We start from the raw sequence: 54,786 nt of genomic DNA on the forward strand, positions 1-54,786 counted from the left end.
CACCACCAGGCTCACCATCGGCGACATCGCGCTCGACAGCCCTGTGGCGATGCCCAGCCAGGCGCCCGCCACGGTGGGCACCATCGACAGCGCCAGCAGCCAGTAGGTGTTGCGCAGCACGCGGTTGCGCTGCGCGGCAGGCAGCGCGTAACCGCTGCTGCCTTGGTTGAAAGTTCGAAGGGTCACGGCTTTCTCCTGACGGATGGCGTTGTAGGGCAACTCTACTGCCCGCGACACTTCGAAACAATGCGCGCTTTATGATGCATGATTTCGAGAAAAACGCATCGTTGAAACGCCATGCTCAACTTCAAGCACCTGCACTACTTCTGGGCTGCGGCCAAGGCCGGCGGGGTCGTCCGCGCTGGCGAGCAGCTGCACACCACGCCGCAGACACTGTCGGCACAGATCAAGCAGCTGGAAGATCGGCTGGGCTGTGCGCTGTTTCGCAAGCAGGGCCGAGGGCTGGAGCTCACCGACGAGGGACGTGTCGCGCTGGGCTACGCGGACCAGGTGTTCACCCTCGCAGATGAGCTGGAGACCGTGATAGGCCGCTCCAGCGAAGGGCCGCAGGTCATGAGTTTCAGGGTGGGCGTCGCTGACTCGGTGCCCAAGGCCATCGCGTACCGCCTGATCGAGCCGGCGCTCGACGCCGCGGCGCAGGTACGGCTGTTTTGCCATGAAGGCAAGTTCCAGGATCTACTGGCCCAGCTGGCAGTGCACCGGCTCGACCTCGTCATTGCAGACGAGCCCATGGGCCGGCAGCTCAGCGTACGCGCCTTCAACCATGCGCTGGGCTCCACCGCTATGAGCTTCTTCGCCACGCCTTCACTGCAACGGCAACTCCAGGGCGACTTCCCGCAGTGCCTGGACGGTGCGCCCGTGCTGCTGCAGGGAGCGGCCTCGGCCATGAGACGGCGGCTCGACACCTGGCTGGCCGAGCAGCGGCTGCGACCGCGCATGATTGCGGAGTTCGATGACGCGGCGCTCATGAAAGCCTTCGGGAGTGAAGGTCGCGGCATCTTCATGACGCCCACCGTGCTCGAAGCCGAGACGCAGGCACAGTACGGCGTTCGCACCATCGGCCGCACGCAGGCGCTGGTGGAGGAGTATTACGCCGTCTCGGCTGAGCGCCGCATCACGCACCCCTGCGTGGCCGCGGTCACGAGCACGGCCCGGGACAAGCTGTTTCGCGGGTGAGAGCCGTAAAAGCGCAAGCGGGGCGCCAATGCACGCCGGGCAAGTTCGTCACTGACCCGGCACGCGATCGGGCATCAGGCCGGGACGCTGAGCTTGACCTGGTAGCCGGCCTGGTTCTTGGGGTGGTCCTGCTTGACGAACACCGAGCGGTCGTTCTTCAGAACGATCACTTCGAAGAACGGCTGGAAACGGGCCTCGGACACGCCAAAGGCCTGCAGGAACTTGCCGAAGACGGCCTGCTCCTCGGGCTCGGGCTGGCCGTCCGACAGCGACGAGTCGATCAGGTTGGCCAGGATGCACATCTTCTGCGCATCGCTCAGCAGCGGCGTGGCTTCTTTGAGGAAGTCGTCGATCGAGTGCTTGCGGCGGTACTTCAGCGCGTTGTCGAGCAACGCCTGATTCTGGGCGCCGACGCCCACGGTGCCGTTGGCGTTCTCCTGACCACCCAGGACCGACAGCAGGTGGCCGATCTCCTCATGATCCATCTCTCCGTCAGCGGACATCATGTACAGCAGGCTCGTGGCCAGGGCCATATGCGGCGTCATCTTCTCGCCCGAATCGCCCTTGAACATGTCGAACAAACCCATTTGCTACTCCTGCTCCAATTGGATAACGGACCTCGCCAAGTCAGCATTCGCTCAACACGCCTGATTCCATACGCCGCTTGCACCGGCGCCTGGCAATCGCGCTGCGACAGGATCCGCCTCGGGATACTGTTGTATATGCAGCGTTCGGCTTGCGGTCCGAATTGCGGCCGCCACTTCGTGGGCAGCGCACGGACAAGAGTTTCCTGCATCCGACACTTCGCATCAATGCGCATTTCACGATCCATTACTTCGAGAAAAGCGCATCGTCAGTTGTTTCGGCGGCGGGCTTCGCCGCGTTGCTGAGGCGGGCCGTGTCCAGCTTCGAAAGTGCACTTGTGCAATGGACACTGACTTGCGAGGTCAACGACATCAACCGCACTTTTCGCGGCAAAGGCAGTACACTGCGCGCCGTCTGAGGGGGAGTAGCCTGCCAGGGGGTCCGCGCCGTGCAACGCCGCAGAACTCATGGTTCCAGCGGTCGTCAGTACGGAGCCCAGCTCCCGGCCGTTGCGCAAGCTGCTGTGCGTGCCATGGTGCTGCAGCAGGTCGGGGCAAGACCTTTGGTACATGCCGGAGCATCGGCAGGCCAAAGGTCCCTGGACGTCCTCATCCGACGCCGCCCTCGTGTCGTGCCTTCGCTCCGTGTCTCACCACGCAGTTCGGAGTCCGCGCATGGAGTTCTTCACAGCCGAAACCCTCTCGGCGCTTGCGTCGATCATCATGATCGACATCCTTCTTGGCGGTGACAACGCCGTCGTCATTGCCCTGGCATGTCGCAAGCTGCCGGCACAGCAACGCAGGATGGGCATCATCTGGGGCACGGCGGGCGCCATCATCTTGCGCGTCGTCCTGATCTTCTTTGCCTTGACGCTGCTGGAGATCTCCTTCCTCAAGCTCATCGGGGCCGCGTTGCTGGTCTGGATCGGCGTCAAGCTGCTGATGCCGCAAGACGAAGGCGAGCACGCCGACATCAAGGCCAGCGACAAGCTGTGGGCGGCCGTCAAGACCATCATCGTGGCGGACTTCGTGATGAGCCTTGACAACGTGATTGCCATTGCTGGAGCGGCGGAAGGCGCATCCGAGAGCCACCAGATGGGGTTGGTCGTCTTTGGCCTGCTTTTCAGCATCCCGCTCATCGTCTGGGGCAGCCAGCTCGTGATCAAGCTGATGGACCGCTTCCCCGTGATCATCACCGTCGGGGGCATGCTGCTCGGGTGGATTGCAGGAACCATGGCGCTGGGCGACCCCGCGCTCGCACCTTACATCGAGCTCTCGGACCCGATCAAGTACGCGGCGGGCGCTGCTGGGGCGTTGCTTGTGCTGATAGTCGGCAAGCTCGCTGCGCGGCGCAGGTTGCAAGCGGGCACGGTGGCACCCGCCTGAGCTTGACAAGACGTATACGGCACGCCTTGCACACATGAAGGCATGCCGTCATACGAAAGAAGCCGGGGGCTTTCGCGAGCCCCTTTTTCCGGCCTCCCTTGAGCAGGCGTTGGCTGGACGGGCTGATGAAGCCGCGCCATGTATCCCAGCCGAACTGGCGAGCCGCGGAGCGAAAAAGCACGCAGCCTCCAGGAACATCATGGCTCCACGCATGCTTCCTGCGGGTTTCGCCGAAACCTGCTATTCAACGCAAAGACTTCACAATGGAACTGCTTACTGACCCGCAAGTCTGGATCGCCTTCTTCACGCTCACCGCGCTGGAGCTGGTACTGGGCATCGACAACATCATCTTCATCTCCATCCTGGTCGATAAGCTGCCGCCCGAGCGGCGCGAAGTCGCCCGGCGCCTGGGCCTGTTCATGGCCATGTTCATGCGCATCGGGCTGCTGCTGCTGCTGTCGTGGATCGTGGGGCTGGTCGAGCCGCTGTTCACGGTGCTGGGCAAGGGGATCTCGGGCCGCGACCTGATCCTCATCCTCGGCGGCCTGTTCCTGATCTGGAAGAGCACCGGCGAGATCCACCAGTCGCTCGAAGGCGAGGAGGGCCACGAGTCCAAGTCCGTGGCTGCGAGCTTCGGCGCGGTGATCCTGCAGATCATGGTGATCGACCTGGTGTTCTCGCTGGACTCGATCATCACCGCCGTGGGCATGGTGGACGAGGTGGCGGTGATGATCGCCGCCGTCATCGCCTCGGTGGGGATGATGATGGTGTTCGCCGGCCCCATCGGCCGCTTCGTCTCCGACCACCCGACCATCAAGATGCTGGCGCTGTCCTTCCTGGTGGCCGTGGGCGTGGTGCTGCTGGCCGAGGGCTTCGGCCATCACGTGCCCAAGGGCTACATCTACTTCGCGATGGCCTTCTCGCTGGTGGTGGAGATGCTCAACATCCGCCTGCGCAAGCGCGCCGCCAAGCCCGCGCACCTGAACTCGGCCTACGCGCCGGACGACGCCACCCCGCCGCTGCGCTGAGCGTCCCGGACGCCTCCCGGCGCAACGAGCAAGGGCCGCCTCCGGGCGGCCCTTTTGCTTGGGCTGCGCGTTTCCGTTTCATGCAACCCGGCATGCAGGCGCGCTCAATGCGGCGGCCTCGGCCGGCACCTACATTGATCCGCATGGACACCAACACGACCCCTGACACCGTCCGCCAGCCGCGCAGCGTCGAGCGCCTGGTCGCCGGCACGCCCACCAGCGACGGCGCGGGTGTGAAGCTCACGCGTGTGCTGACGCAACCGCTGCAGCGCCGGCTGGACCCGTTCCTGATGCTCGACGCCTTCGGCACCGACAACCCCGACGACTACATCGCCGGCTTCCCCGACCACCCGCACCGCGGCTTCGAGACCGTGACCTACATGATTGCCGGGCGCCTGCGCCACCGCGACAGCGCCGGCCACGAGGGCCTGCTGCAGAACGGCGGCGTGCAGTGGATGACGGCCGGCCGCGGCCTGGTGCACAGCGAGCTGCCCGAGCAGGAGGAAGGCCGCATGGAAGGCTTCCAGCTCTGGCTGAACCTGCCGTCGGACCAGAAGCTGTGCGACCCGGGCTACTGGGACATCGCCTCGGAGCAGATTCCCGAGCTCCAGACGGCCGAGGGCGTGCGCGCGCGCGTCATCGCCGGCAGCAGCCACGGCGTGGCCGGCGCCATGCAGCGCGAGCACACCGAGCCGCTGTACCTGGACCTGCACCTGCCGCCCGGCGCCGCCTTCGAGCAGGCGCTGCCGGCGACGCACAACGCCTTCGCCTACGTCTACCGCGGCGCGCTGCGCATCGGCGAGACGGACGTGCCGCTGCAGCGCATGGCGATCCTGCGCAACGAGGCCGGCAGCGACGGTGTGCGGCTGCAGGCGGGTGCCGAAGGGGCGCGGGCGCTGCTGATCGCCGGGCGGCCGCTGAACGAGCCCATCGCGCAGTACGGTCCCTTCGTCATGAACTCCAACGAGCAGATCTTCCAGGCCGTGGAGGATTTCCGCGCCGGACGCTTCGCGTAAGGCGAAGGCTTTCAGCCCCTGGCCACCGCGCCGGGGGCCTCCCTTAAGCTGGGCGGCGATTCAAGTTACCGACCGCGCACGCGCGCGGCTGCCATGGCTTTCGACTTCTGGAACCTGCTCACGCGCCTGGGCGAGGCGCAGATCCTGCTGCCCGCGATGTTCGCCACCTGCGTCTGGCTGGTGCTGCGCTCCCACAAGCCGCGCGCGGCGCTGGTGTGGGGCGGCTGCACCGCGGCGGCGGCGCTGCTGACCACCGTCACCAAGGTGGCCTTCTTCGGCTGGGAGATCGGCTACGCGCCGCTGAACTTCACCGGCATCTCCGGCCACGCGATGTTCTCCACGGCGGTGCTGCCGGTGCTGCTGCGGGTGCTGGTAGCCGACCGCGGCCCGCGCCGCCAGGCCGCCGCGGTGGCCGTGGGCGTGCTGCTGGCGGCGCTGATCGCCTGGTCGCGCGTGCAGGTGCTGGCGCACTCGCCGGCGGAGGCGCTGGTGGGCTTCGCCCTGGGGCTGGCCGCGGCGCTGGCGGCGCTGCGCGGCATGCATGCGCCGCCGCTGCACGCGCCGCGCACGCTGGTGGCGGGGCTGGCGGCGTGGATGCTCCTCACGCCCGCGGGCGCCCCGCCCTCGCCGACGCACAGCATGGTGATGCAGCTGTCGGTGGCGCTCTCGGGCCGCGACGAGCCCTACCAGCGCTGGATGATGCTGCGCGACTACCGCCACGAGCTGCAGCGCAAGGGCCTGCCGCTGCCGCCCTACTTCACCGGGCCGATGGTGATGGGACGGATCCGGCCGCTGGAGTGAGGCCGCCGGGCACCGGCGCTTGTCAGCCCTTCACGCACACCACCTGCCGCAGCGTGTGCACCACCTCCACCAGGCTGTCCTGCGCCGCCATCACCGCGTCGATGTCCTTGTAGGCGTGCGGGATCTCGTCGATCACGTCCTTGTCCTTGCGGCATTCCACGCCCTCGGTGGCGGCGCGCTGGTCGGCCACCGTGAAGCGGCGCTTGGCCTCGGTCCGGCTCATCTTCCGCCCCGCCCCGTGCGAGCAGCTGTTGAAGCTCTCCGGGTGGCCCTTGCCGCGCACGATGAAGCTGCGCGCGCCCATGCTGCCCGGGATGATGCCCAGCTCCCCCTCGCGCGCGCTCACCGCCCCCTTGCGCGTGACCCAGACCTCCTGCCCGAAGTGCCGCTCGCGCTGCACGTAGTTGTGGTGGCAATTCACCGCCTCGGTCTGCACTTCGAACGGCTTGCGGATCGCCTTGCGCAGTGCCGCCACCACCGCCTTCATCATCAGCTCGCGGTTCGTGGCCGCGAACTTCTGCGCCCAGCCCACCGCGCGCACGTAGTCGCCGAAGTAGCGTGAGCCTTCCTCCAGGTAGGCCAGGTCGCGGTCCGGCAGGTTGGCCTGGTGCCGCATTGCATCCTGCTTGGCCAGCTCGATGAAGTGCGTGCCGATGGCGTTGCCCACGCCGCGCGAGCCCGAATGCAGCATCAGCCACACGGCATCCGTCTCGTCCAGGCAGACCTCGATGAAGTGGTTGCCCGTGCCCAGCGTGCCCAGGTGCGTGCGCTGGTTCGTCTTCTCCAGCTTGGGATGGCTGCGGCAGATCTCCTTGAACTCCGGCGCCAGCGCGGCCCAGGCCGCGTCCACCGGCGGCGGGATGTCGCGCCAGGCGCCGGGGTCCCGGCTGCCGGGCGCGCGCCCGTGCGGCACGGCGTGCTCGATGGCGCTGCGCAGCGGGCCCAGGTTGTCCGGCAGGTCCGCCGCCGAGAGCGTGGTGCGCGCGGCGATCATTCCGCAGCCGATGTCCACCCCCACCGCGGCCGGGATGATGGCCTTCACCGTCGGGATCACCGAGCCCACCGTGGCGCCGATGCCCAGGTGCACGTCCGGCATCGCCGCCACGTGGCGGAAGACGATCGGCAGCTTCGCCGCGTTGGCCAGCTGCTGCCGCGCCGCGTCCTCCACCGGCACCCCGCGCGTCCACATCTTCAGCGGCACGCCGCCTTCGATGGCCTGCTCCTCGTAGTCCCGTTCCCGCACTGCCTTGTCCCTGGCCATCGCCTGCTCCGTACTGCCTTCAAAACCCTGCCTGCCTCCGGGCGCCGCCCTTGCTCCACCCGGAGCCCCTTTGCAATTCCCATCCTGCGCAGCCATGAGCAGCAACCGGCGGCCCTTCCTGGCGACAAGCTCGAGCCAGCCCGAGGAAGCGGGTGCACCGTCCGTGCCATGGCGTGAGCGCGAAACGCTCGACAAGCAGAAGAACAAAGCGGCACCGGCCCAGTAAAGCCGGTCCGCGGCCTCGCAAGAGGCCATCCCCAGGGCCCGCGAGGGCCCTTTTTCATGGAGCCGCGCCGGATCTACTGCTGCTGCCGCGACGCCGCGTACTGCGCGTTGATCTGGTCGTGCTTGGCGCGCACCGCCGGCGGCCACTTGGACTTGATCCACGACAGCACGGCCACGATCTCGTCGTCGCTGAGCACGCCCCCGAAGGCGGGCATCGCCGACTTGTAGTCGGGCATGTCGGCCGCCTTGGCGATGCCGAGCTTGGTGAGGCGGAACAGCTGCTCGTCGGGGTGGTGCCAGGTGTGGCCGCTCTCGTCGTGCGGCGGCGCGGGCAGCAGCCCGTCGGCGCCGCGCTCGCGCCAGTTGGCCTGGCCTTCCAGGTTGGCGCCATGGCAGCTCGCGCAGTGCGCCCGGTAGAGGCGCTCGCCCTGCACCAGCAGCGCCGTGTCGTGCGGGCGCAGCAGGCTCTGCGGCGGTGCCGGCTTGGGCACGGCAAAGCGCAGGAACAGCGTGGCGGCCAGGCCCACGGAGGCCAGGGCGGCCAGGAACAGCAGGAAAACGCGTTTGTTTCTCATCGTGTGATCGTTCGCGGCCCGGGCCGCAAGGCCCGCAAGCGTGCCACCAGCCGGGACGCGCCCTCACCGGGCCCCTTCGACGCCGCACGGCATGGCATCAAGATGGAGCACGGCCCGTACCGGCCGGCCTGCGGCACACCCTGCCCAAGCACTTCCACCGGCGCAGATACGGGCGCAGACCTTGCTCGCCTCGGGCGGGTCCCAAAATGCCTCGCCCGCGGGCGCACCTCGCGCCGTGCGACAGCCCAGCACAACCCATGCAGCACCACCACGAGCCCGACATCCTGCGCAACCTGCGAGCCGAGCTGGTGGACTGGCGCCCGTGGCTGGACCGGGCCATCGTGCTGGCTGCCGCCGCGGCGGCCGGGCTGCTGGTGGTGGGATTCACGCTGCTGACCAACCAGGCACTGGCGCTGTTCGAGCGGCTGTGGCGGCATTCGCCCTGGGCCATCTTCGTCACCGGCCCGCTGTGCGCCGCGGCCATCGTCTGGGTCACGCGGCGCTTCATTCCCGGCGCGGGCGGCTCCGGCATTCCGCAGGTGATGGCGGCGCTGGACACGGCCACGCCGACCCAGCAGTACGGCCTCTTCGTGTCGCTGCGCATCAGCCTGGCCAAGGTGCTGCTGTCCGCGGCCGGGCTGCTGGCGGGGCTGTCCATCGGGCGCGAGGGACCCTCGGTGCAGGTCGCGGCCGGGGTGATGCTGTCGGCGCGGCGCTGGCTGTCGCGGCGCACCGTCATCAACGCGCACGGGCTGCTGGTGGCCGGCGGCGCCGCCGGCGTGGCCGCTGCCTTCAACACGCCGCTGGGCGGGGTGATGTTCGCCATCGAACAGCTCTCGCGCACGCTCAACCAGCGCAGCAGCGGTCTGCTGATCGCCGCCATCGTGCTGGCCGGCCTGATTGCCGTGTCGGTGTTCGGCAACCTGACGTACTTCGGCGTGGTGCGGGTGCCGCAGGCGATGGACTGGGAGCTGCTGGGCCCGGGGCTGCTGGTGACGCTGCTGGCCGGGGCGCTGGGCGGGCTGTTCGCGCGGCTGCTGATCGCCTCCACCGCCGGCTCGGCGGACCGCTTCAGCGCCTGGCGCCAGCGCTACCCCATCCGCTTCGCCGCCGGCTGCGCGCTGGCGGTGGCCGTGATCGGCACCGTCACCGGCGGCGCCACCTTCGGCAGCGGCTACGAGCACACGCGCGGCCTGCTGGAGGGCACGCACGACGGCGGCGACCACCTGCCGGGGCTGTTCGTGCTGCTGAAGCTGCTGGCGACCTGGCTGTCGGCCTGGTCGGGCGTGCCGGGCGGCATGTTCGCGCCCTCGCTGTCCATCGGCGCGGGGCTGGGGCAGGACGTGAGCACGCTGGTGCAAAGCCCCGCGCTGGCGCCGGCGCTGATCGCCATGGGCATGGCGGCCTTCCTGGCCGCGGTGACGCAGGCGCCCATCACCGCCTTCATCATCGTGATGGAGATGGTGGCCGGCCACACCATGGTGCTCAGCCTCATGGCCTCCGCGATGCTGGCCAGCCTGGTGTCGCGCCAGATCAGCCGGCCGCTGTACGAGTCGCTGGCGGCGCTGCAGTTGAGGCGGCTGGAGGGTGCGGGAGCCGGAGCCCCGGCTGAAGCGCCCCCGGTCGAGCCGGCAACAGCGCACGCGGCGGACCCGAGCCAGGCGGCCAAGCGCTTGCCGTGAGCGGGCGCGCTTCGCTCTCTGCTTCGCCATCCCCACGCAGGCGCAGTGCTGTCCGGGGAAAGTCGAAGCATTTCTGCAGAACGAAGTACGGGTGGCCGCTGCACTACTTCGTCATTCCCGCGCAGGCGGGAATCCAGGCGGCCCCACGCCGGCCCGAAGCCTGGGGGCCGTGAACCACGACTCAAGCACCGACGTTCAACCCGATCTGCTGACGGCGGCTTGGGGGCCGCCTGGACTCCCGCCTGCGCGGGAGTGACGAATCAGTGTGCGAAGCGCGGCTTGGCTGACGAGATGCACCCCATTCCCTCACGCCCGCGCCCTCAGCACCCCGTTGCCCACCACCAGCCCCACCAGCAGGTACACCGCGCCCGCCGGCACCCACATCAGCAGCCCGCCGAGCTGCTGGTCCTCCAGGCCGCTGCCGTACCAGGGCGTGGGCGCCAGCGTCAGCAGCGCGCCCAGGGCGCCGCTGTGCAGCATGGTGACGAACAGCAGCATCAGCGCCGCCCCCGGCGTGCGCCGCGCGCCTGCGAACACCGCCCACCAGAACAGCAGCGCCGTGCCCAGGAAGCTGAAGTGCTGCAGCGCATGCCAGCCCGGGTGCGTGGCCGCCAGCACGAACCACCCCGGCACGTGCCAGCCCCACAGCGCCAGCGCGTGCAGCGCCCCGGCGCCAGTGGCGCCGCTGAGCCAGCCCCAAAGCCGGCGCCAGGCCGTGGCGCGCAGCGCGCCGCCCACCACCGGGCGCGTGCGCGGCGGCAGCGCCCAGGTCCAGGCCGCCAGCGGCCGGCCCAGCACCAGCAGCGGCGCGGCGGCCAGCATCAGCAGCTCGTGCTGCAGCATGTGGGCGGCAAAGCTTTCCGTCGCCCAGTGGTCCAGCGGCCCCAGCAGCGAGGCCGCCAGCGTCAGCCAGCCCAGCGTGAAAGCCGTGGCCTGCCTTCGGCCGATGCCGTGGCCCGCGCCCGCGCGCTGCCACAGCCGCACCAGGCCCAGCACGTACAGCAGCGCCGACAGGCCCAGCAGCGTGATGACCAGCGCCGCCCAGGGTGCGCCGGAAGCCTCCTCCCCGACCGCATGCGCGCCGGCGGGGCCGGCGGCCAGCGCCAGCGCGGCGACGCACCCGCGGCGCCGCAACGCCATCACACCGTGCACGGCGACAGCACCGCCACCGGCAGCCACAACGCCAGGATCACCAGGCAGGACAGCGCCCCGCAGGCCATCGCCACCCAGGCGATGAAGCGCCGGCGCTCCTGCGCCGCCTCCGGGTCCGCCTGGGCCTCGCCGGGCGCGGGCGCGGCCTCGCGCGTGCGCCGCACCGTGCGCGCCGCCCACAGCGTCAGCCCCAGGCACAGGATGAAGCTCGCCGCCATCGGCAGGTGCAGCAGCGCGCCGCGCTGCAGGTTGCAGCCCGGGCCCAGCAGCGAGTAGGTCAGGCTCAGGTCCGCCAGCACCAGCAGCGGCCCGGCCAGCAGCGCGATCCAGCCCATGCTTGCCTCACCCCAGGCGCGGCACGCCGTAGACCACGGCGTACAGCGGCACCCAGCTCCACACCACGAAGTACCAGTAGAGGGCGTTCTCGCTCACGTCCACGTAGCGCCGGCCTTCGAGGTGGCCGGTATGCATGAGCGCCGTCAGCACCAACGTGTCGTAGGCGTCGGTGATGAGGTGCAGCGTGTGCAACCCCATCAGCATCCAGACGATGGAGCCGTAGGCGCTGCCGTCCCAGCGGCAGTTGAGCGTGCCGAACTCCAGCACCCGCACGCCCAGGATCGCCAGCGCGAACGCACTGGAAAGGAGCAGCCCCAGGCGCACGCCCTGCAAGTCCAGCGCCTCGGCCGCGCGCTTGGCGAAGTGCCCGGCCCACAGGCTCGCCAGCATCAGCAGCGTGTTGACCGTGCCCCACAGCAGCGCCGGCGGCTGGTTCTCCATGGGCCAGCGCGAGGCGAAGCTGCGCAGGTAGAAGTACACGCCCACGGCCAGCGCGAACACCGTGCCCTCGATGGCCATCAGCCCCAGCGTGCCCCACCACATCAGGCTGCGGTGGCTGAAGCCGAAGCTCGGCAGGTGCGACACGTCCAGCGCCGCGCCCTCGGTGCGCGCCTGGGCCAGCCCGGTCTGGCGTCCCATCCTCATCGCGGCGCCCTCTCGATGGCCAGGTGCTTGGCCGTCTCGCGCCGGCGCGGCCAGAACCACAGCGTCAGCCCGATGGCGACCGGGATCAGCCCGTACACCGCGCCCCAGGGCGTGAAGATGGACCACACGAAGCACAGCGTCACCGCCAGCGCGCTCAGGAAGGGCCAGGGCGTGGGCTCGGGGAAGCTGGCCCGGTGGTCGGGCACGGCGTCCAGCACCGTGGTCACCAGCTGCTCGCGCTGGTCCACCGCCAGCCCGGCCACCTGCGAGGGCTCGCGCGGCGGCGTCCACAGCGGGTAGGCGCCGTGCACCACCGGCGTGGCGTCGAAGTTGGCCGCCGGCGGCGGGCAGGTGGAGCCCCACTCCAGCGTGCCCGCGCCCCACGGGTTGCGGCCCGCGCGCTCGCCCTGCCGCCAGCTGCGCCACAGGTTGAACAGGAACACCAGCAGCCCCGCCGCCAGCACCCACGCGCCCACCGTCGCCAGCAGGTTCAGGCCCTCCCAGCCGCGGTCGGCCGGGTAGGTGTAGACGCGCCGCGGCATGCCCTCCAGCCCCAGCAGGTGCATCGGGAAGAAGGTGACGTTGAAGCCGATGAACAGCAGCCAGAAGCTCCAGCGGCCCAGGCGCTCGCTGCTCATGCGCCCGGTGATGAGCGGCCACCAGTACAGCACCGCGCCCAGCAGCGGGAACACCGCGCCGCCCAGCAGCACGTAGTGCAGGTGCGCGACCACGAAGTAGCTGTCGTGCACCTGCAGGTCCAGCGGCACCGAGGCCAGCATCAGCCCGGTCAGCCCGCCCAGCACCAGGATGAAGAAGAAGGCCAGCACGAACAGCAGCGGTGCCTTGAGGTTCACGCGCCCGCCGGCCAGCGTGGCGAGCCAGCAGAAGATCTGGATCGCGCTCGGCACCGCGATGAGCATGCTCGACGCCGTGAAGAAGCTCTTGCCCATCTCCGGCAGGTTCGTGGCGAACATGTGGTGCACCCACAGGCCGAAGGCGAGGAAGGCGGTGGCGATGAGCGCCAGCACCATCGCCGGGTAGCCGAAGACCGGCCGCCGCGCGAAGGTGGCGATGATGGTGCTGACGAAGCCCAGCCCCGGAATGAAGATCAGGTAGACCTCCGGGTGGCCGAAGAACCAGAACAGGTGCTGCCACAGCAGCGCGTCGCCACCCTCGCCCGGGTTGTAGAAGTGCGTGCCCACGAGGCGGTCGGTGATCAGCGCGGTACTGGCGAGCATCACCGCCGGCATGGCGAACATCACCATGAAGGCCGTCACCAGCATGCCCCACACGAACAGCGGCAGCCGGTTGAGCGTCATGCCCGGCGCGCGCAGCTTGAATACCGTGGTGATGAGGATCACCGCCTCCAGCAGCGCCGACAGCTCGGTGAAGGTGACCATTTGCGCCCAGAAGTCCACCCGCTTGCCCGGCGAGTAGTCCGGCCCCGACAGCGGCACGTAGGCGAACCAGCCGGCATCGGCGCCGGTGTTGGTGGCGAAGGCCGCGAACAGCATCAGCCCGCCGAAGAGGTAGACCCAGTAGGCGAAGGCGTTCATGCGCGGAAAGGCGATGGAGCGCGCGCCCAGCATCAGCGGCGTGATGTAGACCGACACCGCCTGCATCACCGGCACGGCGAACAGGAACATCATCGTCGTGCCGTGCATGGTGAAGAGCTGGTTGTAGAGGTCCGGCCCCACCAGCCCGTTCTCCGCGCGCGCCAGCTGGGTGCGCATCCACAGCGCCAGCAGCCCGCCGGCGATGAAGAAGCCGAAGGCCGTGACCAGGAAGCGCCGCCCGATGGCCTTGTGGTTGACGGCGCTGATCCAGCCCCACAGTCCCGGCGGGTCCGACCAGGTGGCGTGCAGCCGCGCCACCTGCTGCGGCGTGGGCGGCACGGCGTTCAGCTCGGGGCGCTCGCCGGCCGGCAGGCTGCGGCCCAGCCGGTGGGCGCCCGTGCGGGCCGAGCCTGCCGACACCCCGCCGCCGGGCCGGGCCGCGGCGCCCTCGGCGGCCTCGGGACGGTCGGAGCCTTTCCAGCGCCTCGTGCTCATTTCAGCCCCTGCAGGTAAGCCACCAGCGCCTGCAGGTCCTCGCGGGAGAAGGCATGCGCGGGCATGTTGACGCCGGGCTTGTGCGCCTGCGGATCGGTGATCCACGACGCCATGTGCTCCGGCGTGTTGGGCAGCCGTCCGGCGGCCAGCGTGCGCTGGCTGCCCACGTGCGTGAGCGGGGGCGCCTGGCGCCCGGCCGCGTCGGTGCCCTCGATGGCGTGGCACATGGCGCAGGTGCTGCCCATGAACACCTCCCGGCCGCGCAGGCGCTGCGGCTCGGTGGGATCGGCCGCGGGCTGGCGCTGGCTTTGCGCCCAGGCATCGAAGGCCACCGGGTCCTCGGCCACCACCTCCAGCGCCATCCAGGCGTGCTGCAAGCCGCAGAACTCGGCGCACTGGCCACGGTAGCTGCCGGCGCGGTCGGCCTGCAGCGTGAGGGTGGCGGTGCGGCCGGGGATGAGGTCCTTCTTGCCCGCGAGGCTGGGCAGCCACAGGCTGTGGATCACATCCGTGCCCTGCAGCGTCACGATCACCGGCCGCCCCACGGGGATGTGCAGCTCGTTGGCGGTGGTGAACACGCGCGAGGGCTCCGCGTCGTCGTAGCGCGCCTCCCACCACCACTGGTGCCCGGTCAGCTCGACGTGCAGCGCGCCCTGCAGCGGCAGCCGCGCCAGCGCGCGGTCGGTGAACACGCTGGCCGCGATCAGCACCAGCAGCCCGGCGATGGACAGCCCCAGCGCCACGCTCACCGCGCGGCGCCGGCCCGGCTCTTCACCCATCGAGCCCGGCGCCGGGGTGCGCGCGTCGCCCTTGGGCGCGCGCCACAGCGCCCACAGCGTGGCGAGCACGATGGCCACCAGGACGGCCAGGCACATCCAGAAGAACAGCGTGCCCAGTTCGAAGACCCGGGCGGCTTGCGGGCCGGCGGGGGTGAGGGGGGATTGGGGCAGCGGCATTCCCTCACCTCGCCTTGGGCACCGCCTCGGGCCCGAGCCGCTCGTCATCCCGCCGCTGCTCCGGCAGCGGGCCGCTCAGGCCGTCGTTGCGACCGGGCGCCACGTCCGTGCGCAACTGCCCACTCATGGAGCGCACGTAGGCCGCAAGCTGCCAGAGCTGCTGGTCCGTCATGCGGCCCTCGAAGGACGGCATGCCGTTGGGACGGCCCTGGCGCAGCGTGGCCACGATCTGCGCCGCGCTGCCGCCGTAGCGCCACTGGCCGTCGATCAGCGGCGGGCCGCTGTCGCCGCCGCCCATGGCATGGCAGCCGTTGCAGTTGAACCAGCGGTACCAGCGCTTGCCCTGCGACACCGCATAGGCGTTCTCCTCGAAGCCCGCCGGCGTGGCGATGGCAGCCGTGGCGTCGGAAGCCGCCGCCGCGGCGCGGTCGATCTGCGCCATGGAGGCGCGCATCGCCGGCGCCGGCGCGGCCTGGGCGCTGGAGGCCGAGGCCGCCGCCACCAGCGCTGCCGCATCGGGCGGCGCCGAAGCCGACGGCCCGACGTGCAGGCTGCTGGTGCGCGGCACCGGCTGGCCCGGCGGCGAAGGCGGCACGTCCGGGCGGCGCCGCTCGCGCTCGCAGCCGGTGGTGAGCAGCAGCGCGCACAGCGCCAGCAGCCCCGGAAAAAGCCGTGTTTGTCTCATCGCAGGCCCTCCTGCGTCGGGGCTTCGGGCGGCAGCAGCGGTACGCCGTACTGCGCCAGCAGCCCGTCGATGCGCGGCCGCAGCCGCTGCAGCGCCGCGTCCAGTGCCGCGCGCAGCGCGTCGTCCTGGGGGCGCACGGCCAGCGCGATGTCGAAGGCGAAGGGCGACGCCGCCCCGGCCACCGTGCCGCGCACCGGCGTGAGCACCAGCGGCACGCCCGCGCGCTGGGCGAAGAAGGCCGCGGGCGGCCCCCACAGCACCGCGGCGTCGATCTCGTCCGCCGCCAGTGCCCGCACCGCGCGCTGCGCCGAAGGTTGCTCGCCCAGCGGCTCGAAGCCGCGCACGTGCTCCACCGCGCCGCGCTGCGCCAGCAGCTGCCCCGGCGGCGTGGCCGCGCCGTCGCCGGGCAGCTGCACGCCGATGCGCAGCGCCTTCAGCCGCGCGTCGTCGAAGCCGCGCAGCGGCTGCCCTTGCAGCGGGCGCGACAGGAACACGTAGCCGCTGCGGTAGTAGGGCCGCGTGGTCGCCACCCGCTCCAGGCCCGCGGGCACGCCGAGCAGCACGTCGCAGCGCCCCTCGCCCAGCGTCTTGCGCACGAAGCCCCGCTGCAGCGGCACCCAGGCCACCTGCAGCGGGCGGTGCAGTTCCTCCGCCAGCCACGACGCCAGCCGGTTCTCGTAGCCGCTGCCGTCGCGGTGCGAGTAGGGCAGGTTGTCCGGATCGGCGCACACCCGCAGCGCCGGCGAGCCGGCATCGGTGCGCGTGGCGCCGCCCAGGGCCAGCGCGGCGGCCACCAGGAGGTGGTGGAACTTCAGCGTTCCGTGGCCCGCGGGGTTCTTGGATTCCGTTCGGGCTGAGCTTGTCGAAGCCCCGCCGCCCGGCTGGGCTGCCGGCCCTTCGACAGGCTCAGGGCGAACGGGGGAGGACGCAGCCTCACTTCGGCAGCGCGAACACATGGATCGCTCCACCCTTGCGCGTGGCCTGCGGCAGGTCGCGCATGGCATTGACGAAGCCCTTGGCGGCGGTGCTGTCGCGCGGGTCGAGGTTGCCCGAGACGATGGCGCCGGCCCAGCCGCCCACGCCGGAGAGCACGGCGACGTACTGGCGCCCGTCCGGGCCGAGGAAGCTCACGGGCTGGCCGATGATTCCCGAGGGCGTCTTGTGCTTCCAGAGTTCCTTGCCGCTGCGCGCGTCCACGGCCTTGAACCAGCCGTCCATGGTTCCGTAGAAGACCACGTCGCCCGCGGTGGCCAGCGCGCCGCTCCACACCGGGAAGCTCTCCTTGATCGTCCACACGGCCTTGCGCGCCACCGGGTCCCAGGCTTCCACCTCGCCGCGGTGGCCGCCGGGGCCGGGCTTCATCTTCAGGTCCGCGCCCACGTAGGGCGTGCCGGCGATGTAGCTCACGCTGGAGGTGGTGGCGTCCTGGCACAGGTTCTGGTGCGGGATGTAGAGCAGCCGCGTGCGCGGCGACCAGGCCGAGGGCTGCCAGTCCTTGGCGCCCGGCGAGGAGGGGCAGATGTCGCGCACCGGCTTGCCGGCGCGCGGCTCCTTGGACGGCTCGTAGCGCAGCGCGCCGCTCTGGAGGTCCACGCCCAGGCTGGTCGTCACCGCGGCGAAGGGGTCGGCCGAGAGCACCTGCCCGGTGGCGCGGTCCAGCACGTAGAGGTAGCCGTTGCGGTCCGGGTGCAGCAGCACCTGGCGGGTGCGGCCGCCGATGGGCAGGTCCAGCAGCACGTTCTCGTTGACGCCGTCGTAGTCGTGCAGGTCGTGCGGGCTCCACTGGTAGAACCACACCGCCTCGCCGCTGTCGGGCCGGCGCGCGAACACGCCGCTGGTCCAGTGGTTGCTGCCCGGGCGCTGCTCGGGGTTCCAGGGGCCGGGGTTGGCGGTGCCGTAGTAGAGGAGGTCGAGCTGCGGGTCGTAGGACACCCAGCCCCAGACGTTGCCCCCGCCCTGCTTCCAGGCCTGCCCGGGCCAGCTGTGCTCGCCCAGGTCCGGGCCGCGGTCCTGCGGGTAGAAGGGCTTGAAGGCGGCACCGATGAGCACATCCTTGTCCGGCCCCGTGCTCCAGGCACGCCAGAGCTCCTTGCCGCTGGCCGCGTCCAGCGCGACGAGCCAGCCGCGCACGCCGTACTCGCCGCCGGAGTTGCCGATGAGCACCTTGCCGCGCACCACCAGCGGCGCCATGGTGATGGTCTCGCCGCGGCGGATGTCGCCCAGCTTCGTGCGCCAGAGCTCGCGGCCGGTGGCGGCGTCCACGGCGATGGCCTGTCCGTCCAGCGTGTTGAAGAAGACGCGCCCGGCGTCGAAGGCCGCGCCGCGGTTGACCACGTCGCAGCAGGCCACGCCCTGCGCGGCGGCGTCCGGATGCGGCCGGTAGCGCCACTTCAGCGGGAAGCCGGGCTGCGCGAGGTCCAGCGCCAGCAGCTCGTTGGGATAGGGCGTGACGATGAACATCGTCCCGCCCGCGACGATGGGCGCCGCCTCGTGGCCGCGCTCGGCGCCGGTGGCGCGCTCCAGCACCGGCTGCAGCCGCGCGACGTTGTCCGGCGTGATCTGCGCCAGCGGGCTGAAGCGGGTGTTGGCGTGGTCGCGCGCGGCCATCGGCCAGTCGCCGGCGGGATCGTGCTCGGCGGGGGCTGCGGGAACGGGAGAGGAGGCGGAGGGAGACGGTGCGGCAGCCAGCGCCTGTGCCCACGCGAGGGGCGCCAGCAGGGCAAGACACAAGGGCGCGGCTGCGCGAAGCATGGGTCTCCTGTTATGGCCCGAAGGGGGCGCTGGTTCTGGAGACGCTTCGGCAACCCCCGTGCCGCGAGAGGCCCGGGGTGATGACGGGGGATCAGGGGAAAGCGGGCAGGGGCGCGTCTGCGCCTCAGCGCGCCCGGCGCGCGCGCCAGCGGCCGAGCAGCTGCCGCACCAGCGGGGCGGTGCACATCATTCCGGCGGAGGCGCCCAGGGCCATGGGCCACATGGAGGCGAAGGTGTCCATGCCCCAGGCGCCCAGGAGGATGGCGCCCTGGCCAAGGAAATAGGTCTGCAGCGGGGTGGTCTTCATGGCGTCGGCGTGGGTCGGTAAAACTGAAAAACCCACGCGGCGCGCGGACTTGGCGTGATCTTCGGCTGCCATGGCGCCGTGCTTGAGGCCCCAGCGCCACAGCGCCATGCACTCCGTCACGCCGGTGCCCGCCGCGTGCGGTCCGGGACGGGCAAGCCGTGCCTGGGCGCGCGGCTTGCTGATTGGTAGGCGTCGGCGCCGCATCGGGCGGCGCCTCCTTCCCAACACCAGGAGTGCACACCATGGCAGACACCCCGTACGTCACCGGCCTGTTCCGCGACCGTGACAGCGCCGAGCGCGCCTACCAGTCGCTTTCCGACCGCGGCTACACCAAGGACGACCTCAACCTGGTGATGTCCGACGAGACGCGCAAGCGCCACTTCGGCAATGACAAGGCCATCGGCACGCAGACCGAGCTGGGCAACAAGGCGGCCGAGGGCGCGGGCATCGGCGGCGCCATCGGCGGCACGATTGGCGCCATTGCCGCAGCCGTGGCGGCGGTGGGCACCTCGATCGCCATTCCGGGCCTGGGCCTGGTGGTCGCGGGCCCGATCGCCGCGGCGCTGGCCGGTGCCGGCGCGGGCGCGGCCAGCGGCGGCCTCATCGGCGCGCTCATCGGCTGGGGCATCCCGGAAGAGCGCGTGAAGCACTACGAGGAAGGCATCAAGCAGGGCGGCATCCTCATGGGCGTCAAGCCCCGCTCGGCCGAGGACGCCGCGCACTTCGAGAGCACCTGGAAGGCCGCCAACGGCGAGCACGTGTACTACCGCTGACGGTGGATGGATGAGGCGGCGGCCCGCGCGGGCTGCCGCCCAAAACGGAAACGGCGGCCCGAGGGCCGCCGTTTTTCCATTCCCGCGCGCTGCTCAACCGCCCAGCGCCACCGTCACCGTGTGGATCAGCAGCCCGATGAGCCCGCCCACGAGCGTGCCGTTGATGCGCACGAATTGCAGGTCGCGGCCGATGTTGCGCTCCAGCTCGACGGTGAGCTCCTCGGTGGGCCAGGCGTCCACGCGCGCCGTGATGTAACCGCGGATGTCCTCGCGGTAGCGCTCGATCCACTGCGGCGCGGCCTGCATCAGCTGCGCGTTGATCCACTCGCGCATGGCCGCGTCCTCCTGCAGCCGCCGTCCCAGCCCGCGTGCGCCCTCGGCCACGCGCGCATGCAGCGTGGACTCCGAGCGCTGCAGGTCCGCCTGCAGCCATGCCAGCAGCTGGTCCCACAGCCCGTGCAGGTACTGCGCAAGGGCCGGGTGCGCCAGCCACTCCGACTGCAGCTCGCGCCCGCGCTGGCGCAGCGCCGGGTCGTCGCGCAGCCGCTCGATGCTGTGGGCCATGAAGTCGTCGAAGCGCAGCCGCAGCGGGTGATCGGGGTCCTCGCCCATCTCGCCGATGAGGTTGCCCAGCCCCGAGACCAGCTTGCGCGTGGCGATGCGCCCGGCCACCGCGTCCAGCCCCACCAGGCGCAGCACCTTCAGCTCCGAGGCCACGACCTCGGCCACCTTCTCCTGGATCGACTCCTCCTCCAGCAGCGCCGCGAGCTGGCGCAGCAGCTCGTCCAGCAGCGCCTGGTGGCGGCGGTCGGCCGTCAGCAGCGCCAGCACCTCGCCGGCCAGGGACGAGACGTCGATCTGCCCCAGCTTGGACAGCACCGTGCTGCGCAGGAAGTGGCGCACGCGCTCGTCGTCCAGCGTGGACAGCAGGTAGCGCGCGGCCGATGCCAGGTGCTGCGCCAGCTGCTGCGCGTGGCGCTCGTCAGCCAGCCAGCCGGCCAGCCGGCCCGCGGCGTCGAACTCGCGCACCTTGGCCAGCACCTGGGGCGTGCCCAGGAAGTTGTTGCAGATGAAGTTGGCCAGGTTGCGGCCGATGCGCGCCTTGTTGGTGGGGATGATGGCGGTGTGCGGGATGCGCAGCCCCAGCGGATGCCGGAACAGCGCCACCACCGCGAACCAGTCCGCCACCGCGCCCACCATCGCCGCCTCGGCGAAGGCCGCGAGGTAGTGCCAGCCCGGGTGGCTCTGCCCCAGCACGGTGGCCAGCGCGTACAGCAGCGCGGCGCCCACCAGCAGGCCCAGGGCGATGCGCTTCATGCGCACCAGTGCCGCCTCGCGCTCGGCGGAGGCGGGATCCAGGGTGAATGTGGCTTTGTTCACGAGGTCGATCATGCACGGCGCTCCCGCGGCCCGTGGAAGCGCCGAACTGCCCGCGCCCGGTGGCCCTTTTCCAGCCATGGGCCCAGGCCGGGCGGCCTCATGCTTGAACCCAGGCCGGCGCTTTCCGGCCATGCCGTTTTCGTAGTACCCGCAGTGCCCACCGCCATGAAGCAGCTCCCGATCGATGTCACCAAGTCCCTGTACGACAGCGACAGCTACCGCCACACGCTGGTGACGGCCACGCCGGTGCAGATCGTCACGCTGCTGGAAGGCTTCTACTGGCTGTGGGATCGGGTCACCGGCGTCTGCCTGCTCGAAGGCATGGGCCATGCCCGGCTGAGCAACCACGTGCCCGCGGGCGACGACGCCCAGGCGCGGCGCAACCCGGTGGCCGAGACGCGCGCCTTCCTCACCGCGCAGTCGCTGATCCGCAGCGTCGCCAGCGGCCGGCGCGACATCGACGACTCGCCGGCCGGGCCGCACGACGTGGCGCACTGAAGCGGCACCCCAGCGCGCGCCCGGGGAGCCCGGGCCCGCTCCGTGCTCCAGGCGGCGCATGTCGCGTGCCGCCGCCGAGGTCCTGCAGCACCCGGGCCGCTTCCTGGTCCAGTGCCTGCGCGCCTTCAAGAAGAACCAGGGCCTGCTGCTGGCGGGCGCCCTCGCCTACTACGCGCTGCTGTCGCTGGTGCCGCTGCTGATCCTGTGCGTGATCGCGCTGTCGCACCTGGTGGACCCGCGCGAGCTGCTGGGCACGCTCACGCGCTACCTGGCGTGGCTGCTGCCGGGGCAGTCCGGGCCCTTGGTCGCCGAGCTCGACACCTTCCTGCGCAACCGCGACGCGGTCAGCCTGTTCCTGGTGGCGACGATGCTGTTCTTCAGCTCGCTCGCCTTCACGGTGCTGGAGAACGCGATGTCGGTGATCTTCTTCCACCGCGTCGCCATCCGGCGACGGCACTTCCTGGCCTCGGCGCTGCTGCCCTACGCCTGCATCCTGGCGCTGGGCTTCGGGCTGCTGCTGATCACGTTGGTGGCCGGCGCGCTGCAGGCGCTGGGCAACGACACGCTGCGGCTGCTGGGCCACAGCTGGTCGCTGGACCGCCTCTCCGCCGTGCTGCTGTACCTGCTGGGCTTCTCGGGCGAGGTGCTGGTGCTCAGCGCCATCTACATGGTCATGCCGGTGGGGCGGCTGTCGTGGCGGCACGCGCTCATCGGCGGCGTCACGGCCGCGGTGTGCTGGGAGATCAGCCGCCACGTGCTGGTGTGGTACTTCGCCTCGCTGTCCAAGGTGAACCTGGTGTACGGGTCGCTGGCCACCGCCATCGTGGTGCTGCTGAGCCTGGAGATCGCCGCCACGGTGCTGCTCTTCGGCGCCCAGGTCATCTCCAGCTACGAGCAGCTGCTGCGCGGGGGGAAGGCGACGCCGCCGGGGTTGAGGACGGAGGCTTGAGCGGCCACGGGCCGCGCTCCGGAGCCCGTGCTCAGCGCGGGCCTTCGGCCGAGGGTGGCGACAGGCCCTGGGGCTGCAGCATCACATCGGGTTCGACGTATTCCACGTCGGCATCGGCGGCGCGCAGTGCCTCGCCGATGCGCTCCAGCTGCGCCGCCGGCAAGCGGCGGTCGAGCTTGAGCACGAAGGACCCGTCGGCCAGGGGCCGCGCCTGCAGCAGCCGTACCTCGTGGCGCCGCAGCACCGCCTCGGTGCGCTGCCGCACGACCCGTGGCAGCACCGCAGCGCCGGCGGCGCTGCGGTAACGGACGATCAGTTGGTCGGACTGCGCTTGGGCCACCGCCCCCGCGTCGAGGACGGCGGCCGCCGCCGGTGCCGACGCCAGGGCGACGAGGACGGCGGCCGCCAGGGCTGGCAGGAACGCCAGGGCTTCGCCCAGGATGGCTTTCGCTCTCATGCCCAGACTGACCGCCGCGCCATCAGTACATGCCGACGGACAGCGCATACGGGGCGGTTGCCCCGTACTTGCCGTCGGCGCGACGCACCTGCAGCACCAGGAACTTGCTGAGGTTGCCGGTGTTGGTGTAGGTGAGCTCCTCCGGCACGCCCAAGCCGTTCAGCATGCTGCTGGCCAACAGCGTGCCGTTGCGGGTGAAGAGCTTGAGGCTGTAGTCGGACGCGGCACCGGTCGTCAGTTTGGCTTGCAGCCGCGCGCCGACGGGAATCTGCACGCGGAAGTGGTCCTTGTCACCGACGACGGCGATGGTGCCGCTCACATCGGCCGGCAGCGCGGGCACCCGCTGGGCCGTGGTGAAGGTGTTGTTGCCCTCCTGCTCCGCCAGGGTGAGGATCGCCGGCAGGCCCGCGGCATCTACCGCGGCGTTGGCGTCCAGCAGGCCCGTGCCGCATTGGTCGCACGCGCCCGGGAAAGCCCGCGCGGAACTCTTGAGCCGATCTTCCACCTCGTCCGGTGTGAGCGAGGGGTTGCGCGAGAGCATCAGCGCCGCCACGGCCGAGACATGCGGCGCGGCCATCGAGGTGCCGGCCTTGAAGACATACCCATCATCGCCCGGCACGGTCGCGCCGAGGTTGTACGTGGACGGGATGCCCACGTACATGCCGTTTTCACCGCCTGGCGCGGCCAGGTCCACCCGGTTGCCGTAGTTGGAGTAGCTCGCCCGCGCTGCGAAGTGGTTGGTTGCCGCCACCGTCACCACGCCCTGGCAGTTGGCCGGCGAGAAACTGGCTGCATCCATGCTCTTGTTGCCAGCAGCCACCACCACCACCGCGCCGTTGGCACGTGCGGTGTTGATCGCGTTCTGCGTCGTGCGGGCGCACTTGCTCAGGCCGCCCAGCGACAGGTTGATGACACGGGCCGGTGTCGGCGTGGACGGAACGTTTTTCACCTTGGCGCCGGAGGCCCACACGATGGCGTCGGCGATGTCGGAGTCGAATCCGCCGCAGCGTCCCAGCACGCGCGCGGGCAGCACCCGTGCGCCATAGGCCACGCCCGCGACACCGTTGGCGTTGTTGGTGAGCGCGGCGACGGTGCCGGCCACGTGCGTGCCGTGCCAGGAGCTCGAAACGGCGGGCCGAGCGGGGTCGTCGCAGGCACCGGCCACGGTCCAGTCACCGGGGTCGTAGGGATCCGAGTCACGGCCGTCGCCGTCGTTGGACACCGTCGCATTGCCGATGAAGTCGTAGCCCGGCAGCAGGTTGGCCGCCAGGTCCGCGTGCGGGCGCACGCCGGTGTCAATGACCGCCACCACCACACCGGCGCCGATGGACTTGTCCCAGGCCGCTGGCGCGTTGATGCCGCTGACGGGGTCAAACAGATCCCACTGATACTTCAAGAGCGGGTCGTTGGGCACGGCCTGCGGCTGCAGCAGCACATCGGGCTCGGCGTACTCGATGTCGGCGTTGCCGTTGCTCAGCGCGTCGACGAGTTGCTGCACCTCCGCCACGGACAGCCAGCGATCGAGCCTGTACACGTGCGCCCCATTGGTCAGGCGGCGCAGGTGCGACAGCACCGTGCCCCGCGAGGTCGCTGTGGCCGTGGCCATGGCCTGAGTAGACGTTGAGGGCACGTCGAGATCGACGGCGCTGCGGTACTTGATGACCAGGCGATTGGTGGTGAGGCTCGCCTGCAGCGGGGTCGAGTTGGCGGCGGCGGTCATCACCGTCTGGGCCGTAGCCGCAGGCACTGCATGCAGCGCCACGCAGGCAGCGGCGGCCCACGCCAGGCGCTTGGCCGGCGTCTTGAATCCAATGGACATGAAAACTCCCGTTCTTTTTTGGAATCGGCTGCGCACGGGCCCGGAAGCCCTTGCCTCAGCCAGTGCTCATTTCGGCATGGCGGGTACCGTCTTGAACAAAAAGAACGGAAGTGCGAGCAACTTGCCAGGCACCCTTCCCGAGCGGGAATCGGACGGCCGCCGCTACGCGTCCGGGCCGGGGGCCTGCGGCAAATGCGGGCACTCCCACCCCAGCAGCTCCGACAGCCGCGTGACCACCCAGCGCGCCTCGGCGGGGCTGAAGCCGGAGTCGGGGTCGGCCAGGCCGGCGTGGTAGCGCAGCAGCAGGTCCACCTCGGAGCCGTGCGCGTGGATGCTGCGCCCGCGCGCGTGTTCTTCGAGCTGCTGCGCCAGGTCCTCGCACAGCTCGTAGCGCGCGCGTATGTCGGCCAGCGGCGCCGTCAGGCGCTGGCGCGCGTCGCGGTACAGCGCCAGGAAGGAATCGGGCAGGTAGATCTGGTTCTCGTCGCTCATGGAGGGCTCCCTCGCGCTGCCGCGCCGTGGCCCGAGGCTCGGGCCCGTGCGGCGGCGCTCATGGCGCGCCTTGTACCCCAAGCCGGAGCCCTCCCCGGCGCTGGTGACAATGGGTTCAGCAGCCGCCCGCGCGGCCCCTCTTCCCCTTCACAAACCCTGGGAGCACCCCATGAAAGCCCGACGCCTGCTGACGACGATCCCGCTGCTGCTGGCCGCCGCCACGGTGGCCCGCGCCGAAACCATCGGCGAGGTGGACACCGTGTTCAAGCTCATCGGCCCGGACCACAAGATCGTGGTCGAGGCCTACGACGATCCGAAGGTGCAGGGCGTGACCTGCTACGTCTCGCGCGCCAAGACCGGCGGCATCAAGGGCGCCATCGGCATCGCCGAGGACAAGTCCGACGCCTCCATCGCCTGCCGCCAGGTCGGCCCCATCAGCTTCCCGCAGGGCCGGCCGATGGCGAAACAGGAGGAGATGTTCAGCGAGCGCATCTCGCTGGTGTTCAAGCGGCTGCGCGTGGTGCGCATGGTGGACCCCAAGCGCAACGCGCTAGTCTATCTCACCTACTCCGAGCGGCTCATCGAGGGCTCGCCGCAGAACAGCGTCACCGTGGTGCCGGTGGCCGCCGGCACGCCCATTCCGGTGAAGTGAGCGCCTTGCGCCCTTAATCCGCCGCCACGCCCAGCCGGTACGCGCCGGCGGGGCCGCCGGTCCAGCGCACGCGCAGCACCACCGACATCGCGCTGCTGCCGCTGTTGAGCACGCTCACCGTGTCGGTCTGCGAGCCCGGCAGCAGGCTGGCGTCCAGCCGCCGGTTGTCGGTGTCCACGGCGATGAGGTCGTAGTTGGCATCGGCCGTGGGCGTGAGCCGGGCGGTCAGGCGCTGGCCCGCGGCCAGGCGCACGCTGTAGAGGTCCTGGTCGGCGTCGCTGCGCAGCGCGCCCAGCACCGTGGCGGGCAGGTCGTTCAGCGGCTGCGCGCGCCCGATGCTGTCGTTGGGCTCCACCTCCGGCACCGTCACCGCCACGCTGCTGCTGCCGCCGCCAGCGGCGTCCACCGCGGCATTGGCGTCCAGCAGCCCGCTGCCGCACTGCCCGCACGCGGCCGGGAAGGGACGCGCCGACTCCTTGAGCCGCGTCTCCACCTCGTCCGGCGTGAGCTTCGGGTTGCGCGCCAGCATCAGCGCCACCGTGCCGGCCACGTGCGGCGCGGCCATGGAGGTGCCGCGGTAGCTGCCGTAGCTGTCGGCCCCCGGCGTGGTGCCGCCGGCATTGAGCGTGGAGAGAATGCCCGCGTCGGTGTCGCCGCCCGGCGCCGCCAGGTCCACCACCGAGCCGTAGTTGGAGTAGGACGCCCGGGCCCCGTTGCGCTTGACCGCCGCCACCGCGATCACGCCCGGGCAGCTCGACGGCTGGTGCAGGCTGGCGTCCGAGGCGTCGTTGCCCGCGGCCACCACCACCACCGCGCCCAGGCCGCGCGCGGTGGCGATGGCGTTGCGGTAGGTGGTGCTGCAGCTGCCGCCGCCGCCCAGCGACAGGTTCAGCACCCGCGCCGGGTTCGGGTTGGCCGGCTGGCCGGCGACGCTGCCGCCCGCGGCCCAGACCATGCCGTCGGCGATGTCGGAGCTGTAGCCGCCGCAGCGGCCGAGCACCCGCACCGGCAGCACCTTGGCGTCGAAGGCCACGCCCGCCACGCCGCTGCCGTTGCCGGTCAGCGCGGCGATGGTGCCGGCCACGTGGGTGCCGTGCCAGCTGCTCTTGGCGGCCGGCGAGCCGCTGTAGCACTGGCCGGCGCTGCTCCAGTCGCCGGGGTCGGCCGGGTCCTCGTCGCGGCCGTTGCCGTCGCGGGCGATGAAGGTGTCGGTGATGAAGTCGCGCCCGGGCAGCAGGTTCCTCGCCAGGTCCGCGTGCGGGCGCACGCCGGTGTCGATCACCGCCACCACCACGCCGGCGCCGGTGGACTTCTCCCAGGCCGTGGGCGCGCGGATGCCGGCCGTGGCCTCGAACAGGTCCCACTGCTCGCCGTAGCGCGCGTCGTTGGGCACCAGCTGCGGCTGCATCAGTGCGTCGGGCTCGGCGTATTCCACGTCCGCGTCGCCGTTGCGCAGCTCCTCGCCGACGCGGCGCAGCTCGTCCTCGGACAGCGGCCGGTCGAGCTTGAACACGTCCGCCCCGTCGGCCAGGCGCCGCAGGTGCGTGAGCTTGGCGCCGCGGCGCTGCAGCACGGCGGCGGCGCGCAGTTGCGCGGCGGCGGCCGGCGCCGCGGTGGTGGCGGCGCTGCGGTACTTGATGATCAGCCGGTCCGTCAGTGCCGCGGCCGGCGCGGTCGACGCGGCCGATGCGGCGGGCGCGGCGTCGCGTTCGAAAGCCGCCGCCGGAACGGCCTGCAGGGTGAGGAGGGAGACCGCCACGAGGGCCGGCAGGAGGACGGGGGATTTGGACATGGGCGCCTGAGAGCAAAACACAGGCCGCGGCAGCGGGGGCCGCGGGGCTGGAGCGGACCGCTCCTGCCGCCTTCATCCGGCGGCGGTTCGCCCGGTGGCCCGGGCGCGAGGGGCGGCATGGTACGCAGGCAGTGAAGGCCCCCCGCCCCGTCCGGTCAACCGCGGAAGCGGGCGTCGGACGTTTCCAGAAGTCAAAGGCGCGCGGACGAAAAAAAGCCCGCGGGCGGCGGGCAGGGTGTCCGGCGGGGACCTTGCCGTGGCGCGCCGGGGAACGGCGGCCACGAGCCCGCGGGTCAGGGGGAAGGGGTTCGCTCAGTTGTTCGGGCTGACATAGAGGCTGTAGGTGCCCGAGGCGCCCGTCAGGCCGCTCACGCGCGAGACCTGCAGGGCCACCGTCAAGACGTTCGAGCCGGTGTTGCTGAGGATCACCTGGTCCGCGAGCGCGCCGGTCTGGTTGCTGGCGGCCAGCTGCGTGCCGGTGGCGGCGTCGAAGGCGACGAGGTCGTAGTTGGAGCTGGCGTTGGGACGCAGCCGGGCCAGGATGCTGCCCCCCACGGGGATGTCCACCTTGTAGAGGTCCTTGTCGGCCAGCTTGGAGATGGTGCCGCTGACCGACACCGGCAGCGCCGCGCCCAGCACCTGGGCCGCGGCGATGCTGTCGTTGGCCTCGGCCTCCGCCACGCTGGTGATGGCCGGCGCCGTGCCGGCGGCGTCCACCGCCATGTTGGCGTCCAGGATGCCCGTGCCGCAGCCGCTGCAGGTGGCGGGGAAGGCGCGCACCGAGGCCTTCAGGCGCGACTCCACCTGGTCCGGCGTCAGTAGCGGGTTGAGCGAGAGCATCAGCGCCGCGGTGGCCGCCACGTGCGGCGCGGCCATCGAGGTGCCCATGTAGTTGACGTAATTGTCGCCGGCCGGGACGGTGGTGCCGGCGTTGAGCGTGGAGAGCACGCCGGCGTTGGTGTCGCCGCCCGGGGCGGCCAGGTCCACCAGGGTGCCGTAGTCGGAGTAGGAGGCCCGGCCGCCGCTGCGGTTGACCGCTGCCACCACCACCACGCCGGTGCAGTTGGCCGGCGCGAAGTTGACGGCGTCGATGGCCTTGTTGCCCGCGGCCACCACCACCGTGGCGCCGAAGTTGCGCGCGATGGTGACCGCGTTCTGGTACGTGGTGCTGCACGCGGCCGTGGCGCCCAGCGAGAGGTTGAGCACCTTGGCCGGGTTGGCGTTGGCCGGCACGCCGCTGACCGTGCCGCCGGCGGCCCAGATCATCCCGTCGGCGATGTCGGAGGTGTAGCCGCCGCAGCGGCCCAGCGCGCGCACCGGCAGCACCTTGGCGTCGAAGGCCACGCCCGACACGCCGACGCTGTTGTTGGTGACTGCGGCGATGGTCCCGGACACGTGCGTGCCGTGCCAGCTGCTGTTGGCGGCGGCCGAGCCGGTGGCGCACTGGCCGGCGGTGACCCAGTCACCGGGGTCGGCCGGGTCGGTGTCGCGGCCGGTGCCGTCGTTGGACACCAGCGTGGCGTCGGAAATGAAGTCGTAGCCCGGCAGCAGGTTGGCGGCCAGGTCGGCGTGCGGGCGCACGCCGGTGTCGATCACCGCCACCACCACGCCGGCGCCGGTGGACTTCTCCCAGGCCGCAGGCGCGTTGATGCCCGCGGTGGACTCGAAGTAGTGCCACTGTTGGGCGTAGCTCGGATCGTTGGGCGTGAACTGCGGCTGCATCACCAGGTCGGGCTCGACGTACTCGATGTCGGCGTCCCCGGCGCGCAGTTCCTTGGCCACCTGCCGCAGCTCGGCCGCGGACAGCGCCTTGTCCAGCTTGAACACGTGGGCGCCGTTGCCCATGCGGCGCAGGTAGCCCAGCTTGGCGCCGCGGCCTTGCAGCGCGGCCATGGCGCGGCCCTTGGCGGCCTCGGACGGCGCTGCCTCGGTGGCGCTGCGGTATTTCACGATCAGCCGGTCGGTGAGTTCGGCCGTGTCACCGGCACTGGCACTGCTGACGAAAGCGGCCGCCGGCGCGGCCTGGAGCGTGATGAAGGTCGCCGCGGCCAGAGCCAGCAAAGAGGCGGAAGGCTTGAAATGCTTGGACATGGGATCCCCAACTACCAATGAAGGACCGCTTGTGTCGGCCTGCGAGAGCGCCGTGCCGTTTTCACCACGGTTTGTATCGATATGTTCGACATCCCGAGAGGGCATTTAAGTCTTCATAACTCACCGATGCAAAAAAAACTTGTAGCCACAGACAATACGGGTTAGGCCCTAGGTACTGTCCCAGGTGACGCCCGGGCGAGTCCGGGACTCGCGCCGGGGGCGCCGGGGCTTGCTGCGGCGCCCGAAGCTGAAAAGCCGCCCCGATGCGCCGGCCGTGGAGGGAGAGATCCCTCAGCGCGGCACGATGCGCGCGCCGCTGAGCTGCTCCTGGGCTTCCAGCAACGAGGGCACGAACTTGTCGCCGTGGCCCAGGGCGCTGGCCAGCGTCAGCGACTGGTGCACCGCCTCGCCCACCACGCTGGGCACGGCCAGATCCTCGGCCAGGTGGGTGTAGTAGCGCAGGTCCTTGCGCGCGTTGTCCAGGCCGAAGCGGATGCCCGCCAGGTCGCCCGTGAGCGCCTTGGCCATGGCCTGGAACAGGCCTGAGTTCACCGGCCCGGCCGACAGCAGCGCCACCAGGCGGTTCAGGTCCACCCCGGCGCGCTGCCCCACGGCGAAGGCCTCGGCGGTGGCGGTGCAGATGGCCTGCCCGATGAAGTTGTTGAGCAGCTTCACCGTGTGCCCGGCGCCGGGGCCGCCGACGTGGAACACGTTCTCGGCGAAGCAGCGCAGCACGGGCTCCAGCTGCGCGAAGGCGGCGTCCTCGGCGCCGACCATGACGTTGAGCCGCCCGGCCTCGGCCTCGGTGGGCGTGCGCGCCAGCGGCGCGTCCACGAAAGTGACGCCGGCGGCGCCGCAGGCCTCGCGCAGTCGCGTGGTGGAGCCGGGTTCGCTGGTGGAGCAGTCCACCACCAGCAGCCCCGGCGCGGCGCCGGCCAGCAGCCCCTCGGGGCCGGTCACCACGGCTTCGACCTGGGGCGAGCCGGTGACGCAGACGAAGACGATCTCGCTGTCCCGGGCCAGCGCCGCGGCCGACGCGGCCACGGTGGCGCCGGCCTCCAGCAGGTCGGCCACGCGCTCGCGGTTGCGGTGCACCGTCAGGCGCAGCTCGTGGCCGCGCGCGAGCAGGTTCTTGGCCATGCCATGGCCCATGAGGCCCGAAGCGCCGATGAATCCGATGCGTGCCATGCGTGTGCTCTCCTGTGCGCGGTTGATGCACCGGCGGGGGCTGCCGGCGCGGCGCATCGTAGGCGCGGGCCAGGGCCGCGCGGCGGGGGGCCGCTATGCTCGCGCGGCCTTGTCCCACGGAGTGAGCCGGAGTGCATCGGGCACGGGCCCGGGACGCTCCGCACGCCGCATGACCCGCCCCACCGACGCATCCACCCCTGACTACACCCTGCGCCACCTGGGCGCCCAGCTCTTCGTGCGCGGCTGGCTCTCGGCCAACAACGTGCTCTTCGCCGACGGCGGCGAGCAGGGCGCGGCGGTGGTGGACAGCGGCTACGTCTCGCATGGCGCGCAGACGGTGGCGCTGCTGGAGCACGCGCTGGCCGGGCGGCCGCTGGCGCGCATCCTCAACACGCACCTGCATTCCGACCACTGCGGCGGCAACGCCGCGCTGCTGCGGCGCTGGCCCCAGGCGCGGCTGAGCGTGCCCGCGGGCTACGCGCCGCACCTGCAGCCCTGGGACGCGCAGGGCCTGGGCTTCCACGCCATGGATCAGCGCTACGAGCCCTTCGAGGCGCACGCCTTCCTGGAGGCGGGCCAGGCGGTGCGGCTGGGCGCGCGCGACTGGGAGGTGCACGCCACGCCCGGCCACGACCCCGACGCGGTGGTGCTGTTCGAGCCGGCCAGCCGCACCCTCATCAGCGGCGACGCGCTGTGGGAGCAGCGGCTGGCGATCATCTTTCCGGAGCTGGCGGGCGAATCGGGCTTCGAGGCGGCGCAGCGCGCGCTGGACCTGATCGAGCGCCTGGCGCCGCGCCTGGTGCTGCCCGGCCACGGCGAGGCGTTCACGGACGTGTCCGCGGCGCTGTCGGCCTCGCGGCGGCGGCTGGAGGGTTTCATGGCCGCGCCGGGCAAGCACCACCAGTACGCCGCGCGGGCGCTGGTGACCTACCACCTGCTGGAGCAGCGCGCGCTGCGGCGCGAGGCGCTGCAGCGCTGGATCGTGCAGACCCCCGTGCTTCAGCGCGCCCCGGGCGAGCACGCCACGGCCGAGGACGCGCTGCGCTTCGCCGAGGAGACGGTGGCGCGGCTGGTCGCGGACGGGGTGCTGGTGGAGGACGGCGGGTGGGTGCGGATGGCGGGCTGAGCTCACGCCGTCCCCAGCGGTCCCAGCACCTCTTCAACACCCTCCAGCACCGCCCCCGCCAGCGCGCGCCCGTGCGCCCGCAGCACCCGCCCGTCCGCCCCCAGCGCCGCGGCCAGTCCCTGGGCCACCTCCCCCACCGCCACGCACCCCGGCAGCCCCGGCAGCTCCCAGGTCTCCACGTAGGCCCGGTGCTTGGCCGCGCCGGTGCCGGATTGCGGCGGCAGCAGGTTCAGCCGCGGCCGGCCGAAGGCGGTGGCGACGATGCGCCCGTGCAGGCTGCTGCCGCAGTAGCCCGCGCTGCCGGCCAGCAGCGCGCAGACGTCCCACAGGTGCACCGACGCCATCACCGCCGCCGGCGCGCGTTGCCGCGCCGCCAGGCGCCGCAGCACCGCCGCGTCGTCGTGCCAGGGCGCGGTGCCGGCTTGGAACAGCACCAGCCCCAGGCCGCGCTCCCGCGCCACGGCGTCCAGCTGCGGCGCCAGCGCGTCCAGCGTCGCGTCGTCGCCGAACTCGGCCGCGAGCTGCAGTGCGAGGTAGCCGCCGGCGAAGCGCTCGTGCAGCGCCGCCACCTCGCCCCGCGCCGCGTGGCGGCGGACCGACGCGCCGAAGAAGCGCGCCACCAGCGCCGCCGGATCGGGCAGCAGCAGCGAGGCCACGCCGGCATCGCGCAGCAGCGCCTGCGTCGCCGCGTCGCGCACCGCCACGCCCTGCATCGCGCGCAGCTTGGCGAGAACTTCCAGCCGCATCCGCCGCGGGCAGCACTCCAGCCCGGCACCGCCCAGGCCCAGCGCCAGCACGGGCGCGAAACGCGGCGCCAGCACGCGCGGCAGCAGGTAGGGCGCGTGGTCGTCCAGCCCCAGGAAGCCGCGCGTCCAGCGCCGGCGCGCCAGCGGCCTCGGCGCGAGGTAGGCGATGGCCGCGTCCGCCGCGTCGGGCGGCAGCAGCATCGCCGCGGCCTGCCAGGCGCTGCAGGTGAGAAGCTGTCCGCCCACGTGCAGCAGCGCCGCGGGTTCTCCTGGCGGCGGCGCCCCGGCCAGCGCCCGGACCCGCGGGCCGCCACTGGCGCGCAGGTCGCGCACCGCCAGGCCGGCGAACACGGCCGGCCGCCCGCGCAGCAGCCGCGCCGCCACCCGCGCCAGCAGCAGGTCGCCGAAGTTGTGGCGGTCATAGGCGCCCAGCAGCACCACGGGCGCGCCCGGGACGGCGGGACCGCCGCGGGGCGAGGGGCCCGGTGCCAAGGGGGATTCCGTGCTCATGCCTGCGTGGCCGCCGTGGGCCTGCAAGGTGGCGGAAAGGTCATGGGCAATCTTCTTGCCCTGAACGGGGCGCCTGGACAGGCGCCGCAGCGTTGCGCGCGCCGTGCCGTGCCGGGCGGGGCCGGTGCCATCGCCGGCGCTAACGCAAGAGGATCCGAGATGAAAAACCACAACCTCCACCACCTGCTTTCGGGCACCGACACCACCCCCCTGCCGCAGGCCGCGCGCCGCGGCGTGCTGGGCGCCCTGGCCGCGGTGCCGCTGCTGCTGGCCGCGGGCTGCACCGTGACACGCGGCGGCGGCAGCAGCGACGACAAGTCCCCCGTGGCGCGGCGCCGCGAGATCGACAGCGCGGCCGACGACACGCTCTCGCGGCTGCGCGAGCAGGTGCGCGGCTCCGGCGAGCTGATGGCCAAGTCGCGCGGCATGCTGGTCTTCCCGCGCATCCTGGCCGCCGGCCTGGTGGTGGGCGGCGAGTACGGCGAGGGCGTGCTGCGCGCGGGCGGACGCTCGCAGGGCTACTACCGCGCCGCCAGCGGCTCCTTCGGCTTCCAGGCCGGGGCGCAGTCCAAGGCGGTGGTGATCCTGTTCCTCACGGACGAGGCGCTGGCCAAGTTCCGCGACAGCAACGGCTGGACCGCCGGTGTGGACGCCTCGGTGGCGCTGGCCAAGATGGGCGCCAACGGCGAGGTGGACACCGCCTCCGTCCGCAACGACGTCGTCGCCTTCGCGATGACCAACGCGGGGCTCATGTACAACCTGACCATCGAGGGGACGAAGATCGCGCGGATGGACCTGTGAAGCCGGGATGAGGGGCCGGCGCGGCGGCCCCCTTCACTCCCCGCCCCCCGGCAGCACCAGCCCCTCCTGCACCGCCAGCCGCTCCAGCGCCTGCTCGAACAGCGCTCGCGCCGTGCCCGCGACCTGGCCCAGGTAGCCGTGCAGCGCGGCGTCGGCCGGGGAGCGGTGGGCGCACTCGGCGCTGTAGCTCTCGAAGCTGGAGAGCTGCATCAGCAGCTCGGCCACGTGGCGCGGGCATTCGCAGCTGATGGTGGTGGACAGCGCGGCGAAGTCCGCCAGCGCCGCGTCGTCCCAGCGCCGCGGCGCCACCACCAGCGGCAGCTCCAGCGGGCTGCACGAGGACTGCAGCCACGACCCCAGCGCCCGGTCGTCCTGCGGCGCGCGCAGCAGCGCCATGCCTGCGGACTCGAAGGCCGCGCACAGCGTGCTGGTGGCGAAGCCGTAGAGCACGTGCACCCGCTGCGCGCCGCTGGCGCGTGCCGCGCCGCGCAGCAGCGGCAGGTCCTGCGGGCGCAGCGAGGCGCACTGCACCAGCAGCGCCTCGGCCGGTGCGCGTGGCGCCATCCGCGCCAGCTCCTCCAGCGTCTCGCACACCGCCACCACGTCCAGCGGCCGGCCGAGCCGGCTGCGCACCACCGGGCGCTCCAGCCGGTGCGCCAGCATCGGGCCCATCACCAGCACCCGCCAGGGCAACACCGAGGCGGCCTGGTCCACCGGCGCCGGGAGCGCCGCGCGGGATTCGCCGCCGGAGAACGCCACCCCGTCCAGGGTCGCCTCCGCATCCTTCGCGGACGCACCGCCCGGTGCCGCGCCGCCCCCCGCCGCCGGCTCGGCAGGCGCGCCTGCGCCGGCCGCCGCGGCACGCTCCTTGGCCGCCGGCAGGCCCACGGCGTCCTGGTGCGGCGCGGCCAGCACGCCGGCGTGGGTGGCGGCCACCTGGCGCAGCGCGTCCAGGTCCAGCGCGGCCAGCGAGCCGATGGCGTGTCCCAGCGCGGTGAGCTGGCGCAGCAGCGACAGCCGCTTCACGTCTGCCGCCGAGTACAGCCGGTGCCCGGCGGCCGAGGTGGCCGGCGAGGCCACGTTGTAGCGGCGCTCCCAAATGCGCAGCGTCGCCACCGGCATGCGCAGCATCCGCGCCACCGCGCCGCTGCGGTAGCGCGGCAGCGCGTCTTCCTCACCCGCCCCGGTGAGCGCCGGGGAACCCGCGTCGTTCTGCTCGACCATGAGGCACCTTTCTTATTGAATCGTTGTTGAATCGGATTATGAGCACTGCATCGTCAGCTATTGCAGTAGTCGAATCGTATTTGAAGCGTCAATGAGTACAGTATCTCCATGTTCTCCTCAATCGTCCTTTCCGGCCGCCCGCCGCGGGTCGCGGTGGTGGGTGCCGGCCTGTCCGGCATCGCCTGCGCGCGGCGCCTGAGCGAGGCGGGCTGCGCGGTGTTCCTGTTCGACAAGGCGCGCGGCGTGGGCGGGCGCATGGCGACGCGGCGCGCGCAGTGGATCGACCCCGACGGCGCGGTGCACCGCGCCACCTTCGACCACGGCACCCCGGCCTTCAGCGCGCGCTCGGCGGCGTTCAGGGCCTTCATCGATGAGGCCGTCGAGGACGGCGTCCTGGCGCGCTGGGAGCCCGTGATGGCGCCCGGCAGTCACCAGAACCTCGACGGTCTCGCCCTTTGGGTGTCCACGCCGGACATGCCGGCGCTGTGCCGCCGGCTGGCCGCGGGCCTGCCGCAGACGCTCTCGCGCCCGGTGGACGAGATCGCGCGCGACGGCCAGGGCGGCTGGCGGCTGCTGGCCCAGGGCGAATTGCTGGGCGACGGCGCCTTCGACGCCGTGGTGCTGGCCATGCCGCCGGCACAGGCCGCGGCGCTGCTGGCGCCCTACCGCGAGGACTGGGCGCGCCAGGCGCGCGCGGTGCCGATGCAGCCCTGCTGGACGCTCATGGCCGCCGAACCCGGCGAGCCCCCGCCCTGGGACGCCGCCTGGCCGCAGCGCGGGCCGCTGGCGTGGGTGGTGCGCCAGGACGCCCGGCCCGGGCGCCCGGCCGGCGGCGGCATGAACCACTGGGTGGCGCACGCCACCGCGGCATGGAGCGCGACCTTCCTGGAAAGCGCTGCCGACACGGTGCAGGCGCTGCTGCAGGACGCGCTGGCCGAGGCGCTGGGCCGCCGCCCGCGCTGGGCCCACGCCGCCGTGCACCGCTGGCGCTACGCCCTGGCGCCGCGCAGCGAGGGCGCCCGCCAGCCCTGCTGGTGGGACCCGGCGCTGAGCCTGGGCGTGTGCGGCGACTTCCTCGGCGGGGCCGGCGTGGAAGGTGCCTGGCTCTCGGGCCGCGCCCTGGCGGCGGCCATCGCGCCGGGCGCCACGGCCTGAGCCATGGACGTGCCGCGCGGCTTCAAGGGCAACAAGCAGGCGCTGCCGCGCAAGCCCTGCGCCGCCTGCGGGCGCGAGATGAGCTGGCGCCGGCGCTGGGCGCGCACCTGGGACGAGGTGCGCTACTGCTCGGAGCGCTGCCGGCAGCAGCGCGCAGGCGGCCATGGCCCGGGCTGAGGCGGCCCCGGGGCCTGTGGCCGGCAGGTGTTGCGGAACCACACGGCCCGGGACGGCATCCACCCAGGCAGGCGCGGGTTGCGCACCCCCTGCCTGCGCGCCCGCGAAGGCGGGCATCCACGAACGCCGGGGCGGCGTCTTCGCCGGTGCATCGGAGACGGACCGCGATACGGCACGTGCTCCAGCGGCACGCGTGGGTGCCCGCCTTCGCGGGCGTTTCTTCAGGCCCCTCCGGTCACGCCCCGGGCCCTTCCCTCGCCTTTTTCCAGGGATGCCGCTTGCCCTGCGGTGAGTGAACGAAGACTTCCCAACGCTCTGCAGCGAATTGGAGTACCGCGATGAGCATGACGACGGACCTGCTGCCCCCCGATGGAACGCCGCAGGTGGCACTGGTGACGGGAGCGCGCGGCGGCATCGGCCGCGCGGTGGTGGCGCAGCTGCGCGCGCAGGGCCACCGCGTGGCGGCCGTCGGGCGCGACGCCCACAAGCTGGCCGAGGTACAGGCGCACGCCCACATTGCCGCAGACACGACCACGCCCGAAGGCGCCGCCGCGGCGGTGGCCGAGTGCTGGAGCACGCTGGGCGGCGCGCCCACGCTGCTGGCGCACTGCGTGGGCAGCACGCTCATCGCCCCGCTGCACCGCAGCGAGCCGCCGCAGATGCGCGAGCTGCTGCGCGTGAACCTGGAGAGCGCGCTGTTCGTGCTGCAGGCCTGGATCGACCCGCTGCGCGGCGCGGGGCGGCCGGGCGCGGCGGTGCTGGTGTCCAGCGTGGTGGCGCGCGTGGGCGTGGCCAACCACGAGGCCATCGCCGCGGCCAAGGGCGGCGTGGAGGCGCTGGTGCGCGGCGCCGCCGCGACCTACGCGCCGCTGGGGCTGCGCATCAACGCCGTGGCGCCGGGCATGACGGCCACGCCGCTGACGGCCAGGCTGCTGGGCATGCCGGCGCAGTACGAGGGCGCGGCGCGGCAGGCGCCGCTGGGCGGTGTGCAGAGCGCCGAGGAGGTGGCCGAGGCCATCTGCTGGCTGCTGTCCTCGCGCGCGGCCCGGGTGACGGGACAGGTGCTGCCGGTGGACGGCGGCTTCACGGCGGTGCGCCCGCTGGTGAAGTAAGCCCGCCAGGGCCCCGACAATGCCCCGCGGCACGCATGCGCCTGCATGCGCGCGGCGATCATGTGCCGGGGCGCCAGGCCCCGACGCCCTCCCGTGCCGCCCGCGGCCGCCTCATCCACCCTTCCAGGACCTGCCGATGCTGCCCACCCCGCGCCCGACTCGCCGTTTCCACTTGGCCGCCTGTGCGCTGGCCGCCGCACTGCTTGCCGCCTGTGGCGGTGGCGGCGGCAGTGACGGCGGCTCGGTGCTGCCGGACGTGCAGCCGCAGCCCGTCAACCCGAGCGTGCCGGCGGCCAGCTACACCGACGCGTCGCAGCTGGCGCTGTACCAGCAGCTCAACACCGTGCGGCTGGGAGCCGGCGCCGGCGCGGCGCGGCAGGACGTGCGCCTGGACCGGTCGGCGGCCAAGCACCTGGACTACCTGCGCATCAACGGCGTGGCGGCCGGCCATGGTGAGCAGCCCGGGCTGCAGGGCTACACCGGCAGCACGCCCGGCGCGCGGGTCACGGCGGCCGGCTACGCCTGGAGCATCGTCAGCGAGGACTTGGCCTGGGGCACCGCCTTCACGCCGCTGCAGTGCCTGGACCTGCTGCTGTCCAGCGTCTACCACCTGGCGAGCCTGATGGGAGAGCAGGTGGACATGGGCGTGGCCTACGGTCCGGCGGGCGGCGTCAACGGCTGCGTCTTCAATTTCGGCGTGCCTTTGGGTGGCGCGGCGCAGCTGCCGGCCTCCGGCGTGGTGAAGGCCTATCCCTACCCCGGCCAGCGCGCCGTGGCCACCACCTTCGTGCCCGCCACCGAGTCACCCAACCCCATGCCCGACGTGGGCAGCCGCAGCGTGGGACAGCCGGTGTTCGTCTCCATGCGCGCGCTGGGCGCCAGCGACGGTGCGGGCTACACGGTGAGCGCGTTCACGCTGCGCGACGCCGCGGGCACCGCGGTGGCGGCGCGGCTGATCGCCAACGCCACCAGCGGCCCGGGCGTGACGGCCGACCCGGTGCGGCAGCTGCGCGCCGGCGAGGTGTTCCTGGTGCCGCTGTCGCCGCTGGCCCCGGGCAGCACCTACACGGCCAGCTTCTCCGGCCGCAACGGCAGCGTGCCGTACGCGGCGACGTGGCAGTTCACGACGCGGTGAGCGAAGGCCCGGCGGCAGCCGGGCTCACGCCCCCATTGCCTTGCGGTGCTCCAGGAACTCCAGCGCCGCCTCGCGCCCCAGCGCGTCGAGCTCGGACAGGAACAGCGGGCTGCGCAGCAGCTTGGTGGCGTAGTCCAGCAGTTGCGTGTGCACGCGCGGGGTCTGGTACTTGACCTCGCGCCAGTCCCCTTCGGGCGCGCCCGGGTGCTCCGGCACGTCGGACCAGCCGTCCAGCGCGATGCCCCAGAGCTGCACCTTCTTGTAGCGGTCGCGCCCGGCGGCGGACAGGGCGCCGCTGTCGTGCATGGCGTTGACGCGGCGGATGAAGCGCTTCTCCTGCTCCAGCGACAGGTTGCCGGCCAGCTCGTTGCGGCGGTCGGCGATCTCGGTGGGGCGCGTGGGCGGCTCGATGGCGATGCGCCCCGCCCCGTTGCGCCGCGCCACGGGGTTGATGCGCACGATCCAGATCTCGTCGGGCTTGGCCTCGCGATCACTGAAGCCCAGGAAGTCGCTGATGGGCGGGTTCTGCGACAGCAGCCCGTCCCAGTAGTAGGCCGCGGCGGGCTCGGCGCTGTCCTCGGGCGCCGTGCCCTGGGCGTGGCGCGCCGCCTTCATGGGCGTGGCGATGCCCACGGAAGGGAACAGGTCCGGCAGCGCGGTGGAGGCCACCACCTGGTCCAGCAGCGGCGGGTGGGCGGGCGTGCCGATGAAGGGCTCGAACACGCCCTGGTTGACGTTGGCCGCGCCGATGAGCAGCACGGGGAAGTTCACCGGCGCCTTGTGCAGCGACTTCAGCCGCGCGCGGTGCAGGCCGCCCGCGGCCTCGGCCAGCGGCTGCAGGAAGGCAAGGTCGCCGGCGGCCTCCTCGATCTGCGCGCGCATGTGGGCCTGGATGGCGCGCGTGGCGGCGCTGGGCGTGGAGGCCGAGGCCAGCGCGGGCATGGCGCTCTCCATGCTGGCCATGCCGACCACGGCGAGGTTGGTGAGCAAGTCGTAGGGGAAGCGGCCGAAGAGCTGCGCGGCGTTGTTCTTCCAGAAGCGCTCCACCGCCAGCGGCTCGTCATCGGCGAAGCGGCGGCCCTGGCGGATGCGCAGCAGGTCCAGCCAGGCGAGGTAGGCGCTGACGGCGCCGCCGGAGGTGCCGCTCAGGCCCACGACCTCGTGGCCGTCGAGCACCAGGCGCTGTTGCGCATCGACGTGCACGCGGCGCAGCAGCGCGGCCAGCACGCCGCCGGTGAACGCGCAGTGCGAGCCCCCGCCCTGGCAGGCGATGGCGATCTTTTTCATGGGGGGCCCCCTTCGACGACGTCCCGGAACGCGGGCCTGCCGCAGCGGCGCCGCACCGGGTGTCCCGCCCGGCGGGGCGGATTTTCGGCCGGCGCGGCGGCCCGGCAGGCCGGGTGCGCCCATGGCGCGCCCGGGAAGGCGCGCGGGGCGTGAAATCTGCACTCGGGCCGGGCCGTGCGATGCACCGCGACAGCGAGTGCCGGCGCCGCGTCAGTCCTTCTGGTAGTTGGGCGAGCGCGGCCCGTACAGCACGCCGTTGGGCCGCGGTGCGCCCAGCAGGCGCTGGCTCGCCAGGCCGGCGTAGTTGTAGCTGGCGTCGGTGGCGGTGCCGACGATCTGGTTCACCACCGCCTTGACCAGCAGGCCCACCAGGCCGCCCTGGCTGGAGTTGTCGCCCTCCGCGGAAGAGGCCGCGGCCTGGCCTTGCCACAGCAGCTGGCCCGAGCGCAGGTCCACGATGCGGGCCTCGGCCGCGACCATCGTGACGCTGCTGATGACGTTGTAGGTGGTGCCGTAGCGCGTGACGCGCAGGTACACGGCCGCATCGGCGCCGAAGATCTCGCGCAGCTTCTCGGGCGCGACGCCGTGGATCTCGTCGGGGACGGTAAGCCCGTTCTGCTTGAAGGTCTCGTCCACCAGCGTGACGGGCAGCACGTAGTAGCCGGCCTCGGCCAGCGGCAGCGTGACCTGGGACATCACCGCCGGCGAGGCCTTGAGGTCGGTGGCCGTGCTCACCGGCGGCAGCACCAGCAGCGACGCCGGGCGGCTTTGCTTGAAGGCGACGTAGTCGTAAGGCTGCTGCGTGGCGCAGGCGCCCAGCAGGGCGACCACGGCGCCCAGGCCCAGCCACCGGGCACCGCGCGACGCGCGCGCGGCCAGGGAGGAAGAAGTCATGCGGATTCCCGGATGCGAGAAAGAGGAAGGCTCGGGGCGCGGCGCTCAGGACTTGCGCGCGGCGAAGCCCTTGAGCAGGAAGTCCATGTAATGCGCCGACTCGGGGAAGGCCGCCTTTTCCGCTTCCAGCGCCTGGCGGGCCTCGTCGGGACGGTCGAGCTGCAGGTACAGCAGGCCCAGGTGCGCGCGGAAGCCCGGCGGCAGCGCCGCGCCGCCGGCGCGGGCCTTCTCGGCCTGGGCCTCCAGCAGGCTCAGCTGGTCCGACGCCGTGGCGCCCTCGCCCTTGAGGTGCTCGTACACCTGGCGCTGGTAGCCCTCCCACTGGTAGAGCGACGCGGGGCGGTTGGCGCAGCCGGCCATCAGCCCGGCCAGGGCCAGCGCGGCGGCCAGCCCAGTCGTGCGCAGGCGGCTCACCGCTGCGCCCCTTGCGGGCCCCAGGCGCCGTTCTGCAGGCCGGCGACGAGGTCGTCCACGGCCTGGCGGATGGCCAAGTCCAGCACCTTGCCGTTGAGCGTGGCGTCGTAGCCGGCGGTGCCGCCGAAGCCGACCACCTCGCGGTTGCTGAGCTCGTACTCGCCGGCGCCGCGCGCGGAGTACACGACCTCGGAAGTCTGGCTGTTGACCACGTTGAGCGTGACCTTGGCGTAGGCCAGCTGCGACTTGCCGCGGCCCAGCAGGCCGAAGAGCTGCTGGTCGCCAGTCTCCTTGCGGCCGAATTCGGAGATGTCGCCGGTGATGACGAAATCCGCGCCGCGGATGTTCTGCGCCTGGGACTTGAACTGCGCCTCCTGCTTCAGCTCGGAGAGGTTGTCGCGGTCGAGCACGTTGAAGCGCTGCGACTGCTGCAGGTGGGCGATGAGCGTGGTCTTGGCCTGGCTGCCGAGGCGGTCCACCCCGTCGCTGAAGATGCCGCGCATGAAGTTGGAGCGGTTGTCGAACTTGCCCACCGACATGGGCAGCCGCACGCCGCGGTAGGTGGAGGCGGTGGCGGCGGACTCGACCTTGGCCACGGCCACGGAGCGCGAGGACTCGGTGGCGCAGCCACCCACCAGGAATGCCAGCGCCGCCGTGGCCAGCGCGATGCGAACGGATGCCATGAGAACTTCTCCCAACAAATTCGAGTGGTTTCAGAACGGCACGCGCGGCCCGCGGCCCGCATGCGTGTAACTGAATATTGTCGTTGGAGAAATCCCTGCCGCCGCTGACACGCTGCCGGTCCGGCTGACCGGGCTCAAGGCGCGGTGCGGGCAGTCAGGCGTCCATGTCCAGCCGGAGGCCGGGCAGCGCGACGCCCTGCAGCGCCGTGTGCCAGCGCTCGCCCGGCTGCAGCGGCGGCGCGATGGTGACGGTGCCGGTGGTGACGATCTCGCCGGCTTCCAGCGGCGGCGCCAGGGGCTGCTGGTCCAGCAGCCGCAGCAGGTGGGCCAGCGCCTCCAGCGGGCTGCCCAGCACGTGGCTGCCGCGGCCCAGGGCGGCGGGTTCGCCGTTGCGGAAAAGCTCCAGCTGGAAGTCGCGCAGCGCCGCGACCGGGTCGGGGCCGAGCGCGGACACGGGCAGCGGCGCGCCGATGATCAGCGCGCCATGCAGCACCTGGTCCACGACGGCATCGGGCGCCTGGAACCGCCAGCTCGGGAAGTGCGACTGCACGATCTCGAAGCCGTGCGCCACCCACTCGACGCACTCCAGCAGCGCCTGCAGATCGCTGCGCGCCTCGGCCGGCGGGGTGCGGTGCAGGCGAAAGACGATCTCCGGCTCGATGCGCGCCTCGGCGAAGCGGCCCAGGCCGCACACCCCCGCCTGGGAGGCGAGCTGGGTGACGCTGCCGTCGTAGAGCCAGGCCCACACCGGCGCGCGCACGCCGTAGAGGGCCCACATGTCCGGGTTGGTGAAGCCGAGCTTGCGGCCCACGGGACGCTCCCCACGGGCCAGCCGCGCCGCGTGCACCAGGGCGGCGACGGCGTAGGCGTCGTCCAGGTCGAAGCCGGGGATGCGCGCGCTGAAGGGTTCCACCTGGCGCGCCTCGGCCTGCGCGGCCTGGATCTCGTCGGCGATGTCCTGGAGCTGGAGAGAACTGAGCATGGCGGCGCCTTTCGTGCGGACCTGGAGGGCGGGTCGCCGATTGGACCCGTACCGCCCTCCGCCGCGCAGGCACCCGCAGCGTGGCAGGGAAGACACAAGGGCCGTGAAATCCGCACCCTTGGCGGCCGATGGGTGCAGCAAGGGGGTTACCGAGCGGGGTGCTTTGGATTAGGGTTAACCCTAGATGCCGGGATACGCTGCCGGAGCACGCAACGGGCGTTGCGTGCCGCAGAGAGGGATCCCGCTCTCACAAGGAGTATTGCGACATGAGCGCCATCGTGACCCTGCCCACCTTCCGCACCCTGGGCACTGCCGTCGTCACGGGACTGGGAACGGTCCTGAGGGAGTCGTGGAACCTGGTGCAGGCCCTGGACCACACCCATGTCCGCACCGAGATGCTGGAGATGGCCGGCCAGCTTCAGCAGAGCGACCCGGCCAATGCCCGGCGGCTGCGGCGGGCGGCGTATGAGAGCTGGATGAATTGAGGACGAAGGGCGCAACAGGCGCCTGCAGCGATGGGCCGTAGCAAACGCGATTTCGGGTTTTGTACGGCCCATGCTGGTGTGACAAGGACTTGGCGCAGCGCCAAGCACGGAGCCTCACTGCTGCACGCAGCGCTCCATCCCGAAGTTGCCGCCCTTGAACTCGGGCTCGAAGTAGAACTTGCTGAAGCTCCACTTGCCGGCCTTGTTCTTCGTGAACGAGGCGATGCCGGTGCCGTAGTCCTTGGTGCTCTGGTCAGCGAGGGCGAAGTGGATCGCCACGTCCTTGCCGCGCGCCGCGGCCTGGCCCAGGTAGGCGCCGTAGCCCGGCACCTCCAGCTTGAACTTGTAGGCGCCGTAGACGCCGGTGCTCTGCGTACGTACCAGCTCCATCGTCACGGTGCCGGTGTAGTCGCCCTCGTGGTCGTCCTTGCCGGTGCAGGCATAGGTGCCGGAGTAGTCGGGGCCGGTGTAGGGCTCGGGCTTGGCTTGGGCGGTGGCGCAGAGGAGGAGCGACAACGCGAGGGCGGAGAGTTTCTTCATGGGTTTCTCGGACGAATTGAGCGAGTTGATTTATTGAAATGACTTCAGGGCTGGCGGGACTGGATGCGTAAATTTTACGACCGGTCTTTTATCGACCTGTTTTCGCTCGTATGCCAACTCGCTGGAGAACAGGAAAGAAACTCCTGGCCGCAAGCTGTTTCGTCCTGCTGACCACTCCGTCATCCCCGCGCAGGAGCACTGGTGTCCGGGGAAAATATGTTCAGGTCGTATCCTGTAAGCCAGGGCGCCACGCCTCCTACTCCGTCATCCCCGCGCAGGCGGGGATCCAGGCGGTCCCACGCCAGAGCGAAGCACAGGTGCAGCGAACCACACCACAAACCTTCTGCATGCCGATTCACCAGCTCAAGACCAACTTGGGACCGCCTGGATTCCCGCCTTCGCGGGAATGACGAAGTAACTATCGAACCGCTTCAGCTTCCGAGAAGCCAAAACCCCTCACCCGAAACTCGCCCGATACGTCGTCGGATCCAGCGCGCAATGGCTCTCGATCGGCCCGGCCAGCTCGAACAGCCGCGGCGCCTGCCTGAAATCGAACAGGCGGTACAGCCTGAATTCCTCCGGCCGGCTGCGGGCGAAGCGCACTTCATTGGCCGAGACGAAGAAGGGCGTGCGCTCGCCGAAACTCGTGGTCTTGACCTCGATGAAACGCTCCGAGCCGTCGGTTTCGAAGGAGCGGATGTCGTAGCCCAGGCCGTCGCCCTGGGTCTGCGAGACGTGCTCAACTTTTTCAGCCAGCTGCCCGACACCCAATTCAATAAGCCGCCAGCGCTCGAAACGCAGTGCGAATTCCTCGCCGGCCAAGCCCAGGGAGCGGTTCTGGGATTCGCGCTCCAGGTAATCGCGCTTGATCGGCGGGCGGGCGACGTAAGCGGCGTCCTCGTCTCTCGCGGCCATCCTCGCCGGAGGCGCAGGCGCCTTGACCTTCCTGAAATCCTCGAACTCCGCCGGCACCACCGGCATTTCCACGGCCGAGAGCGCAGCCCGGTCCAGTTCCTTGTACCGGCCGGCCTGCTCGGACACTATCTCGGTCAGCAGGCGGCGCTGGAAATTGACCCGGGGCTTGTAGCCGCGGAGATAAGGAAACCCCAGCTCGACCAGTACCGCGCTGATGTTGGCGTGCTTGAACTCGATGGAGCCATTGGACCGGCCGGGCAAATGCTCCAGCAGGCGCTTGCGGTGCGCGGTCTTGTTGTAGCGCTGGCCGGTCAGCTCGCGTGTGAGCATGTCCAGATAGTCGGCCACGATCAGCTCGACTTCGCGGCGGGTCCAGTCTTCGCCGGCGCTGGCGCTGGATTTGTGGATCACCTTGAATCCCAGGGACTGCAACAGCGGCACCACCGTGGCATCGCCGCCGGAAAACTCCTCCGGCTTCAGGGCGCCCTGCTCGGGAAACTGGTAGCCGAAGGCGACGCCGACGATGGCTTTGGAATCGGCTTCGATGCCGGTTCGGGGGTCGATGACGAAATAGTCGCGGGCGGGTTTGAAGCCGTACTTCTGCAGAAAATCTGCGCGACCAAGACCCACAAACTCATCCAGTGCATCCTGAATGGCGGCCGGGCGACTGAGGCGTGAGAGAAAGCGACTCACAGATTAAATAGCAGGGAAGACACAAAGAAACGGCTCCTTTCGGAGCCGTTTTTTCACACATCAAGCGTCGATATTCGCCGCCCTCAACGCATTGGTTTCGATGAAGTCGCGCCGCGGCTCCACCTCATCCCCCATCAGCATCGTGAACACGCGGTCGGCCTCGATGGCGTCCTCGATCTGCACGCGCAGCAGGCGGCGCACGGTTGGGTCCATGGTGGTTTCCCAGAGCTGCGCGGGGTTCATCTCGCCCAGGCCCTTGTAGCGCTGGCGGCCGACGCTGTTCTCGGCCTGGCCCATCAGCCACGCCATCGCGGCGCGGAAGTCCGCCACCTTCTGCTCCTTGGCGCGGTCGCCCTCCCCGCGCCGAGCCACCGCGTCCGGGCCCAGCAGGCCCTTGAAGGTGATGCCGGCCTTGCTCAGCGCCTCGTAGTCGGCGCCGTGCACGAAGTCCTGCGTGATCACGCTGCTCTTCAGGTTGCCGTGGTGCCGGCGGCTGATGCGCAGCTGGTGCTTGTCGGTGCGCTCGTCGAACTCGGCGGCCACCTCGGCGTCGTGCAGCGCGGCCTTGAGCGCCGCGGCGCTGGCTTCGGATGCGCCGGCGCTGTCCAGGTCCAGCGTCAGGCCGTCGGCGATGGCGCGCAGCGCCTCCACGTCCATCCAGTTCTGCAGGCGCTCGATCACGTTGCTGGCCTGCACGTAGGCGCGCGCCTTCTCTTCCAGATCGGTGCCGGTGATGGCGGCACGGCCGTCGCCCGGGTCGATCGAGGCGCCGTCCAGCGCCACGCGCATCAGGTACACGTCCAGCTCGGCCGCGTCCTTGAGGTACTGCTCCTGCTTGCCGTGCTTGACCTTGTAGAGCGGCGGCTGCGCGATGTAGATGTGGCCGCGCTCGACCAGGTCGGGCATCTGCCGGTAGAAGAAGGTCAGCAGCAGCGTGCGGATGTGGGCGCCGTCCACGTCCGCGTCGGTCATGATGATGATGCGGTGGTAGCGCAGCTTGTCGGGGTTGAAGTCATCCCCGCCCATGCCCTTGCCGATGCCCGTGCCCAGCGCCGTGATCAGCGTCAGGATCTCGTTGGAGCTCAGCAGCTTCTCGTAGCGCGCCTTCTCCACGTTCAGGATCTTGCCGCGCAGCGGCAGGATCGCCTGGAACTTGCGGTCCCGGCCCTGCTTGGCCGAGCCGCCGGCGCTGTCGCCCTCCACGATGTAGATCTCGCACAGCGCCGGGTCCTTCTCCTGGCAGTCGGCCAGCTTGCCGGGCAGGCCCAGGCCGTCGAGGACGCCCTTGCGGCGCGTCATCTCGCGCGCCTTGCGCGCGGCCTCGCGGGCGCGTGCGGCCTCGACGATCTTGCCGCACACGATCTTGGCGTCGGTGGGGTTCTCCAGCAGCCACTCGTTGAGCTTGGAGGCGACGATGTCCTCCACCGGGCCGCGCACCTCGGAACTCACCAGCTTGTCCTTGGTCTGGCTGGAGAACTTGGGCTCCGGCACCTTGACGCTGATGACGCAGGCCAGGCCCTCGCGCATGTCGTCACCGCTGATCTCGACCTTGGCCTTCTTGGCCAGCTCGTTGTCCTCGATGTACTTGTTCATCACCCGCGTCATCGCCGCGCGCAACCCCGTGAGGTGCGTGCCGCCGTCGCGCTGCGGGATGTTGTTGGTGAAACAGAGGACTTGCTCGCTGTAGCCCTCGTTCCACTGCATCGCCACCTCGACGGCGATGTTGGTGGCGTTGTCGCTCATCTTCTCGCCGGTGGCGTGGAAGACGTTGGGGTGCAACGTGCGCTTGCCGGTGTTGATGAACTCCACGAAGCCGCGCACGCCGCCGGCGTAGGCAAAGTCGTCTTCCTTGGCGTTGCGCTCGTCGACGAGCTTGATCTTCACGCCGTTGTTCAGGAACGAGAGCTCGCGCAGGCGCTTGGCCAGCACGTCGTAGTGGAAGTCGACGTTGGTGAAGATCGTCTCGTCGGGCAGGAAGTGCACCTCGGTGCCGCGCTTCTCGGTCTCGCCGGTGATCTTCATCGGGCGGATCTCGAAGCCGTCACGCTGCTCGATCACCCCGTCCTGCGGCACGCCGCGCTTGAACTCCAGCAGGTGCACCTTGCCGTCGCGGCGCACCGTCAGGCGCAGCGACTTCGAGAGCGCGTTGACGCAGGACACGCCCACGCCGTGCAGGCCGCCCGAGACCTTGTAGCTGTTCTGGTTGAACTTGCCGCCGGCGTGCAGCTCGGTCAGCGCGATCTCCGCGGCCGAGCGCTTGGGCTCGTGCTTGTCGTCCATCTTCACGCCGGTGGGAATGCCGCGGCCGTTGTCGATGACGGAGATGGAGTTGTCCGAGTGGATGGTGACGATGATGTCGTCGCAGTACCCGGCCAGCGCCTCGTCGATGGAGTTGTCCACCACTTCGAACACCAGATGGTGCAGGCCGGTGCCGTCGGAGGTGTCGCCGATGTACATGCCGGGGCGCTTGCGCACCGCCTCCAGGCCTTCAAGGATCTGGATGCTGCCTTCGCCGTAGCCGCCGTCGCCCTGGATTTGAGGAGTGTTCTGGTCGCTCATGTGCTGTCTCGCGGGGCCCGCGGCGCGCGGCGCAGGGGCCCATAAAAATGCCGAAGCGGGCTCGCGGCCCGCTGTGTGTGTGTCGTCAGATGCGCATCGGCATCACGACGTACTTGAAGTCGTCTCGCTCCGGGAGCGTGATCAGCGCGCTGGCGTTGGCGTCCTGCAGCTCGACCTTGACCATGTCCTGGTCCATGTTGGCCAGCGCGTCCATCAGGTACGTGACGTTGAAGCCGATCTCGATGGCGTCGCCGTTGTAGTCGATCTCCAGCTCTTCCTTCGCCTCTTCCTGCTCCGCGTTGCTGGAGGCGATGCGCAGCAGCCCCGGCTCAATGTTGACGCGCACGCCCTTGAACTTGTCGCTGGTCATGATCGCGGCGCGCTGCAGGCTCGCCAGCAGCGGCGCGCGGCCCAGCGTGACGCTGTTGCGGTGGTTCTTGGGGATGACGCGGTTGTAGTCGGGGAACTTGCCCTCGACCAGCTTGGTGACGAACTCCATGCCCGAGAACGCGAACTTGGCCTGGTTGCCGGCAAAGCGCATCTCGATGGCGTCCTCCTCCTTGCCGTCCTTGAGCAGCCGCATCAGCTCCAGCACGGTCTTGCGCGGAAGGATCACTTCCTGCTTCGGGATTTCCGCCTCCAGCGTGGCCTGCGCCAGCGCCAGGCGGTGGCCGTCGGTGGCCACCAGCGTGAGCTTCTTGCCCTCGGCCACGAACAGGATGCCGTTGAGGTAGTAGCGGATGTCGTGCACCGCCATGGCGAAGTGCACCTGGTCGATCAGCCCGCGCAGCACCTTCTGCGGCACCGAGAAGGCCGGGCCGTAGTCGGCGGCTTCCTGCACCAGCGGGAAGTCCTCGGCCGGCAGCGTCTGCAGCGTGAAGCGGCTCTTGCCGCCCTGCAGCGTGAGCTTGTTCTGGCTGGCAGACAGCGACACGACCTGGTCGGCGGGCAGGGTGCGCAGGATGTCGATGAGCTTGCGCGCGCCCACCGTCGTGGCGAAGGCGCCCGCGTCGCCGCCGAGTTGCGCGTGGGTGCGCACCTGGATCTCCAGGTCGCTGGTGGTCAGCTCGATGTCGTCGCCGTTCTTGCGCAGCAGCACGTTGGCGAGGATCGGCAGCGTGTGGCGGCGCTCGACGATGCCGGAGACCGCCTGCAGCGCCCCCAGCAGTTGTTCCTGGGGTGCCTTCAGAACAATCATGTCGTCCTCTTTGCTTTGATTTGGGAAATCTGTCTATTTTCGCCCGGCGCGGGGGCCTTTCACTTGCTGGCAAGCAGCGATCCGCAGGGCAGCCGGGCCGAGAGCGTCAAGCCGGGAGAGGCCCCGGCGCGCCTCCGGGGCCGTCGCCGCACCCAGGAGCGCCAAAGGCCCGGACGTTAGTTGTCCAGGCCTTCGCAAATGGGGGCAAAACGAAGGTTCTCAACCTGCGCGGCTTCAGCCCTTGAGCGTCTGCTCCAGCACGTGCAGCTGCTGGTTGAGCTCGGTGTTCTTCTGGCGCTCGCCGCCGATCTTGCGCACCGCGTGCAGCACGGTGGTGTGGTCGCGGCCGCCGAAGAGCTCGCCGATCTCCGGGAGGCTCTTCTGCGTCATTTCCTTGGCCAGGTACATGGCGATCTGGCGCGGGCGCGCGATGCTGGCCGGGCGCTTCTTGGAGTACATGTCGGCGACCTTGATCTTGTAGAAGTCGGCCACCGTCTTCTGGATGTTCTCCACGCCGATCTGGCGGTTCTGGATGGAGAGCAGGTCCTTGAGCGCCTCGCGCGCGAGGTTGATGTTGATTTCCTTCTGGCTGAAGCGCGAGTAGGCCAGCACCTTGCGCAGCGCGCCTTCGAGCTCGCGCACGTTGGCGCGCACGTTTTTCGCAATGAAGAAGGCCACGTCCTCGGGCATGGCAGTGCCCTCGGCGTCGGACTTCTTCATCAGGATCGCCACGCGCATCTCCAGCTCCGGCGGCTCGATGGCCACCGTCAGGCCGGCGTCGAAGCGGCTGGTGAGGCGCTCGTCGATGTCCACCAGCCCTTTCGGGTAGGTGTCGCTGGTCATGATGATGTGCGCGCGCTTGGCCAGCAGCGCCTCGAAGGCGTTGAAGAACTCCTCCTGCGTGCGCTCCTTGCCGGCGAAGAACTGCACGTCGTCGATGAGCAGCAGGTCCAGCGAGTGGTACTTGGCCTTGAGCTCGTCGAAGGTCTTGCGCTGGTAGTTTTTCACCACATCCGTGATGAATTGCTCGGCGTGCAGGTACAGGATGCGCGCCTCGGGGTTGTCCTTGAGCAGCGCGTTGCCCACGGCGTGGATCAGGTGCGTCTTGCCCAGGCCCACGCCGCCGTAGATGAACAGCGGGTTGTACATGTGCCCTGGCGCGCCCGCGACGTGCAGCGCGGCGGTGCGCGCCATCTGGTTGGCGCGGCCGGGCACGAGGGTGTCGAAGGTCAGGGCCGGGTTGAGCCGGTTCAGCGACTGCGCCGGCGCGGGGGCCAGACGCGCCGACGGCGTGGCGGGAGCGGACGGGGCGTGCGGCGTGCCGTTGAACAGGTCGCCGGTGGGGGCGGTGCTGCTGCGCGGGGCGGGGCGTTCGATGGGGGCGGCGGGGCGGGTCGCCAGCGTCAGCTCCAGGCGCACCGTCTTGCCGGCCACGTCGGAGAGCACCTGCTCGATGCGCGCTGCGTACTGCGAGCGGATCCAGTCGAGCTTGAAGCGGTTGGGCACCTTCAGGCTCACCACCGCGGCGTCCCCCTCGTCGGCCACGTCGGCGGGCGGCAGGGGACGGATCCAGGTGTTGAACTGCTGTTCGGGCAACTCGGCTGCCAGGCGTGCGCAGCCTTGTTGCCAGAGGTCGTTGCTCATTGTGGAAAACTCTTTCATGAGCGGCAGGATTGTACGGTCCCGCCGCGGGGCGAGGCGGTGGTTATCCACAGATTGAAGCCCGTCGTCAACAGGCTTGTTGCACGGCTTCGTTGACCACACGCGGCGCTTCTGATGTAATCGCGGGTTTCCCGGATGCGCGAGTTTCGGGTGCGTTTTTGCGCCTACCCGAGCAGATCGATCCTTGCGCCGGGCCCCGCGCTGCAGAACTAACTCAGTTTCCTGCTCCCGCCGCCGGCAGGTGGCGTACAGCGTGTGGGCGCGTGCGGCAGGGCAGGCGATCGCCTCGTGCGCCGTCGCGACGCGGCCGTCCGGCACAGGTGTTCCAAGCGCCTGGCCGGGCCCGGGCAGCGACCCCCACCGGGCCCCTTCCCGAGAGAACTGCCGAGGATTTCCGTCATGAAACGCACCTATCAAGCTTCCAAGACCCGCCGCGCCCGTACCCATGGCTTCCTGGTACGCATGAAGACCCGCGGCGGCCGCGCCGTGATCGCCTCCCGCCGCGCCAAGGGCCGCAAGCGCCTGGCCGTCTGAGCGCAGACACCCGCACGGTGATCGGCCGCCTCACGAGCGCGGCCGACTTCCAGCGCGTGCTGCAGACCCGGCAGCTGTCGCGCAGTCCGCTCTTCGCGGCCCATCATCTGCGCCAGCGCCCCGGCCCTGCGGCGCAGTTGTCAACAGCCCCGGGCTCCGAGCCCGCGGCGCCTGTGGATGACCTGGTTTCCGGCTGGTGGCTGGGGCTGGTGGTGCCCAAGCGCCACGCCCGCCGTGCCGTCACGCGCAGCCTGATCAAGCGCCAGATGCGAGAAGCCCTGCGGCGCCATCAACAGCACCTGCCTCCCGGGCAGTGGGTGCTGCGCTTGCGCGCGCCCATCGACACCCGGCAGTTTCCTTCCGCGGCCTCCGATGCGCTGCGCGTCCTCGTGCGCGCGGAGCTGGAGAAGCTGCTCGGCCGCATCACGCCCTGAGCGCGAGCCGCCGCGCCCGCTGATGCCTTCTCCGCCATGGCCGCGCCGCTTCCATCCCCGACCGATGTCCCGGCCCCGCGCGGCTGGCGTGCCCTGCCGCAGCGCCTGCTCATCGGCGCGGTGCGCGGCTACCGGCTGCTGCTGAGCCCCTGGCTCGGCAGCGCCTGCCGCTTCGAACCCACCTGCTCGGCCTACGCACTGGAGGCGCTGCAGCGCCACGGCGCCGCGGCCGGCGCGTACATGACCACTGCCCGGCTGCTGCGCTGCCATCCCTGGTGCGCCGGCGGCCACGACCCCGTGCCGGCGCAGCCGCCTGGCCTGTTCACCCGGCTGCTGCGCACACCGGCGACGGCGGATACACCGCCGTCCGCTGATTCCCTTCCGACCCGGAACTCTCCATGACCGATATACGCCGCACCTTGCTGTGGGTGCTGTTCACGATGTCGCTCGTCCTCCTGTGGGACGCGTGGAACAAGCACAACGGCCAGCCCTCGTTCTTCGGCCCGCGCACGACGGCCACGGCGCCGGCGGCGGCCGGCAGCGCGCCGGCGGGCGTGCCCGCGCCGGCGGCCACGGCCACCGCGCCCGGCGCCACGCCGGTGACGCCCGCGGCGGCCGCGCCGGTGGCTGCCGAGCAGGTGACGCTCACCACCGACGTGGTCAAGGCCACCTTCAGCAGCCAGGGCGGCGACCTCGTGCACCTGGAGCTGCTGACGCAGGTCGACCACGGCGACAAGAACAAGCGCGTGGTGCTGTTCGACCGCAGCGCCGCACGCACCTACCTGGCGCAGACCGGCCTGATCACGCCCACCGGCACCGCGCTGCCCACGCACCTCACGCCGATGACGGTGGCGCCCGGCCCGCGCGAGCTCAAGGACGGCGGCAACGAGCTGCAGCTGCGCTTCGAGTCCGCCCCCGTGGGCGACGTGCAGCTGGTCAAGACCTACACGCTGCGCCGCGGCGAGTACACGGTGGGCGTGCGCCACGAGGTGATCAACCGCTCCGCCGCCCCGGTGTCGCCGCAGCTCTACCTGCAGCTCGTGCGCGACAGCAAGCCGCTGCCGGGCGATTCCTCGTTCTACTCGACCTTCACCGGCCCGGCGGTCTACACCGACGCCAGCAAGTTCCACAAGGTCAGCTTCGAGGACATCGCCAAGGGCAAGGCCCAGCACGACAAGAGCGCCGACAACGGCTGGATCGCCATGGTCCAGCACTACTACGCCTCGGCCTGGCTGGTGAAGCAGGCGCAGCCGCGCGAGTTCCGCACCGCCAAGATCAGCGACGACCTGTACTCCGTGGCCATGGTGCTGCCGCTGGGCGAGGTGGCCCCGGGCACGACCAAGGCGCAGGACGCGCAGCTCTTCGCCGGCCCGCAGGAGGAAAACCGCCTGGAGGCGCTGGCCCCGGGCCTGGAGCTGGTCAAGGACTACGGCTGGTTCACGGTGCTGTCCAAGCCGCTGTTCTGGCTGCTGGACCACCTGCACCGCATCCTGGGCAACTGGGGCTGGTCGATCATCGCCCTGGTGGTGCTGCTCAAGATCGCCTTCTACTGGCTCAACGCCAACGCCTACAAGTCGATGGCGAAGATGAAGGCGATCAACCCGCGCGTGCAGGAGCTGCGCGAGCGCCACAAGAGCGACCCGCAGAAGATGCAGCAGGAAATGATGCGCATCTACCGCGAGGAGAAGGTCAACCCGCTGGGCGGCTGCCTGCCGATCTTCATCCAGATGCCCTTCTTCATCGCCCTGTACTGGGTGCTGCTGAGCTCGGTGGAGATGCGCAACGCGCCCTGGATCGGCTGGATCACGGACCTCTCGGTCAAGGATCCGTTCTACATCCTGCCGCTGCTGATGACCGCCTCCACGATGCTGCAGACCTGGCTCAACCCGACGCCGCCGGATCCCACGCAGGCCAAGATGATGTGGATCATGCCGCTGGTGTTCTCGGTGATGTTCTTCGCCTTCCCGGCCGGCCTGGTGCTGTACTGGCTGACCAACAACCTGCTGTCCATCGCGCAGCAGTACGTGATCAACAAGCGGCTGGGCGTGCTCAACAAGTAAGCCCCGCCTGACACGCGACCTCCATGACGCCCCGCCCCGTGCGGGGCGTTTTCCTTGGCGCTCCACAATTTCCCCATGCTTGCTCGACACCAGGACCCCATCGTCGCCATCGCCACCGCGCCCGGACGCGGCGCGGTGGGCATCGTGCGCGTTTCCGGCCGCGGCCTCGCGCCGCTGGCCGAAGTGCTCTGCGGCCGCGCGCTGCAGCCCCGGCGCGCCGCCTACGGCCCTTTCCTGGCCGAGGACGGCCAGCCCATCGACCAGGGCCTGGCCCTGTTCTTCCCCGCACCGCACTCCTACACCGGCGAGGACGTGCTGGAGCTGCAGGCGCACGGCGGCCCGGTGCTGCTGCAGCTGCTGCTGGCGCGCTGCCTGCACGCCGCGGCGCAGGTGGATGCCGAGGGCCGCGCCCGCCTGCCGCGGCTGCGCCTGGCCGAGCCGGGCGAGTTCACCGAGCGCGCCTTCCTCAACGGCAAGCTGGACCTGGCGCAGGCCGAGGCCGTGGCCGACCTGATCGACGCCAGCACCGAGGCCGCGGCGCGCTCGGCGGGCCGCTCCCTGAGCGGCGCCTTCTCCGCCGAGATCGAGACGCTGCGCGAGCAGGTGGTGAAGCTGCGCATGCTGGTGGAGGCGACGCTGGACTTCCCGGAGGAGGAGATCGACTTCCTGCAGCAGGCCGACGCGCGCGGGCAGCTCACGCGCATCACCGCCACCCTGGACGGCGTGCTGGA

General features: G+C 71.0%; 54 protein-coding genes and 1 pseudogene (1 of these 55 cut by a window edge). 23 read left to right on the top strand and 32 right to left on the bottom strand.

Annotation, left to right across the window (positions count from 1 at the left end):
- Positions 1–186: pseudogene (locus tag H537_RS54715) on the bottom strand (BAX inhibitor (BI)-1/YccA family protein); the annotation flags it as partial.
- Positions 187–297: 111 nt separating this feature from the next.
- Between H537_RS54715 and nhaR the strand changes: the two are divergent.
- Positions 298–1,197 (top strand): transcriptional activator NhaR, encoded by a 900-nt coding sequence (nhaR, locus tag H537_RS0134855; protein WP_029001578.1) that lies wholly within the window; start codon positions 298–300, stop codon positions 1,195–1,197.
- A gap of 74 nt (positions 1,198–1,271) precedes the next feature.
- Here nhaR and H537_RS0134860 read toward each other — a convergent pair whose 3' ends face one another.
- Positions 1,272–1,784 (bottom strand): tellurite resistance TerB family protein, encoded by a 513-nt coding sequence (locus H537_RS0134860; protein WP_029001579.1) that lies wholly within the window; start codon positions 1,782–1,784, stop codon positions 1,272–1,274.
- Between the two features lie 149 nt (positions 1,785–1,933).
- Here H537_RS0134860 and H537_RS53855 point away from each other — a divergent pair, with 149 nt between their 5' ends.
- From H537_RS53855 to H537_RS47300, 5 genes are all read left to right on the top strand, one after another.
- On the top strand, positions 1,934–2,200 hold the full coding sequence (locus H537_RS53855) for a hypothetical protein (RefSeq protein WP_156902138.1): 267 nt from the start codon (positions 1,934–1,936) through the stop codon (positions 2,198–2,200).
- A gap of 256 nt (positions 2,201–2,456) precedes the next feature.
- Positions 2,457–3,167, top strand: coding sequence for a TerC family protein (locus tag H537_RS0134865; RefSeq protein ID WP_029001580.1), 711 nt, complete (start codon positions 2,457–2,459; stop codon positions 3,165–3,167).
- 263 nt (positions 3,168–3,430) lie between these two features.
- The gene (locus H537_RS0134870) at positions 3,431–4,195 is read left to right on the top strand and encodes a TerC family protein (RefSeq protein ID WP_043461429.1); all 765 of its coding nucleotides are present in this window, start codon (positions 3,431–3,433) and stop codon (positions 4,193–4,195) included.
- Positions 4,196–4,338: 143 nt separating this feature from the next.
- Positions 4,339–5,211 carry a pirin family protein gene (locus H537_RS0134875; protein WP_029001582.1) on the top strand — a complete coding sequence of 291 codons (873 nt, stop codon included), beginning with the start codon at positions 4,339–4,341 and terminating at the stop codon, positions 5,209–5,211.
- Positions 5,212–5,304: 93 nt separating this feature from the next.
- Positions 5,305–6,012, top strand: a complete 708-nt coding sequence (locus H537_RS47300; RefSeq protein WP_051244280.1) for a phosphatase PAP2 family protein — start codon at positions 5,305–5,307, stop codon at positions 6,010–6,012.
- Positions 6,013–6,034: 22 nt separating this feature from the next.
- Here the strand turns inward: H537_RS47300 and H537_RS0134885 are convergent, their stop codons facing one another.
- A complete protein-coding gene (locus H537_RS0134885; protein WP_043461431.1) occupies positions 6,035–7,273 on the bottom strand; it encodes an RtcB family protein in 1,239 nt (412 codons plus the stop codon).
- A 299-nt stretch (positions 7,274–7,572) separates the two neighbouring features.
- Complete coding sequence (locus H537_RS0134895) at positions 7,573–8,073, bottom strand: c-type cytochrome (RefSeq protein ID WP_029001584.1); 501 nt, start codon at positions 8,071–8,073, stop codon at positions 7,573–7,575.
- 257 nt (positions 8,074–8,330) lie between these two features.
- Between H537_RS0134895 and H537_RS47305 the strand changes: the two genes are divergently transcribed.
- On the top strand, positions 8,331–9,755 hold the full coding sequence (locus H537_RS47305) for a chloride channel protein (protein WP_043461433.1): 1,425 nt from the start codon (positions 8,331–8,333) through the stop codon (positions 9,753–9,755).
- A 306-nt stretch (positions 9,756–10,061) separates the two neighbouring features.
- Here H537_RS47305 and H537_RS47310 read toward each other — a convergent pair whose 3' ends face one another.
- The 9 genes from H537_RS47310 to H537_RS0134945 all read right to left on the bottom strand — a co-directional run bounded on the left by H537_RS47310 (position 10,062) and on the right by H537_RS0134945 (position 18,842).
- Complete coding sequence (locus tag H537_RS47310) at positions 10,062–10,895, bottom strand: cytochrome c oxidase assembly protein (protein WP_043461435.1); 834 nt, start codon at positions 10,893–10,895, stop codon at positions 10,062–10,064.
- The gene (locus H537_RS0134910) at positions 10,895–11,242 is read right to left on the bottom strand and encodes a hypothetical protein (protein ID WP_029001585.1); all 348 of its coding nucleotides are present in this window, start codon (positions 11,240–11,242) and stop codon (positions 10,895–10,897) included. Before H537_RS0134910 ends, H537_RS47310 begins: the two co-directional genes overlap by 1 nt.
- 7 nt (positions 11,243–11,249) lie before the next feature.
- The gene (locus tag H537_RS0134915; RefSeq protein ID WP_238446920.1) at positions 11,250–11,888 is read right to left on the bottom strand and encodes a cytochrome c oxidase subunit 3; all 639 of its coding nucleotides are present in this window, start codon (positions 11,886–11,888) and stop codon (positions 11,250–11,252) included.
- Positions 11,885–13,939: a cytochrome c oxidase subunit I gene (gene ctaD, locus H537_RS0134920; RefSeq protein ID WP_084151190.1), complete on the bottom strand. Its 2,055-nt coding sequence runs from the start codon at positions 13,937–13,939 to the stop codon at positions 11,885–11,887. The genes H537_RS0134915 and ctaD overlap by 4 nt, the downstream gene beginning before the upstream one ends.
- Positions 13,936–14,895, bottom strand: coding sequence for a cytochrome c oxidase subunit II (locus tag H537_RS0134925; RefSeq protein ID WP_043461440.1), 960 nt, complete (start codon positions 14,893–14,895; stop codon positions 13,936–13,938). Before H537_RS0134925 ends, ctaD begins: the two co-directional genes overlap by 4 nt.
- 4 nt (positions 14,896–14,899) lie before the next feature.
- The gene (locus H537_RS50025) at positions 14,900–15,580 is read right to left on the bottom strand and encodes a c-type cytochrome (RefSeq protein WP_051244285.1); all 681 of its coding nucleotides are present in this window, start codon (positions 15,578–15,580) and stop codon (positions 14,900–14,902) included.
- Positions 15,577–16,374 carry a quinoprotein dehydrogenase-associated putative ABC transporter substrate-binding protein gene (locus H537_RS47320; protein WP_169517152.1) on the bottom strand — a complete coding sequence of 266 codons (798 nt, stop codon included), beginning with the start codon at positions 16,372–16,374 and terminating at the stop codon, positions 15,577–15,579. The genes H537_RS50025 and H537_RS47320 overlap by 4 nt, the downstream gene beginning before the upstream one ends.
- A gap of 139 nt (positions 16,375–16,513) precedes the next feature.
- The gene (locus H537_RS0134940) at positions 16,514–18,331 is read right to left on the bottom strand and encodes a methanol/ethanol family PQQ-dependent dehydrogenase (protein WP_051244288.1); all 1,818 of its coding nucleotides are present in this window, start codon (positions 18,329–18,331) and stop codon (positions 16,514–16,516) included.
- A gap of 124 nt (positions 18,332–18,455) precedes the next feature.
- The gene (locus H537_RS0134945) at positions 18,456–18,842 is read right to left on the bottom strand and encodes a hypothetical protein (RefSeq protein ID WP_156902140.1); all 387 of its coding nucleotides are present in this window, start codon (positions 18,840–18,842) and stop codon (positions 18,456–18,458) included.
- Between the two features lie 38 nt (positions 18,843–18,880).
- Between H537_RS0134945 and H537_RS0134950 the strand changes: the two genes are divergently transcribed.
- Positions 18,881–19,411 (top strand): hypothetical protein, encoded by a 531-nt coding sequence (locus H537_RS0134950; RefSeq protein WP_043461442.1) that lies wholly within the window; start codon positions 18,881–18,883, stop codon positions 19,409–19,411.
- A 93-nt stretch (positions 19,412–19,504) separates the two neighbouring features.
- Here the strand turns inward: H537_RS0134950 and H537_RS0134955 are convergent, their stop codons facing one another.
- Complete coding sequence (locus tag H537_RS0134955) at positions 19,505–20,791, bottom strand: DUF445 domain-containing protein (RefSeq protein ID WP_238446921.1); 1,287 nt, start codon at positions 20,789–20,791, stop codon at positions 19,505–19,507.
- A gap of 165 nt (positions 20,792–20,956) precedes the next feature.
- On the opposite strand from H537_RS0134955, the gene H537_RS0134960 reads away from it, so the two are divergent.
- The gene (locus tag H537_RS0134960; protein WP_029001593.1) at positions 20,957–21,289 is read left to right on the top strand and encodes a hypothetical protein; all 333 of its coding nucleotides are present in this window, start codon (positions 20,957–20,959) and stop codon (positions 21,287–21,289) included.
- Positions 21,290–21,347: 58 nt separating this feature from the next.
- The gene (locus H537_RS0134965; RefSeq protein ID WP_029001594.1) at positions 21,348–22,238 is read left to right on the top strand and encodes a YihY/virulence factor BrkB family protein; all 891 of its coding nucleotides are present in this window, start codon (positions 21,348–21,350) and stop codon (positions 22,236–22,238) included.
- Positions 22,239–22,269: 31 nt separating this feature from the next.
- Here H537_RS0134965 and H537_RS0134970 read toward each other — a convergent pair whose 3' ends face one another.
- The 3 genes from H537_RS0134970 to H537_RS0134980 form a co-directional block, all read right to left on the bottom strand.
- A complete protein-coding gene (locus tag H537_RS0134970; RefSeq protein WP_029001595.1) occupies positions 22,270–22,695 on the bottom strand; it encodes a hypothetical protein in 426 nt (141 codons plus the stop codon).
- 22 nt (positions 22,696–22,717) lie between these two features.
- Positions 22,718–24,514: a S8 family peptidase gene (locus H537_RS47325; protein WP_064736100.1), complete on the bottom strand. Its 1,797-nt coding sequence runs from the start codon at positions 24,512–24,514 to the stop codon at positions 22,718–22,720.
- A gap of 162 nt (positions 24,515–24,676) precedes the next feature.
- Entirely contained in the window at positions 24,677–25,006 is a 330-nt protein-coding gene (locus tag H537_RS0134980; protein WP_029001596.1) for a hypothetical protein, read from the bottom strand.
- Positions 25,007–25,175: 169 nt separating this feature from the next.
- Here H537_RS0134980 and H537_RS0134985 point away from each other — a divergent pair, with 169 nt between their 5' ends.
- Positions 25,176–25,658: a CreA family protein gene (locus H537_RS0134985; protein ID WP_029001597.1), complete on the top strand. Its 483-nt coding sequence runs from the start codon at positions 25,176–25,178 to the stop codon at positions 25,656–25,658.
- A 13-nt stretch (positions 25,659–25,671) separates the two neighbouring features.
- On the opposite strand, the gene H537_RS0134990 is transcribed toward H537_RS0134985, so the two are convergent.
- The 3 genes from H537_RS0134990 to H537_RS0135005 form a co-directional block, all read right to left on the bottom strand.
- A complete protein-coding gene (locus H537_RS0134990) occupies positions 25,672–27,450 on the bottom strand; it encodes a S8 family peptidase (RefSeq protein WP_043461444.1) in 1,779 nt (592 codons plus the stop codon).
- A 312-nt stretch (positions 27,451–27,762) separates the two neighbouring features.
- Positions 27,763–29,541 (bottom strand): S8 family peptidase, encoded by a 1,779-nt coding sequence (locus tag H537_RS0135000; RefSeq protein WP_051244291.1) that lies wholly within the window; start codon positions 29,539–29,541, stop codon positions 27,763–27,765.
- A 291-nt stretch (positions 29,542–29,832) separates the two neighbouring features.
- On the bottom strand, positions 29,833–30,729 hold the full coding sequence (locus H537_RS0135005; protein ID WP_029001600.1) for an NAD(P)-dependent oxidoreductase: 897 nt from the start codon (positions 30,727–30,729) through the stop codon (positions 29,833–29,835).
- Positions 30,730–30,898: 169 nt separating this feature from the next.
- On the opposite strand from H537_RS0135005, the gene H537_RS47335 reads away from it, so the two are divergent.
- The gene (locus H537_RS47335; protein WP_051244294.1) at positions 30,899–31,855 is read left to right on the top strand and encodes an MBL fold metallo-hydrolase; all 957 of its coding nucleotides are present in this window, start codon (positions 30,899–30,901) and stop codon (positions 31,853–31,855) included.
- Between the two features lie 2 nt (positions 31,856–31,857).
- Here H537_RS47335 and H537_RS0135015 read toward each other — a convergent pair whose 3' ends face one another.
- Positions 31,858–33,111: a polysaccharide pyruvyl transferase family protein gene (locus H537_RS0135015; RefSeq protein ID WP_084151192.1), complete on the bottom strand. Its 1,254-nt coding sequence runs from the start codon at positions 33,109–33,111 to the stop codon at positions 31,858–31,860.
- A 159-nt stretch (positions 33,112–33,270) separates the two neighbouring features.
- On the opposite strand from H537_RS0135015, the gene H537_RS0135020 reads away from it, so the two are divergent.
- Complete coding sequence (locus H537_RS0135020) at positions 33,271–33,912, top strand: BPSL1445 family SYLF domain-containing lipoprotein (RefSeq protein ID WP_084151193.1); 642 nt, start codon at positions 33,271–33,273, stop codon at positions 33,910–33,912.
- Positions 33,913–33,945: 33 nt separating this feature from the next.
- On the opposite strand, the gene H537_RS56110 is transcribed toward H537_RS0135020, so the two are convergent.
- Positions 33,946–35,136: a MerR family transcriptional regulator gene (locus H537_RS56110; protein WP_029001603.1), complete on the bottom strand. Its 1,191-nt coding sequence runs from the start codon at positions 35,134–35,136 to the stop codon at positions 33,946–33,948.
- Positions 35,137–35,244: 108 nt separating this feature from the next.
- Between H537_RS56110 and H537_RS0135030 the strand changes: the two genes are divergently transcribed.
- From H537_RS0135030 to H537_RS0135045, 4 genes are all read left to right on the top strand, one after another.
- Complete coding sequence (locus H537_RS0135030) at positions 35,245–36,291, top strand: NAD(P)/FAD-dependent oxidoreductase (RefSeq protein WP_051244299.1); 1,047 nt, start codon at positions 35,245–35,247, stop codon at positions 36,289–36,291.
- Positions 36,292–36,294: 3 nt separating this feature from the next.
- Complete coding sequence (locus tag H537_RS51820; protein WP_084151194.1) at positions 36,295–36,468, top strand: DUF2256 domain-containing protein; 174 nt, start codon at positions 36,295–36,297, stop codon at positions 36,466–36,468.
- Between the two features lie 338 nt (positions 36,469–36,806).
- Positions 36,807–37,580, top strand: a complete 774-nt coding sequence (locus tag H537_RS0135040; protein ID WP_238446922.1) for an SDR family NAD(P)-dependent oxidoreductase — start codon at positions 36,807–36,809, stop codon at positions 37,578–37,580.
- A gap of 136 nt (positions 37,581–37,716) precedes the next feature.
- A complete protein-coding gene (locus tag H537_RS0135045; RefSeq protein WP_043461448.1) occupies positions 37,717–38,715 on the top strand; it encodes a CAP domain-containing protein in 999 nt (332 codons plus the stop codon).
- A gap of 24 nt (positions 38,716–38,739) precedes the next feature.
- Here H537_RS0135045 and H537_RS0135050 read toward each other — a convergent pair whose 3' ends face one another.
- From H537_RS0135050 to H537_RS0135070, 5 genes are all read right to left on the bottom strand, one after another.
- Positions 38,740–40,002: a patatin-like phospholipase family protein gene (locus H537_RS0135050; protein ID WP_029001607.1), complete on the bottom strand. Its 1,263-nt coding sequence runs from the start codon at positions 40,000–40,002 to the stop codon at positions 38,740–38,742.
- A 210-nt stretch (positions 40,003–40,212) separates the two neighbouring features.
- The gene (locus tag H537_RS0135055; protein ID WP_043461451.1) at positions 40,213–40,896 is read right to left on the bottom strand and encodes a DUF799 domain-containing protein; all 684 of its coding nucleotides are present in this window, start codon (positions 40,894–40,896) and stop codon (positions 40,213–40,215) included.
- A 45-nt stretch (positions 40,897–40,941) separates the two neighbouring features.
- Complete coding sequence (locus H537_RS0135060; protein ID WP_043461453.1) at positions 40,942–41,310, bottom strand: DUF4810 domain-containing protein; 369 nt, start codon at positions 41,308–41,310, stop codon at positions 40,942–40,944.
- Entirely contained in the window at positions 41,307–41,993 is a 687-nt protein-coding gene (locus H537_RS0135065; protein WP_029001610.1) for a CsgG/HfaB family protein, read from the bottom strand. Before H537_RS0135065 ends, H537_RS0135060 begins: the two co-directional genes overlap by 4 nt.
- A gap of 154 nt (positions 41,994–42,147) precedes the next feature.
- On the bottom strand, positions 42,148–42,975 hold the full coding sequence (locus H537_RS0135070; protein ID WP_029001611.1) for a 2-keto-4-pentenoate hydratase: 828 nt from the start codon (positions 42,973–42,975) through the stop codon (positions 42,148–42,150).
- A 266-nt stretch (positions 42,976–43,241) separates the two neighbouring features.
- On the opposite strand from H537_RS0135070, the gene H537_RS0135075 reads away from it, so the two are divergent.
- Positions 43,242–43,460 carry a hypothetical protein gene (locus H537_RS0135075; protein WP_029001612.1) on the top strand — a complete coding sequence of 73 codons (219 nt, stop codon included), beginning with the start codon at positions 43,242–43,244 and terminating at the stop codon, positions 43,458–43,460.
- 114 nt (positions 43,461–43,574) lie between these two features.
- Here the strand turns inward: H537_RS0135075 and H537_RS55225 are convergent, their stop codons facing one another.
- From H537_RS55225 to dnaA, 5 genes are all read right to left on the bottom strand, one after another.
- Positions 43,575–44,000, bottom strand: coding sequence for a hypothetical protein (locus tag H537_RS55225; protein WP_029001613.1), 426 nt, complete (start codon positions 43,998–44,000; stop codon positions 43,575–43,577).
- Positions 44,001–44,456: 456 nt separating this feature from the next.
- On the bottom strand, positions 44,457–45,608 hold the full coding sequence (locus H537_RS0135085) for a protein NO VEIN domain-containing protein (RefSeq protein WP_029001614.1): 1,152 nt from the start codon (positions 45,606–45,608) through the stop codon (positions 44,457–44,459).
- 60 nt (positions 45,609–45,668) lie between these two features.
- Entirely contained in the window at positions 45,669–48,167 is a 2,499-nt protein-coding gene (gyrB, locus tag H537_RS0135090) for a DNA topoisomerase (ATP-hydrolyzing) subunit B (protein WP_029001615.1), read from the bottom strand.
- 85 nt (positions 48,168–48,252) lie between these two features.
- Positions 48,253–49,365, bottom strand: coding sequence for a DNA polymerase III subunit beta (dnaN, locus tag H537_RS0135095; RefSeq protein ID WP_029001616.1), 1,113 nt, complete (start codon positions 49,363–49,365; stop codon positions 48,253–48,255).
- A gap of 234 nt (positions 49,366–49,599) precedes the next feature.
- The gene (gene dnaA / locus H537_RS0135100; protein WP_029001617.1) at positions 49,600–51,009 is read right to left on the bottom strand and encodes a chromosomal replication initiator protein DnaA; all 1,410 of its coding nucleotides are present in this window, start codon (positions 51,007–51,009) and stop codon (positions 49,600–49,602) included.
- 417 nt (positions 51,010–51,426) lie between these two features.
- Here dnaA and rpmH point away from each other — a divergent pair, with 417 nt between their 5' ends.
- The 5 genes from rpmH to mnmE form a co-directional block, all read left to right on the top strand.
- Positions 51,427–51,561, top strand: a complete 135-nt coding sequence (rpmH, locus tag H537_RS53870) for a 50S ribosomal protein L34 (protein WP_029001618.1) — start codon at positions 51,427–51,429, stop codon at positions 51,559–51,561.
- A 17-nt stretch (positions 51,562–51,578) separates the two neighbouring features.
- A complete protein-coding gene (gene rnpA, locus H537_RS51830; RefSeq protein WP_169517153.1) occupies positions 51,579–51,995 on the top strand; it encodes a ribonuclease P protein component in 417 nt (138 codons plus the stop codon).
- Between the two features lie 93 nt (positions 51,996–52,088).
- Complete coding sequence (gene yidD / locus H537_RS0135115) at positions 52,089–52,397, top strand: membrane protein insertion efficiency factor YidD (RefSeq protein ID WP_029001620.1); 309 nt, start codon at positions 52,089–52,091, stop codon at positions 52,395–52,397.
- Positions 52,394–54,055: a membrane protein insertase YidC gene (yidC, locus tag H537_RS0135120; protein WP_029001621.1), complete on the top strand. Its 1,662-nt coding sequence runs from the start codon at positions 52,394–52,396 to the stop codon at positions 54,053–54,055. Before yidD ends, yidC begins: the two co-directional genes overlap by 4 nt.
- Positions 54,056–54,130: 75 nt before the next feature.
- A protein-coding gene (gene mnmE, locus H537_RS0135125) for a tRNA uridine-5-carboxymethylaminomethyl(34) synthesis GTPase MnmE (protein WP_029001622.1) crosses the window boundary here: on the top strand, positions 54,131–54,786 show its beginning. 751 nt of this gene lie beyond the right edge of the window; the window shows 656 of its 1,407 coding nt (coding positions 1–656); it begins with the start codon at positions 54,131–54,133; its stop codon lies off the right edge, out of view.

This window comes from Azohydromonas australica DSM 1124, from assembly GCF_000430725.1.
Taxonomy (GTDB): Bacteria; Pseudomonadota; Gammaproteobacteria; order Burkholderiales; family Burkholderiaceae_C; genus Azohydromonas; species Azohydromonas australica.

What these genes read in the sequence shown, in the direction of transcription:
- dnaN (WP_029001616.1), bottom strand. Translation starts at nt 49,365, where the DNA reads ATGATTGTTCTGAAGGCACCCCAGGAACAACTGCTGGGGGCGCTGCAG.
- H537_RS0135015 (WP_084151192.1), bottom strand. Translation starts at nt 33,111, where the DNA reads ATGAGCACGGAATCCCCCTTGGCACCGGGCCCCTCGCCCCGCGGCGGT.
- H537_RS0135030 (WP_051244299.1), top strand. Translation starts at nt 35,245, where the DNA reads ATGTTCTCCTCAATCGTCCTTTCCGGCCGCCCGCCGCGGGTCGCGGTG.
- yidC (WP_029001621.1), top strand. Translation starts at nt 52,394, where the DNA reads ATGACCGATATACGCCGCACCTTGCTGTGGGTGCTGTTCACGATGTCG.
- H537_RS0134860 (WP_029001579.1), bottom strand. Translation starts at nt 1,784, where the DNA reads ATGGGTTTGTTCGACATGTTCAAGGGCGATTCGGGCGAGAAGATGACG.
- H537_RS0134895 (WP_029001584.1), bottom strand. Translation starts at nt 8,073, where the DNA reads ATGAGAAACAAACGCGTTTTCCTGCTGTTCCTGGCCGCCCTGGCCTCC.
- H537_RS0134915 (WP_238446920.1), bottom strand. Translation starts at nt 11,888, where the DNA reads ATGAGGATGGGACGCCAGACCGGGCTGGCCCAGGCGCGCACCGAGGGC.
- H537_RS0134870 (WP_043461429.1), top strand. Translation starts at nt 3,431, where the DNA reads ATGGAACTGCTTACTGACCCGCAAGTCTGGATCGCCTTCTTCACGCTC.
- H537_RS47300 (WP_051244280.1), top strand. Translation starts at nt 5,305, where the DNA reads ATGGCTTTCGACTTCTGGAACCTGCTCACGCGCCTGGGCGAGGCGCAG.
- H537_RS56110 (WP_029001603.1), bottom strand. Translation starts at nt 35,136, where the DNA reads ATGGTCGAGCAGAACGACGCGGGTTCCCCGGCGCTCACCGGGGCGGGT.
- H537_RS0134985 (WP_029001597.1), top strand. Translation starts at nt 25,176, where the DNA reads ATGAAAGCCCGACGCCTGCTGACGACGATCCCGCTGCTGCTGGCCGCC.
- H537_RS0135055 (WP_043461451.1), bottom strand. Translation starts at nt 40,896, where the DNA reads ATGACTTCTTCCTCCCTGGCCGCGCGCGCGTCGCGCGGTGCCCGGTGG.
- H537_RS0134960 (WP_029001593.1), top strand. Translation starts at nt 20,957, where the DNA reads ATGAAGCAGCTCCCGATCGATGTCACCAAGTCCCTGTACGACAGCGAC.
- H537_RS0135075 (WP_029001612.1), top strand. Translation starts at nt 43,242, where the DNA reads ATGAGCGCCATCGTGACCCTGCCCACCTTCCGCACCCTGGGCACTGCC.
- H537_RS51820 (WP_084151194.1), top strand. Translation starts at nt 36,295, where the DNA reads ATGGACGTGCCGCGCGGCTTCAAGGGCAACAAGCAGGCGCTGCCGCGC.
- dnaA (WP_029001617.1), bottom strand. Translation starts at nt 51,009, where the DNA reads ATGAGCAACGACCTCTGGCAACAAGGCTGCGCACGCCTGGCAGCCGAG.
- H537_RS0135020 (WP_084151193.1), top strand. Translation starts at nt 33,271, where the DNA reads ATGAAAAACCACAACCTCCACCACCTGCTTTCGGGCACCGACACCACC.
- H537_RS0135065 (WP_029001610.1), bottom strand. Translation starts at nt 41,993, where the DNA reads ATGGCATCCGTTCGCATCGCGCTGGCCACGGCGGCGCTGGCATTCCTG.
- H537_RS0135045 (WP_043461448.1), top strand. Translation starts at nt 37,717, where the DNA reads ATGCTGCCCACCCCGCGCCCGACTCGCCGTTTCCACTTGGCCGCCTGT.
- H537_RS0135000 (WP_051244291.1), bottom strand. Translation starts at nt 29,541, where the DNA reads ATGTCCAAGCATTTCAAGCCTTCCGCCTCTTTGCTGGCTCTGGCCGCG.
- H537_RS0134980 (WP_029001596.1), bottom strand. Translation starts at nt 25,006, where the DNA reads ATGAGCGACGAGAACCAGATCTACCTGCCCGATTCCTTCCTGGCGCTG.
- H537_RS47335 (WP_051244294.1), top strand. Translation starts at nt 30,899, where the DNA reads ATGACCCGCCCCACCGACGCATCCACCCCTGACTACACCCTGCGCCAC.
- gyrB (WP_029001615.1), bottom strand. Translation starts at nt 48,167, where the DNA reads ATGAGCGACCAGAACACTCCTCAAATCCAGGGCGACGGCGGCTACGGC.
- H537_RS0134965 (WP_029001594.1), top strand. Translation starts at nt 21,348, where the DNA reads ATGTCGCGTGCCGCCGCCGAGGTCCTGCAGCACCCGGGCCGCTTCCTG.
- H537_RS0135040 (WP_238446922.1), top strand. Translation starts at nt 36,807, where the DNA reads ATGAGCATGACGACGGACCTGCTGCCCCCCGATGGAACGCCGCAGGTG.
- H537_RS0134970 (WP_029001595.1), bottom strand. Translation starts at nt 22,695, where the DNA reads ATGAGAGCGAAAGCCATCCTGGGCGAAGCCCTGGCGTTCCTGCCAGCC.
- H537_RS50025 (WP_051244285.1), bottom strand. Translation starts at nt 15,580, where the DNA reads ATGAGACAAACACGGCTTTTTCCGGGGCTGCTGGCGCTGTGCGCGCTG.
- H537_RS55225 (WP_029001613.1), bottom strand. Translation starts at nt 44,000, where the DNA reads ATGAAGAAACTCTCCGCCCTCGCGTTGTCGCTCCTCCTCTGCGCCACC.
- rpmH (WP_029001618.1), top strand. Translation starts at nt 51,427, where the DNA reads ATGAAACGCACCTATCAAGCTTCCAAGACCCGCCGCGCCCGTACCCAT.
- H537_RS0134925 (WP_043461440.1), bottom strand. Translation starts at nt 14,895, where the DNA reads ATGCCGCTGCCCCAATCCCCCCTCACCCCCGCCGGCCCGCAAGCCGCC.
- H537_RS0135070 (WP_029001611.1), bottom strand. Translation starts at nt 42,975, where the DNA reads ATGCTCAGTTCTCTCCAGCTCCAGGACATCGCCGACGAGATCCAGGCC.
- H537_RS0134950 (WP_043461442.1), top strand. Translation starts at nt 18,881, where the DNA reads ATGGCAGACACCCCGTACGTCACCGGCCTGTTCCGCGACCGTGACAGC.
- H537_RS47305 (WP_043461433.1), top strand. Translation starts at nt 8,331, where the DNA reads ATGCAGCACCACCACGAGCCCGACATCCTGCGCAACCTGCGAGCCGAG.
- H537_RS0134885 (WP_043461431.1), bottom strand. Translation starts at nt 7,273, where the DNA reads ATGGCCAGGGACAAGGCAGTGCGGGAACGGGACTACGAGGAGCAGGCC.
- ctaD (WP_084151190.1), bottom strand. Translation starts at nt 13,939, where the DNA reads ATGAGCACGAGGCGCTGGAAAGGCTCCGACCGTCCCGAGGCCGCCGAG.
- H537_RS0134945 (WP_156902140.1), bottom strand. Translation starts at nt 18,842, where the DNA reads ATGCGGCGCCGACGCCTACCAATCAGCAAGCCGCGCGCCCAGGCACGG.
- H537_RS0134875 (WP_029001582.1), top strand. Translation starts at nt 4,339, where the DNA reads ATGGACACCAACACGACCCCTGACACCGTCCGCCAGCCGCGCAGCGTC.
- H537_RS47310 (WP_043461435.1), bottom strand. Translation starts at nt 10,895, where the DNA reads ATGGCGTTGCGGCGCCGCGGGTGCGTCGCCGCGCTGGCGCTGGCCGCC.
- H537_RS0135050 (WP_029001607.1), bottom strand. Translation starts at nt 40,002, where the DNA reads ATGAAAAAGATCGCCATCGCCTGCCAGGGCGGGGGCTCGCACTGCGCG.
- nhaR (WP_029001578.1), top strand. Translation starts at nt 298, where the DNA reads ATGCTCAACTTCAAGCACCTGCACTACTTCTGGGCTGCGGCCAAGGCC.
- H537_RS47325 (WP_064736100.1), bottom strand. Translation starts at nt 24,514, where the DNA reads ATGTCCATTGGATTCAAGACGCCGGCCAAGCGCCTGGCGTGGGCCGCC.
- H537_RS0134910 (WP_029001585.1), bottom strand. Translation starts at nt 11,242, where the DNA reads ATGGGCTGGATCGCGCTGCTGGCCGGGCCGCTGCTGGTGCTGGCGGAC.
- H537_RS0135005 (WP_029001600.1), bottom strand. Translation starts at nt 30,729, where the DNA reads ATGGCACGCATCGGATTCATCGGCGCTTCGGGCCTCATGGGCCATGGC.
- H537_RS0134940 (WP_051244288.1), bottom strand. Translation starts at nt 18,331, where the DNA reads ATGCTTCGCGCAGCCGCGCCCTTGTGTCTTGCCCTGCTGGCGCCCCTC.
- H537_RS0134990 (WP_043461444.1), bottom strand. Translation starts at nt 27,450, where the DNA reads ATGTCCAAATCCCCCGTCCTCCTGCCGGCCCTCGTGGCGGTCTCCCTC.
- H537_RS0134865 (WP_029001580.1), top strand. Translation starts at nt 2,457, where the DNA reads ATGGAGTTCTTCACAGCCGAAACCCTCTCGGCGCTTGCGTCGATCATC.